This is a genomic window from Streptomyces sp. NRRL S-87 (genome assembly GCF_000719335.1).
GTDB lineage: Bacteria > Actinomycetota > Actinomycetes > Streptomycetales > Streptomycetaceae > Streptomyces.
Map to the genome: position 1 here is coordinate 1 of NZ_JOGB01000026.1, position 56,953 is coordinate 56,953.

48 protein-coding genes, 2 tRNA genes and 1 pseudogene (1 of these 51 cut by a window edge) are annotated in these 56,953 nt (G+C 72.7%); 28 read left to right on the forward strand and 23 right to left on the reverse strand.

Annotation, left to right across the window (positions count from 1 at the left end; all coding sequences use genetic code 11):
• Window positions 1–528: 528 nt before the first annotated feature.
• From IF43_RS0118040 to IF43_RS0118070, 7 genes are all read right to left on the reverse strand, one after another.
• A complete protein-coding gene (locus IF43_RS0118040; RefSeq protein ID WP_078910268.1) occupies window positions 529–1,581 on the reverse strand; it encodes an N-acetylglucosamine kinase in 1,053 nt (350 codons plus the stop codon).
• Window positions 1,572–2,846 carry a 6-phospho-beta-glucosidase gene (locus IF43_RS0118045; protein ID WP_030201339.1) on the reverse strand — a complete coding sequence of 425 codons (1,275 nt, stop codon included), beginning with the start codon at window positions 2,844–2,846 and terminating at the stop codon, window positions 1,572–1,574. Before IF43_RS0118045 ends, IF43_RS0118040 begins: the two co-directional genes overlap by 10 nt.
• 12 nt (window positions 2,847–2,858) lie before the next feature.
• Window positions 2,859–3,770, reverse strand: coding sequence for a carbohydrate ABC transporter permease (locus IF43_RS0118050; RefSeq protein ID WP_030201342.1), 912 nt, complete (start codon window positions 3,768–3,770; stop codon window positions 2,859–2,861).
• 4 nt (window positions 3,771–3,774) lie between these two features.
• Window positions 3,775–4,797 (reverse strand): carbohydrate ABC transporter permease, encoded by a 1,023-nt coding sequence (locus IF43_RS0118055; protein ID WP_078910269.1) that lies wholly within the window; start codon window positions 4,795–4,797, stop codon window positions 3,775–3,777.
• A gap of 6 nt (window positions 4,798–4,803) precedes the next feature.
• Window positions 4,804–6,138: an ABC transporter substrate-binding protein gene (locus IF43_RS0118060; RefSeq protein ID WP_030201351.1), complete on the reverse strand. Its 1,335-nt coding sequence runs from the start codon at window positions 6,136–6,138 to the stop codon at window positions 4,804–4,806.
• 131 nt (window positions 6,139–6,269) lie between these two features.
• Entirely contained in the window at window positions 6,270–7,511 is a 1,242-nt protein-coding gene (locus IF43_RS0118065; RefSeq protein WP_030201353.1) for an ROK family transcriptional regulator, read from the reverse strand.
• A 191-nt stretch (window positions 7,512–7,702) separates the two neighbouring features.
• Window positions 7,703–8,803 carry a mechanosensitive ion channel family protein gene (locus IF43_RS0118070; protein WP_030201356.1) on the reverse strand — a complete coding sequence of 367 codons (1,101 nt, stop codon included), beginning with the start codon at window positions 8,801–8,803 and terminating at the stop codon, window positions 7,703–7,705.
• 258 nt (window positions 8,804–9,061) lie between these two features.
• Here IF43_RS0118070 and IF43_RS0118075 point away from each other — a divergent pair, with 258 nt between their 5' ends.
• Window positions 9,062–9,592, forward strand: a complete 531-nt coding sequence (locus IF43_RS0118075; RefSeq protein ID WP_030201358.1) for an HNH endonuclease — start codon at window positions 9,062–9,064, stop codon at window positions 9,590–9,592.
• An 89-nt stretch (window positions 9,593–9,681) separates the two neighbouring features.
• Here IF43_RS0118075 and IF43_RS0118080 read toward each other — a convergent pair whose 3' ends face one another.
• Window positions 9,682–10,617, reverse strand: coding sequence for an RNA polymerase sigma-70 factor (locus IF43_RS0118080; protein ID WP_030201360.1), 936 nt, complete (start codon window positions 10,615–10,617; stop codon window positions 9,682–9,684).
• A gap of 183 nt (window positions 10,618–10,800) precedes the next feature.
• Here IF43_RS0118080 and IF43_RS0118085 point away from each other — a divergent pair, with 183 nt between their 5' ends.
• Window positions 10,801–11,307, forward strand: coding sequence for a carboxymuconolactone decarboxylase family protein (locus IF43_RS0118085; RefSeq protein WP_030201363.1), 507 nt, complete (start codon window positions 10,801–10,803; stop codon window positions 11,305–11,307).
• A 353-nt stretch (window positions 11,308–11,660) separates the two neighbouring features.
• On the opposite strand, the pseudogene IF43_RS0118090 reads toward IF43_RS0118085, so the two are convergent.
• Window positions 11,661–13,709, reverse strand: a pseudogene (locus IF43_RS0118090) (beta-N-acetylglucosaminidase domain-containing protein); the annotation flags it as partial.
• A 349-nt stretch (window positions 13,710–14,058) separates the two neighbouring features.
• Here IF43_RS0118090 and IF43_RS36560 point away from each other — a divergent pair.
• The 3 genes from IF43_RS36560 (at window position 14,059) to IF43_RS0118105 (ending at window position 16,903) form a co-directional block, all read left to right on the forward strand.
• Complete coding sequence (locus IF43_RS36560) at window positions 14,059–14,340, forward strand: hypothetical protein (protein ID WP_037889064.1); 282 nt, start codon at window positions 14,059–14,061, stop codon at window positions 14,338–14,340.
• 23 nt (window positions 14,341–14,363) lie between these two features.
• Window positions 14,364–16,541 (forward strand): 4-alpha-glucanotransferase, encoded by a 2,178-nt coding sequence (locus tag IF43_RS0118100; RefSeq protein ID WP_030201368.1) that lies wholly within the window; start codon window positions 14,364–14,366, stop codon window positions 16,539–16,541.
• Between the two features lie 122 nt (window positions 16,542–16,663).
• On the forward strand, window positions 16,664–16,903 hold the full coding sequence (locus IF43_RS0118105) for a hypothetical protein (RefSeq protein WP_030201370.1): 240 nt from the start codon (window positions 16,664–16,666) through the stop codon (window positions 16,901–16,903).
• A gap of 153 nt (window positions 16,904–17,056) precedes the next feature.
• Here the strand turns inward: IF43_RS0118105 and IF43_RS0118110 are convergent, their stop codons facing one another.
• A complete protein-coding gene (locus IF43_RS0118110) occupies window positions 17,057–17,563 on the reverse strand; it encodes a MarR family winged helix-turn-helix transcriptional regulator (RefSeq protein WP_030201373.1) in 507 nt (168 codons plus the stop codon).
• Between the two features lie 136 nt (window positions 17,564–17,699).
• On the opposite strand from IF43_RS0118110, the gene IF43_RS0118115 reads away from it, so the two are divergent.
• The 5 genes from IF43_RS0118115 to IF43_RS0118135 all read left to right on the forward strand — a co-directional run bounded on the left by IF43_RS0118115 (window position 17,700) and on the right by IF43_RS0118135 (window position 21,536).
• Window positions 17,700–18,665 (forward strand): EamA family transporter, encoded by a 966-nt coding sequence (locus IF43_RS0118115; RefSeq protein WP_030201377.1) that lies wholly within the window; start codon window positions 17,700–17,702, stop codon window positions 18,663–18,665.
• A gap of 147 nt (window positions 18,666–18,812) precedes the next feature.
• A complete protein-coding gene (locus tag IF43_RS0118120; protein WP_107048521.1) occupies window positions 18,813–19,658 on the forward strand; it encodes a DMT family transporter in 846 nt (281 codons plus the stop codon).
• 213 nt (window positions 19,659–19,871) lie between these two features.
• Window positions 19,872–20,777, forward strand: coding sequence for a LysR family transcriptional regulator (locus IF43_RS0118125; protein ID WP_030201391.1), 906 nt, complete (start codon window positions 19,872–19,874; stop codon window positions 20,775–20,777).
• Window positions 20,778–20,847: 70 nt separating this feature from the next.
• Window positions 20,848–21,141, forward strand: coding sequence for a hypothetical protein (locus IF43_RS36565; protein ID WP_037889066.1), 294 nt, complete (start codon window positions 20,848–20,850; stop codon window positions 21,139–21,141).
• A complete protein-coding gene (locus IF43_RS0118135; protein WP_037889068.1) occupies window positions 21,120–21,536 on the forward strand; it encodes a hypothetical protein in 417 nt (138 codons plus the stop codon). The genes IF43_RS36565 and IF43_RS0118135 overlap by 22 nt, the downstream gene beginning before the upstream one ends.
• A 93-nt stretch (window positions 21,537–21,629) precedes the next feature.
• Here IF43_RS0118135 and pepN (IF43_RS0118140) read toward each other — a convergent pair whose 3' ends face one another.
• The 4 genes from pepN (IF43_RS0118140) to IF43_RS0118155 form a co-directional block, all read right to left on the reverse strand.
• Window positions 21,630–24,224, reverse strand: coding sequence for an aminopeptidase N (gene pepN / locus IF43_RS0118140; protein ID WP_030201395.1), 2,595 nt, complete (start codon window positions 24,222–24,224; stop codon window positions 21,630–21,632).
• Between the two features lie 147 nt (window positions 24,225–24,371).
• Complete coding sequence (locus IF43_RS0118145; protein WP_030201396.1) at window positions 24,372–25,403, reverse strand: aspartate-semialdehyde dehydrogenase; 1,032 nt, start codon at window positions 25,401–25,403, stop codon at window positions 24,372–24,374.
• Window positions 25,404–25,670: 267 nt separating this feature from the next.
• Window positions 25,671–28,982, reverse strand: coding sequence for a S8 family serine peptidase (locus tag IF43_RS0118150; protein WP_030201403.1), 3,312 nt, complete (start codon window positions 28,980–28,982; stop codon window positions 25,671–25,673).
• A 220-nt stretch (window positions 28,983–29,202) separates the two neighbouring features.
• Complete coding sequence (locus tag IF43_RS0118155; RefSeq protein WP_030201404.1) at window positions 29,203–29,766, reverse strand: CGNR zinc finger domain-containing protein; 564 nt, start codon at window positions 29,764–29,766, stop codon at window positions 29,203–29,205.
• 180 nt (window positions 29,767–29,946) lie between these two features.
• Between IF43_RS0118155 and IF43_RS0118160 the strand changes: the two genes are divergently transcribed.
• Entirely contained in the window at window positions 29,947–30,402 is a 456-nt protein-coding gene (locus IF43_RS0118160; RefSeq protein WP_030201407.1) for a VOC family protein, read from the forward strand.
• Between the two features lie 41 nt (window positions 30,403–30,443).
• On the forward strand, window positions 30,444–31,385 hold the full coding sequence (locus IF43_RS0118165) for a pyridoxamine 5'-phosphate oxidase family protein (protein ID WP_051795595.1): 942 nt from the start codon (window positions 30,444–30,446) through the stop codon (window positions 31,383–31,385).
• 8 nt (window positions 31,386–31,393) lie between these two features.
• Here the strand turns inward: IF43_RS0118165 and IF43_RS0118170 are convergent, their stop codons facing one another.
• Window positions 31,394–32,473 carry a hypothetical protein gene (locus tag IF43_RS0118170; RefSeq protein WP_234332292.1) on the reverse strand — a complete coding sequence of 360 codons (1,080 nt, stop codon included), beginning with the start codon at window positions 32,471–32,473 and terminating at the stop codon, window positions 31,394–31,396.
• A gap of 221 nt (window positions 32,474–32,694) precedes the next feature.
• Window positions 32,695–35,265 carry an aminopeptidase N gene (gene pepN, locus IF43_RS0118175; RefSeq protein WP_030201411.1) on the reverse strand — a complete coding sequence of 857 codons (2,571 nt, stop codon included), beginning with the start codon at window positions 35,263–35,265 and terminating at the stop codon, window positions 32,695–32,697.
• A 145-nt stretch (window positions 35,266–35,410) separates the two neighbouring features.
• On the opposite strand from pepN (IF43_RS0118175), the gene IF43_RS0118180 reads away from it, so the two are divergent.
• Window positions 35,411–36,055: a DsbA family protein gene (locus tag IF43_RS0118180; RefSeq protein WP_030201413.1), complete on the forward strand. Its 645-nt coding sequence runs from the start codon at window positions 35,411–35,413 to the stop codon at window positions 36,053–36,055.
• Window positions 36,056–36,187: 132 nt separating this feature from the next.
• Here the strand turns inward: IF43_RS0118180 and IF43_RS0118185 are convergent, their stop codons facing one another.
• Both IF43_RS0118185 and IF43_RS0118190 read right to left on the reverse strand, forming a co-directional pair.
• Window positions 36,188–36,844 (reverse strand): superoxide dismutase, encoded by a 657-nt coding sequence (locus tag IF43_RS0118185; RefSeq protein ID WP_030201417.1) that lies wholly within the window; start codon window positions 36,842–36,844, stop codon window positions 36,188–36,190.
• 215 nt (window positions 36,845–37,059) lie between these two features.
• Window positions 37,060–37,296 (reverse strand): winged helix-turn-helix domain-containing protein, encoded by a 237-nt coding sequence (locus IF43_RS0118190; RefSeq protein WP_030201421.1) that lies wholly within the window; start codon window positions 37,294–37,296, stop codon window positions 37,060–37,062.
• A gap of 163 nt (window positions 37,297–37,459) precedes the next feature.
• On the opposite strand from IF43_RS0118190, the gene IF43_RS0118195 reads away from it, so the two are divergent.
• Together IF43_RS0118195 and IF43_RS0118200 are read left to right on the forward strand one after the other, a co-directional pair.
• The gene (locus IF43_RS0118195) at window positions 37,460–37,798 is read left to right on the forward strand and encodes a hypothetical protein (RefSeq protein ID WP_051795597.1); all 339 of its coding nucleotides are present in this window, start codon (window positions 37,460–37,462) and stop codon (window positions 37,796–37,798) included.
• The gene (locus IF43_RS0118200; RefSeq protein WP_030201425.1) at window positions 37,798–37,992 is read left to right on the forward strand and encodes a hypothetical protein; all 195 of its coding nucleotides are present in this window, start codon (window positions 37,798–37,800) and stop codon (window positions 37,990–37,992) included. The genes IF43_RS0118195 and IF43_RS0118200 overlap by 1 nt, the downstream gene beginning before the upstream one ends.
• 141 nt (window positions 37,993–38,133) lie before the next feature.
• On the opposite strand, the gene IF43_RS0118205 is transcribed toward IF43_RS0118200, so the two are convergent.
• Entirely contained in the window at window positions 38,134–39,441 is a 1,308-nt protein-coding gene (locus IF43_RS0118205) for an amino acid permease (RefSeq protein ID WP_234332299.1), read from the reverse strand.
• Window positions 39,442–39,849: 408 nt separating this feature from the next.
• Here IF43_RS0118205 and IF43_RS0118210 point away from each other — a divergent pair, with 408 nt between their 5' ends.
• Entirely contained in the window at window positions 39,850–40,434 is a 585-nt protein-coding gene (locus tag IF43_RS0118210; protein WP_030201427.1) for a biotin transporter BioY, read from the forward strand.
• 83 nt (window positions 40,435–40,517) lie between these two features.
• Here the strand turns inward: IF43_RS0118210 and IF43_RS0118215 are convergent, their stop codons facing one another.
• Entirely contained in the window at window positions 40,518–41,957 is a 1,440-nt protein-coding gene (locus tag IF43_RS0118215; RefSeq protein WP_030201429.1) for an amino acid permease, read from the reverse strand.
• Window positions 41,958–42,176: 219 nt separating this feature from the next.
• Between IF43_RS0118215 and IF43_RS0118220 the strand changes: the two genes are divergently transcribed.
• The 6 genes from IF43_RS0118220 to IF43_RS0118245 all read left to right on the forward strand — a co-directional run bounded on the left by IF43_RS0118220 (window position 42,177) and on the right by IF43_RS0118245 (window position 47,227).
• On the forward strand, window positions 42,177–42,665 hold the full coding sequence (locus IF43_RS0118220; protein WP_030201434.1) for a ribose-5-phosphate isomerase: 489 nt from the start codon (window positions 42,177–42,179) through the stop codon (window positions 42,663–42,665).
• A gap of 72 nt (window positions 42,666–42,737) precedes the next feature.
• The gene (locus IF43_RS0118225; RefSeq protein ID WP_030201437.1) at window positions 42,738–43,547 is read left to right on the forward strand and encodes an Fpg/Nei family DNA glycosylase; all 810 of its coding nucleotides are present in this window, start codon (window positions 42,738–42,740) and stop codon (window positions 43,545–43,547) included.
• A 69-nt stretch (window positions 43,548–43,616) separates the two neighbouring features.
• A complete protein-coding gene (locus IF43_RS0118230) occupies window positions 43,617–44,759 on the forward strand; it encodes a PP2C family protein-serine/threonine phosphatase (RefSeq protein WP_030201438.1) in 1,143 nt (380 codons plus the stop codon).
• A 149-nt stretch (window positions 44,760–44,908) separates the two neighbouring features.
• Window positions 44,909–46,300: a pyridoxal-dependent decarboxylase gene (locus tag IF43_RS0118235; RefSeq protein ID WP_030201441.1), complete on the forward strand. Its 1,392-nt coding sequence runs from the start codon at window positions 44,909–44,911 to the stop codon at window positions 46,298–46,300.
• 56 nt (window positions 46,301–46,356) lie between these two features.
• Window positions 46,357–46,845 carry an HD domain-containing protein gene (locus IF43_RS0118240; protein WP_037889073.1) on the forward strand — a complete coding sequence of 163 codons (489 nt, stop codon included), beginning with the start codon at window positions 46,357–46,359 and terminating at the stop codon, window positions 46,843–46,845.
• 187 nt (window positions 46,846–47,032) lie between these two features.
• Window positions 47,033–47,227 (forward strand): hypothetical protein, encoded by a 195-nt coding sequence (locus IF43_RS0118245; protein WP_030201447.1) that lies wholly within the window; start codon window positions 47,033–47,035, stop codon window positions 47,225–47,227.
• 110 nt (window positions 47,228–47,337) lie between these two features.
• Here IF43_RS0118245 and IF43_RS0118250 read toward each other — a convergent pair.
• A tRNA-Gly gene (locus IF43_RS0118250) sits at window positions 47,338–47,408 on the reverse strand.
• Between the two features lie 176 nt (window positions 47,409–47,584).
• Between IF43_RS0118250 and IF43_RS0118255 the strand changes: the two genes are divergently transcribed.
• The 5 genes from IF43_RS0118255 to clpX all read left to right on the forward strand — a co-directional run bounded on the left by IF43_RS0118255 (window position 47,585) and on the right by clpX (window position 52,526).
• Window positions 47,585–47,661 (forward strand) — tRNA-Pro (locus IF43_RS0118255).
• A 243-nt stretch (window positions 47,662–47,904) separates the two neighbouring features.
• Window positions 47,905–49,287: a trigger factor gene (gene tig, locus IF43_RS0118260; protein WP_030201450.1), complete on the forward strand. Its 1,383-nt coding sequence runs from the start codon at window positions 47,905–47,907 to the stop codon at window positions 49,285–49,287.
• A 427-nt stretch (window positions 49,288–49,714) separates the two neighbouring features.
• On the forward strand, window positions 49,715–50,332 hold the full coding sequence (locus tag IF43_RS0118265) for an ATP-dependent Clp protease proteolytic subunit (RefSeq protein WP_037889075.1): 618 nt from the start codon (window positions 49,715–49,717) through the stop codon (window positions 50,330–50,332).
• Between the two features lie 86 nt (window positions 50,333–50,418).
• The gene (locus tag IF43_RS0118270; RefSeq protein ID WP_030201458.1) at window positions 50,419–51,087 is read left to right on the forward strand and encodes an ATP-dependent Clp protease proteolytic subunit; all 669 of its coding nucleotides are present in this window, start codon (window positions 50,419–50,421) and stop codon (window positions 51,085–51,087) included.
• A 152-nt stretch (window positions 51,088–51,239) separates the two neighbouring features.
• Complete coding sequence (gene clpX, locus IF43_RS0118275) at window positions 51,240–52,526, forward strand: ATP-dependent Clp protease ATP-binding subunit ClpX (protein WP_030201461.1); 1,287 nt, start codon at window positions 51,240–51,242, stop codon at window positions 52,524–52,526.
• Window positions 52,527–52,602: 76 nt separating this feature from the next.
• Here the strand turns inward: clpX and IF43_RS0118280 are convergent, their stop codons facing one another.
• A complete protein-coding gene (locus tag IF43_RS0118280; RefSeq protein WP_030201464.1) occupies window positions 52,603–53,589 on the reverse strand; it encodes a hypothetical protein in 987 nt (328 codons plus the stop codon).
• Window positions 53,590–53,719: 130 nt separating this feature from the next.
• Between IF43_RS0118280 and IF43_RS0118285 the strand changes: the two genes are divergently transcribed.
• Complete coding sequence (locus IF43_RS0118285; protein WP_030201466.1) at window positions 53,720–56,344, forward strand: valine--tRNA ligase; 2,625 nt, start codon at window positions 53,720–53,722, stop codon at window positions 56,342–56,344.
• A gap of 97 nt (window positions 56,345–56,441) precedes the next feature.
• Here IF43_RS0118285 and IF43_RS0118290 read toward each other — a convergent pair whose 3' ends face one another.
• A protein-coding gene (locus IF43_RS0118290; protein ID WP_051795598.1) for a YfhO family protein crosses the window boundary here: on the reverse strand, window positions 56,442–56,953 show its final stretch. 2,086 nt of this gene lie beyond the right edge of the window; the window shows 512 of its 2,598 coding nt (coding positions 2,087–2,598); the start codon falls outside the window, past its right edge; it ends in the stop codon at window positions 56,442–56,444.

Here is a 56,953-nt window from a genome sequence, read left to right on the forward strand (position 1 = left end):
AGGCCCACCCCTGGGGCAAGGGGGCTCCGCCCCTGGCCTGCGGCCACCCCAGGCCCGGGCCTGCCTCCGGACCAGCCTGCCATGACGCCTCAAGAGGCTTCCCCACACACCACGGGCCGGCCCGGCGGGAGCTGCGTAACGGTGACCTGGACCGCAGCGAACCGGCCCCGGGCGGCCCGGGTCGTGATGAGTTGGGTCGCGATGAGTTGGGTCTGGTGACTCGGCCGGAGCGTGCAATAGCCGCACGCCTCCTTGGCGGTGCCTGGTGGGTCCCGTGGTGTGTGGGGGAGGCGCTTGACAGGGGTGGCAGGCTGGCTCGGAGGCAGGCCCGGGCCGGAGGTGGCCGAAGGCCAGGGCGAAGCCCCAAAGCCTCCGGGGTGGGCCTGCCGCTGGGGGTACCTCCCAGCGGTAGCTGGGGGAGGCCTGCAGGCCGCCCCTGTCAAGCGCCGAGGGGACCCACACACCACGGGACCCCAAGCCCCCGCCCAAGCCCACCGCCCAAGCCCACCGGCCCAAGCCCGCACCCCGTCACCCGTAGTAGGCGCGGAGGGTCGCGTGTGCCTCGGGCGGGGCTGCCACGGCGTCCAGGCCCAGGAGGGCCGCGCCGAGGACGGGTGGGGCCGTGACGAGGGTGAGGCGGGCGCGGGGGGCGCGGGCGGCCAGCCGCTCGGCGATGCGGTCGTGCAGCTGGGGATGGCGGGCCGCCAGGACGCTGCCGCCCAGTACCACCGGTACGTCTTCGGACAGCAGCCCCAGGCGGTCCAGGGCGACGGCGGCCATCGCGACCACCTCGTCGGCCTGGCGGTGCACCAGGGCCAGCGCCACCGGATCGCCGTCGGCGGCGACCGCGAAGAGCACCGGCGTGAGCTCGTGCCGGCGCGTGCGCGGGATGCCGTCCAGGTGCAGGGCCTCGATCAGGGCCGGCATCGTCGGCAGCCCGAAGTGCTCCGGCAGTGCCCGGGCCAGCGCGGTCGGTTCGCCGCGGCCGTCCTCGGCGCGGGCGGCGAACCAGAGCGCCTCGTCCGCGAGGCCGCCCCCGCCGCCCCAGTCGCCGGAGATCTGCCCGAGTGCGGGGAAGCGGGCGGTGCGGCCGTCGGGGGTCATGCCGACGCAGTTGATGCCCGCCCCGCACACGACGGCCACCCCGCGCGGTTCGGCCCCCGCGGGCAGCCCGGCGCGCAGGACGGCGAAGGTGTCGTTGCGGACCTCGACCGAGCGCCCCCACGCCCGCTCCCCGAGCTCGGCGGCGAAGGCCGCCTCCTCCACCGGCAGGTCGGCGTTGGCGAGGCAGGCCGACACGTGGGCGGCGGTCGCGGCGAGGGGCGTGCCGGCTGCCGCGGCCCGGGTGCGGGTCGCGGCGAGCGTGGCCGCGATCGCGTCGAAGGCCGCCGCGATGCCGGTGACCTGCGGCTGGAAGCCGGGCCCGCGTCCGGTGGCGAGGACCGTGCCGGCGGTGTCGACGAGGGCGATGTCGGTCTTGCTGTTGCCCGCGTCGACAGCGAGGAGGAAGGGGAGGGGGCGGGCGCCGGGGGCGGGCCCGTCCACCACGACGCTGCCCGCCCGGTCGGTCGTCACGCCCATGCCAGGTGCTCCTTGTTGTGGGCGAGCAGGCGGTCGGTCAGGGCCTCGGCCCGCTCGAACTGCCCGATCAGCGGGTGGGCGAGGAGGGCCTTGAAGACGCGTTCCCGGCCGCCGCGCAGCGCCGCGTCCAGGGCGAGGTCCTCGTACGCCGTCACGTTCGCGATCAGGCCGGCGTACAGCGGGTCGATCCGTGGCACCGGCAGCGGCCGGGGGCCCGTGCCGTCCACCCGGGCCTGCACCTCGATGACGGCGTCGTCGGGGAGGAACGGCAGCGTGCCGTCGTTGAGGGTGTTGACCACCTGGTAGGGGCTGGGGGTCCCCGCGCCGTCGCCGAGCAGCGCGGCCGCCAGGTCGACGGCCGCCTCCGAGTAGAAGGCCCCGCCCCGCTTGGCGAGCAGCGCAGGCTTCTCGTCCAGCGCCGGGTCCCCGTACAGCGCCAGCAGCTCCCGCTCCATGGCGGCCACCTCGGCGGCCCGGGACGGCTTGGACCGCAGCTCCCGTACGACCTCGTCGTGCTGGTAGTAGTACCGCAGGTAGTACGACGGTACGACGCCCAGCCCGTGCAGCACGGCCCGCGGCAGCCGCAGGTCCGCGGCCACCGCCGCGCCGTGCCCGGCCAGCAGCCCGGGCAGCAGGTCCTCGCCGCCGGGGCCGCCGCGGCGCACCCCCAGCTCCCACGTGAGGTGGTTGAGCCCGACGTGGTCCAGGTGCAGTTCGGCGGGGGCCAGGCCCAGCAGGGCGGCGAACTTGCGCTGCAGCCCGATCGCCACGTTGCACAGCCCGACCGCCTTGTGGCCGGCCGTCAGCAGGGCCCGGGTGACGATGCCGACCGGGTTGGTGAAGTCGATGATCCATGCGTCGGGGGCGGCCCGGCGCACCCGTTCGGCGATGTCCAGCACCACCGGCACGGTGCGCAGGGCCTTGGCCAGTCCGCCCGCGCCGGTGGTCTCCTGGCCGACGCAGCCGCACTCCAGCGGCCAGGTCTCGTCCTTCTCGCGCGCCGCCTGCCCGCCCACCCGCAGCTGGAGCAGCACGGCGTCCGCCCCCGCCACGGCCGCGTCGAGGTCGACGGTGGCGGTGATCCGCCCCGGGTGCCCCTGCCGGGCGAAGATCCGCCGGGCCAGCCCGGCGACGAGGCCGAGCCGTTCCTCGGCCGGGTCGACCAGGACGAGCTCGGTGATCGGGAGGGTGTCGCGGAGCCGCGCGAACCCGTCGATCAGCTCGGGGGTGTAGGTGGAGCCGCCCCCCACCACGGTCAGCTTCATGTGACGGCCTCCTCAGCCCTTCACTCCGGTCAGCGTGACACCCTCGACGAACGCCTTCTGGGCGAAGAAGAAGAGGAGGATCACGGGGGCCATGACCAGCACGGTCGCGGCCATGGTCAGGTTCCAGTCGGTGTGGTGCGCGCCCTTGAACGACTCCAGCCCGTAGCTGAGGGTCCACGCCGCGGGGTTCTCGGAGGCGTAGATCTGCGGTCCGAAGTAGTCGTTCCAGCAGGTGAAGAACTGGAACAGGGCCACCGCCGCGATGCCCGGGCGGGCCATCGGGAGCACCACCCGCAGCAGCGTGCGCAGTTCGCCGCAGCCGTCGACCCGGGCCGCGTCGAGGTACTCGTCGGGGATGGTCAGCAGGAACTGCCGCAGCAGGAAGATCGAGAAGGCGTCCCCGAAGGCGAGCGGCACGATCAGCGGCCACAGCGTGCCCGACAGGCCCAGTTGCCGCGCCCAGAACAGGTACATCGGGATGATCAGCACCTGCGGCGGCAGCATCATGGTCGAGATCACCAGCAGCAGCGACAGGTTGCGGCCGCGGAAGCGGAACTTGGCGAGGGCGTACGCGACCGGCACGGACGAGACCACGGTCAGCAGCGTGCCGAGGCCCGCGTACAGCAGGGTGTTGCGCCACCACGTCAGGAAGCCGGGCACGGCCCACACCTTCGCGTAGTTGCCCCACTCCCAGGTGTGCGGCCACAGGTCCCGGGTCAGGGCCTGCCGGTCGCTCATCACCGAGGTCAGGAAGAGGAACACGAAGGGCAGCACGAAGAACAGCGCGGCCGCGACGCCGAGCGCGTGCACGGCGACCCAGTGCAGCAGGGCCTTGCGGCGCGCGACCCGGGCGGGGCCCGGGACGCCCTTCGGGTCCTTCGCGGTCGCCGCGCTCCCCGGGGTACGGCTCAGTACGGTCGCCATCGCCTCAGTCACCCGCCCCTACCAGTCCGCCGCTGCGCCGCATCAGCAGCGCGGTGAACGCCATCGCCAGGACGAAGAGCACGAGCGCGACCACGCACGCCGAGCCGTAGTCGAAGCGCTGGAAGCCCAGGTTGTAGACCAGTTGGGGCAGGGTCAGCGTGGAGCGTTCGGGGTAGCCGGGCTCGAACTGCTGGCCCGAGCCGCCGATCACGCCGGCCGCGACCTTTCCCGCCACCAGCGGCTGGGTGTAGCACTGCATGGTCTGGATGACTCCGGTGACGACGGCGAACATCACGATGGGCGAGATGTTCGGCAGGGTGATGTGCCGGAAGCGCTGCCAGGGCCCGGCGCCGTCCAGCTCGGCCGCCTCGTACTGCTCCTTCGGTACGTCGAGCAGCGCCGCCATGAAGATCACCATCAGGTCGCCGATGCCCCACAGCACCAGCAGTGTGAGCGCGGGCTTGGACCAGTCCGGGTCCGTGAACCAGCCGGGCGCCGGCAGGCCGACCGCTTCCAGCAGCGAGTTCGCAGGGCCGGTGCCGGGGTTGAGCAGGAAGACGAAGGCGAGCGTGGCCGCCACCGGCGGGGCGAGGTACGGCAGGTAGAAGAGGGTGCGGAAGAGCCCCGTACCGGTCTTGATCTTCGTGACGAGCAGGCCGACGCCCAGCCCGAACACCACGCGGCAGGTCACCATGACCAGGACCAGCCACAGGGTGTTGCGCAGCGCCGGCCAGAACAGCGGGTAGTCGGTGAAGACGTACGACCAGTTCGCCGCCCCGCCGAAGACCGGAGGCCGGATGCCGTCGTAGTCCATGAAGGAGAAGTAGACGGTCGAGACGAGCGGGTAGGCGAAGAACACGCCGAAGCCCACCAGCCAGGGGGACAGGAACGCCGCCGTACGCAGGGCCGCCCGCCGCCGCTTGGCCCGCAGCGCGGGGGCGGCGTCCAGGGCCGGGTTCGGGGCGGCGTCGAGGGCGGTGTCCGGGGCGGTGCCCGCAGGGGAGTGCGCGGGGGAGTGCGCGGCCATCAGGGGCTACTTCGCCTTCGCGATGTCGGTGTCGATCTGGGCGGCCGTCGCGGCCAGTCCCGCGGCCAGGTCCGGCACCGCGCCCTTCTCGACCCGGTAGGCGAACTCCTGGAAGGTCAGCTGGTACGTGCCGCCGTCGGCCTGGGCCGGGGTGGTGTTGGACTTCGGGTGCCGGGCGATGTCCAGGAACGTGCGGAAGCCCGGGTCGACCTTGAGCTTCGGGGACGCCAGCGCGGGCAGCGTGGAGGGCACGTTGTGGATGGCGTTGGCGAAGGACACCACCGCGTCCGTGTCGGTGGTCAGGTACTTCACCAGCTCCCAGGCCGCGTTCTGCCTGGCGCTGGTGGCGGCGATGCCGACGATCGTGCCGGACAGGTAGCCCTTGCCGTAGTCGCCGATCCGGTCGTCGGGGACGGGCAGCGGCGCGGTGCGGATGTCGAACTTCGCCCCCGCCTCCCGCGCCATCGCGCCCCGCCACTCGCCGTCGATCTGCATGGCGACCTTGCCGAGGTGGAAGGGGTGCTCGGCGCCCCACTCGTCACCGAAGCCGGCCCGGTACTTCTCCAGCTTCCGGTAGCCGCCGAGCGCCTCGACCAGGCCCTTCTGATAGGTGAGCATCTTCGCGAAGGCCGGGTCCGCCGCGAGGTTCGACGTCCCGTCGGCGCCGAAGTAGGTGGGGCTCCACTGGGCGGCCAGGCGCATCGGCGTGGTCTCGTAGCCGTGGAAGACGGGCATGACGCCGAGCCGCTCGTACGTGTCGCCCTTCGGCTTCGTGAGCCGCTTGGCGACCTCGGTGAACTGGCTCCAGGTCTTCGGGGGGCCGGTGATGCCGGCGGCCTTGAAGGCGTCGTTGTCGTAGTACAGCCCGTACGCGTCGTTGAGCAGCGGCAGGGTGCACTGGTCGCCCTTGAACTGGGTGTAGTCCAACAGCGGCTTGGGGAAGAGCGCCGTCTTGTCGATCCCGGACTTCGCGAGGAAGGGGTTCAGGTCGACGAAGGCGCCCGAGGAGCAGAACTTCCCGACGCTGTCGGTGGTGAAGGAGGAGACCACGTCGGGCGCCTTGTCGCCGCCTGCCCGCAGCGACTGGTTGATCTTGTCGTCCGTCATGTTGCCGGTGGCCCTGACGTGGATGTTGGGGTGGGCCTTCTCGAAGCGGGCGATGTTCTCCTGGATCGCCTTCACCTCGCCGGGGGCGCTCCAGCCGTGCCAGAAGGTGATGGTGACGTCCTTGGTGGGGTCGTCCTGGGCCCGGCTCGGACCCTGGCCGGTACACGCGGAGGCGAGCAGGGATATCGCGGCGGCTGCTGCGGCGGCGCAGGCCGCCCTGTATGTGCGGGGCATGACAAGACTCCCTGGGGCGGGGATCGGGGACGTTCGAGGTGCGGTCGTGCGGGGGTGCTTCCTTCTTGGGACGGGTGGCGGACGCGGCCTTCGGACGGGTGGCGGACGCGGCCTTCGGGCGGGTGGCGGACTCAGCGCGAGGTGTCGAAGACCTCGTCCCGGGTGGCGGCCAGCGCGCTCTCCAGCGCGCCGCGCAGCACCGGCTCCTCCTGGACCTCGCCGATGACCAGCCGCGGCCGCGCCGCGGCCAGCTCCGCGAGCTCGGCCTCGACCAGCTCGCGCAGCGCCTCGCCGCCCGCGGTGACGGCGGCGCCGGACAGCACGACGACCTCGGGGTCCAGCACGGCGACGATCGAGGCCAGACCGGTGGCCAGCGCGGTCGCGTACGCCTCCAGCAGCCGCCGGTACGGGCCCTCCTGCGCCCCCGCGGCCCGCTCGAGCAGCGCCACGGCCGGCCCGAGGTGCGGGTCGCGTCCGGCCCCGGTCGCGGGGGGCGGCGGGTCCGTGACGCCGAGGCCGCGCGCCAGCTCCGGCAGCCGCTGTACGCCGGCCAGCTCCTGGTACCCGCCGGAGCCGACCCGGGTCACGTGCCGCACCAGGGGCGTACCGGGCACCGGGAGGAAGCCGACCTCGCCCGCGCCGCCGGTCCAGCCGCGGTGCAGCCGGCCGCCGAGGACCAGGGCCGCGCCGATGCCCTCCTGGTTCCACAGCAGGACGAAGTCGTCGTGGCCGCGGGCGGCACCCAGGCGCTGTTCGGCGACCGCGGCGAGGTTGACGTCGTTCTCGTACTCGACCGGCACCGGCAGCACCGCGGCCAGCTCGTCGAGCAGGGTGCCCGAGTGCCAGCCGGGCAGGTGGCTGGCGTACCGGAGCTGCCCGGTGCGCGGGTCGAAGGCGCCGGGGGTGCCGATGACCACGCGGTGCACGTCCGAGCGGACCAGGCCGGCCGCCTTGACCGCGCCGTCGAGGGCGGCCACGACCCGCTCCACCGCACCGGGCGCGCCCGCGCTCCGGCGGGTGGGCGAGGGGAGCTCGAAGCGGCCGACGGTACGGCCGGCGAGGTCGGCCACCGCCGCCAGGATCCGCTCGGGCGTCACGTCGAGGCCGGCCACGTGGGCCGCACCGGCGTTGAGGGCGTACAGCTGGGCGCTGGGGCCGGGACGGCCGGCGTCGGTGCCGGTGGCGACCACCAGCCCGGCGGCCTCCAGGCGGGCCAGGAGCTGCGACGCGGTGGGCTTGGACAGCCCGGTCAGTCGGCCGATCCGGGTGCGGGACAGGGGCCCGTGCTCCAGCAGCAGGTCCAGCGCGGCCCGGTCGTTCATGGCGCGCAGGACCCGGGGGGTGCCGGGGGTGCCCGGGGTCGTACCGGCCATGGGGGGCTCCTCGGTGCCGGGGCCGGCCGGGGCGGCGGCCCTTGTTGACTGTTAGGAAAGTTTCCTATCGGCTTGCGGAGCAACCTACGACGCTGTTCAGGGGCGCGTCAACGGTCGGCGGGCGGAAACGCGACGGCGCCCCCGGACGGCCGGAGAGGGCCGTGCCGGGGGCGCCGGAGCGACTGCGGGTCCTACTTGGTGAACTTCACCCCGGGGGTCGCGGCCGGAGCCGGCGCGGGCGCCGGGATCGGGGCGGTCGCCAGCGACTGCGGCGAGGTCGGGTTGGCCAGCGCCGACGGAGCGGCCACGTTCGCGGTCGGGTCGGGCGCCGGGGCCTCGTCCTCCCCGGCCGCCGGCAGTGCGCCGCCGACGATGCGGATGCCCGCCTCGTCGAAGGCCTGCTTGATCCGCCAGCGCAGCTCCCGCTCGACACCGAACTGCTGGCCCGGCATCGTCTTCGCCGTCACCTTCACGGTCATCGAGGCGAGCAGCACCTCGTCCAGGCCCAGGACCTCGATCGGGCCCCACAGGCGCTCGTCCCAGGGGGACTCCTTGGCCATCGCGTCGGCCACCTCGGCGATGACCCGGCGCACCTTCGTCAGGTTCTCGGTGGCCTTGACCTGCACGTCCACGCCCGCGGTGGCCCAGCCCTGGCTCAGGTTGCCGATCCGCTTGACCTCGCCGTTGCGCACGTACCAGATCTCGCCGTTGTCCCCGCGCAGCTTGGTGACGCGCAGTCCGACCTCGATCACCTCGCCGGAGGCCACTCCGGCGTCGATCTTGTCGCCCACGCCGTACTGGTCCTCGAGGATCATGAAGACGCCGGAGAGGAAGTCCGTGACGAGGTTGCGGGCACCGAAACCGATGGCCACACCCGCCACACCGGCGCTGGCCAGCAGCGGGCCGAGGTTGATCTGCAGGGCACCCAGCACCATCAGGCCGGCGGTGCCCAGGACCAGGAACGAGGCCACCGAGCGCAGCACCGAGCCGATCGCCTCGGAGCGCTGGCGGCGCCGCTCGGCGTTGACCAGCAGGCCGCCCAGCGCGGTGCCCTCGACGGCCTCGGCGCTGCGGTTCATGCGGTGGATGAGCTTCGTGATCGCCTTGCGGATCGCCGAGCGGAGGACCCCCGCGATCACCACGATCAGCAGGATCTTGAGCCCCGTGTTGAGCCAGTTGGCCCAGTTCTCCTCCACGTACCCGGCCGCGCTGGTGGCGGTCTCGTGGGCCTCTTGCAGGGTGGTCGGTGCTTCGGGGGCCGTCAGGGCCAGCAGAGGGGCGGGCCAGGACACGACAGGAACCTCCAGGTGTAGCGGGCTGCCCAAAAAGTGGTCGGCGGGCAGCACAACCACACTAACGGGGCATCGCCCCGGTTCTGTTGCCGTGTTCGAGGGAGAGACGGGCATCACCTGGGGATGAATCCGGTGTGGTTGAAAACACCCCCGACCCGTTACGGGCGGGTGGTGGCGCTTCCACCAGCACTAAGGAGAGACTGAGAGCAGATCGTCCCGGCGCGAGCCACGCGCCGCCGGCGTACAAGGAGGCAGTCCGTGCCGCACGTCCTGGTCCTCAACGCGTCGTACGAGCCCCTCGGCGTCGTACCGCTCCGCCGCGCGCTCGTCCTCGTCCTGGAGAACAAGGCCGTCTCCCTGGAAGAATCCGGCGCCTTCATGCACAGCGCGACCAGAGCCGTCCCCGCCCCCAGCGTGGTCCGGCTCAAAAGGTTCGTGCGGGTCCCCTACCGGGGGCCCGTTCCTCTCACCCGCCGTGCCCTCTTCGCCCGCGACGGCGGTCGCTGCATGTACTGCGGCGGCGTCGCCACCAGCGTCGACCACGTGATCCCGCGCAGCCGCGGGGGCCAGCACGTCTGGGACAACGTGGTGGCCGCCTGCCGGCGCTGCAACCACCTCAAGGCCGACCGCCACCTCGTGGACCTCGGCTGGCGGCTGCGCCACCAGCCGGAACCGCCGTCAGGGCTGGCCTGGCGGATCATCGGAACCGGCCACCGCGACCCGCGCTGGCTCCCGTACCTCCAGCCCTACGGCGCCGAGGACGCCCTGGCGCGCACCGCGGCCTCCTGACGGCAGGAGGCCCCCGCACGCCCGGAACGCCGGGTCCGACCGCCCCACCGGGACGGTCGGACCCGGGGTCCTCGCACGGGAGCCGTGGCTCAGCGGCTCAGAGCGGTCTCCTTCAGCATGTGCGTGAGCTTCGCCGGGTTGCGGACGGCGTAGAAGCCGGTGATGAGGCCGTCGGCGACGCGGAGCGCCAGGACGGTGTCGACCTCGCCGTCGGCCGTGACGAGGAGCGCCGGGTGGCCGTTGACCTGGGCCGGCGCCAGGGACCAGCCGGAGGCGTTGATGTTGCCGATGCCGGCGGCCACCAGGCGGCCCACCTTGGCGGCGCCCACGATCGGCTTGAGGACGGCCTGCCGTACGCCGCCGCCGTCACCGAGGAAGACCACGTCGGGGGCGAGGACGTCGAGCAGCCCCTGCAGGTCGCCGGTGTCGGCGGCGCGCAGGAACGCGTCGAGCGCACTCTGGGCCTGGCTCCGCGAGACCGTCCCGCGCGGCCGCCGCGCGGCGACGTGGTTGCGGGCCCGGTGCGCGATCTGGCGCACCGCGGCCGGGCTCTTCTCCACGGCCTCGGCGATCTCGTCGTACCCGAGGTCGAACACCTCGCGCAGCACGAACACCGCCCGCTCGGTCGGGGCGAGGGTCTCCAGCACCAGCAGCATCGCCATCGAGACGCTGTCGGCCAGCTCGACGTCCTCGGCCACGTCCGGGGCGGTCAGCAGCGGCTCGGGCAGCCACTCGCCGACGTAGGACTCCTTGCGGCGGCCGAGCGTCCGCAGCCGGGTCAGGGCCTGCCGCGTGGTGATCCGGACCAGGTACGCACGGTGGTCCCGGACGGTGCCCAGGTCGACCCCCGCCCAGCGCAGCCAGGTCTCCTGCAGGACGTCCTCCGCGTCCGCGGCCGAGCCGAGCATCTCGTAGGCGACCGTGAACAGCAGGTTGCGGTGGGCGACGAACGCCTCGGTGGCGGCATCGGTGCCGCCGTCGCCGCCGGCCGGACCGGTCGCGTCCTGGGTGCGCTCGCTGTCCATCGGGTGCTCCTGCCTCTGCCGTGCCGACGACCCGCTGCCGACGGCCACCTACGCACGAGACGCCGGTGCCCGCGCTCCTGTGACATCCCCCGGCCGTGGCGCACGTCACACCGCAGTGCCCGTCACGCGGAACCCGCGGCCGGCGTCTGGTGGGCGTCAACAGACCACGAGGGAGGACGAGACATGAACGTCGACGTGCAGAAGGACGCCCGGCTCAACCTGTTCGAGAACGAGGTCGCCGCCCGGTTCGCCAAGCGGTTCGCCAACACCGGCATGGTGCTCCACCAGTCGTCGCTGCCCAGGACCACCCAGGAGCTGGTGTCGCTGCGGGCCAGCCAGATCAACGGCTGCGGCTGGTGCATCGACATGCACACCAAGGAGGCCGCGGCCGCGGGCGAGGAGGCGGTCCGGCTCCACCTGGTCGCCGGCTGGCGCGAGGCCACCGTGTTCACCGAGGCCGAGCGCGCCGCGCTGGCGCTCGCCGAGGAGGGAACCCGGCTCGCCGACACCCACCAGGGGGTGTCCGACGAGACCTGGGCCGCAGTGCGCGAGCACTACGACGACGACCAGGTCGCCGCCCTGGTCTGCCTGGTCGCCCTGATCAACGCGGCCAACCGGCTCGCGGTGATCGTGCACCAGAAGGGCGGCTCGTACGAGCCGGGAATGTTCGCGGCCGCGGTCGCGGGCTGAGGAAGCCCCGACCCCGGGGGCCCGCCCCTCTGGCCCGCCCGGAGGGGCCCGCCCCCTCCGGGCCCGGAAAGCCCGTTACCGGTGACCCGGCTCCCCGCTTCGCGAGAGTGCCGCCCCGTGGTGCGTGGGGGAGGCCTGCAGGCCATGACGCCTCAAGAGGCGAGGGGACCCGCACACCACGGGGCGGCCCCGCGAAGCCACCCCCCGAACGCCCTCGCTCCGATGCCCCGGGTCTCACCCCCCCACAGGCGCCGTCAGCGGTGCGGCGTACCCGAAGGCGACGTCCCCCCGGGCCCCCCAGCCGCCCCAGAACCCCCCGGCTTCCCCGTCGCGCCCGGCCCCACCGGCGCCCGCCAGGCGTTGGCCTCGCGGGCGGCCCGGGCCAGGAAGGGCCCGAGGACCCCCTTGCCGACCACCGTGGCCGCGTCGGCGTCCAGCTTCCGCCGGGCCTGCCCGAAGGCCGTCCGGGCCCCCGCGGACGTGGCCGCGTCGCCGTGCGACTGCGCCCGCAGCATGTCGACCGCCAGCTCGCCGGCCGCCCCGTACCCGGCCACCCGGTCGAGCCAGGGCCCGGCCTCCTCGGCCAGGGTGCCGTCCGCCGGCCCGCGCAGCCGCTCCCGTACCTCGCGCATCACGGTGAACGCCGCCCGCAGCCGGTCGGCCGCCAGGTCCTGGGCCTTCAGCCCGGCGGGCGTGGCCGCGTCCGCCCGCTCGCGGGCGGCCCAGAAGCCGTCCAGCAGCGGCTGCAGGTACGCAGACTCCTGCGCGCCCAGCACCGAGGACGCCGTGTTGCCGGCCAGCGCCAGCAGCCCCTCGCGGGCACGCGCGTCGCCGCCCGCCAGCTCGTCCAGTGCCGCGTCCCACGAGGCCCACGCCTGGTAGGCGCGCGGGTTCCAGGCGAAGTCGGCCGCCGTGAACAGCGGGATCCGCGAGACGGCCGCCTGCTGCATCGCGTTCGTGAGCAGCGCCGCCGACCCGCCCGCCATCGCCGGCTCGCGCCCGATGTACGGGCCCGAGAACAGCCGGCCCGGCGCGTAGTCGTTGACCGGGTAGTTGTCCATGGTCACCAGCGGGTGTCCGAAGACCTCCCGGGCACCGGCCAGCTCCAGCCCGGTGATGGTCCGCGGCACCACGCTCACCCCGGTCCAGGCGACCTCCACCCGCGGGTCCAGCGCGCGCGCCAGCGCGTCGCGGTAGGGGGTCGAGCCGTCCTGGTAGAACTCCGTCGGCATCAGCGAGAGCGGGGCCGCGCCCGGGTGCCGCAGCGCAAGGTGGGACGCGACCACCCCGGCCAGGTCGGCGTGCGCCCGGGCGGCCGCCTCGGGCCCGCGGCCGTAGTGGTCCGGGTCCGACCCGCACTGCCACTCGGTGTAGCTGACGTCCTGGAACTGCAGCTGGAAGGCGCGGACCCCGAGGTCCCACATCCGGTCCAGCTTCGCCAGCAGCGCCTGCCGGTCCGCGGCGGAGGACAGGCACATGGTCTGGCCGGGTGCCACCGCCCAGGCGAAGGTGACGTGGTTGGCGGCGGCCCGGGCGGCCACCGCCCGGAAGTCCTCCTGCTGGTCCGTCGGGTACGGGTCGCGCCAGAGGGCGCCCCGGTACGGGTCGTCGCCGGGGGCGTAGAGGTATCGGTTCTGCTTGGTGCGGCCCATGAAGTCGAGGTGGGCGAGCCGTTGTTCCCGGGTCCACGGCTCGCCGTAGAAGCCCTCGGTCGTGCCGCGCACCGCCGTCGCGGGCCAGTCGCGCACCACGACGCCCGGCAGCGCCGGGGCACCGGCGGCCAGCTGACGCAGCGTCTGCGCCGCGTGGAACAGGCCGTCCGCTCCCGTGCCGACCAGCGCGACCGTGTCCCGACCGCCCTCCTTGCCGATGGCGAGCCGGTAGCCGCCCGTCGGCAGGTCCCGGGCCGAGGCGGCGCCCAGCGCGTGCAGCGCCCGCTCCGCGTCGGGGCCCTGGGCGCGGACGACGGTGCCGCCGGCGGGCAGCGGCGCGTCCGGCTCGACCTCGTGCAGGGTGCGTACGCCGGCCGTGCGCAGGACCGTACGGACCAGGTCGAGCGCGTACGGATCGGCCGCGGCCGGGCGTACGAACACGGCCTCGGCGCCCAGGCGTATGCCGGCGCCCGCGGGGGCCGCGGACTGCGGCCGGGGCCAGACCGCGGGCAGGGCGCCCGTCCTGCGCTGCTCGGGCACGCGGCCGGCGGCCTTGGCGGTGCCCGGCGCGACCGCCGCGGGCGGGGCCACCGGGGCCGTGGGCTGGCCCGGGACCGGAGGGTGCGTCTGCTCCAGCGCCTGCGGGGTCGGCTGACCCTGCGTCGGGCCGTCGGCCTGCCCCACCGGGGTGCCCTCCAGGGCCGCGGATCCCGCGCGCACGGCGCCGGGTATGGCCAGCAGCCCGCCCATGACGGCGATGGCCACGGCCGTGGCGCCCTTCTTGCCCCTCAGCGGCACTGGGCCTCCTCCTGGTCTCGCGTCGTCCCCCCGCTCGTACGGATGAGCCCGAGCCCACCACCCGTGCGGCTGAGGTGTCAACGCCCGTGGCCGTTGTGACCGTTATGCCCCAAGATCCTTTCGTGGCCCTTCGCCCGGACTGCAGGAATGCGCCGCGGTGGGGTGGGTAGGGCTGCGATGTTCCGATTCGGCACGGGATTCCGGTACGGGATCCCGCGCGCGGCGGAACGCGGAACAGCGGAACAGCGGCGTCCCGGTGCGGGACGGCGGCGAGACGACGCGGCACGAAGGAGTGCGCCCCATGTCCGCGAGGACGCGAGTCACCCACGACCGGGCCATACCCGAGGGGACGGGCGGGACGGACCTGAACTCCGGGACCTCCCGGGCCCCCGGGACCCCCCGGACCCCCCTCGCGCCCTGGCACCTCCCGCGGCAGGCGCCGCCGCCGCCCCTGACGAGCGAACCGCCGCTCGCCGACGCCGCCCCCCTCACCAGCGAGCCGCCGCTCACCGGTCGGGCCCCGCTGACCAGCGAGCCGACCGCCCCCGGCGCGGCCGCCGACCAGGGGGCGGCGACCACCTAGGACGAACACCTGAAGGGAACCCGATGGGCCTTGCCCGGCTCGCCGCCGCTCACGGAGTCGCCACCTCGTACGAGCCCTCCCACGGCGTGACCGTGCCCGTGGCGGACGCCACGGTCGTCGCGGTCCTGGCCGCCCTGGGCGTGGACGCGTCCACACCGCAGGCCGTCGAGGCCGCCCTGGCGGCCGCCGACTGCACGGCGGCCTCGCTGCTGCCGCCTACGGTGGTCCACTGGGTCCCCCTGTCCGCCCTCCCGCGCACCGGCGATGACCCCGCACGGGCGCGGCCGGCCGCCCCGGGCACCCGCACGGCCCCGGCCACCCCCGCGGCCCCCACCCCGGCCCGTACCCCGGACACCACGGCCGCCGTACCGCCCGCCCTCGCCGGACTCCCGCCCGGCACACGGGTGGTGGTGGACCTGGAGGAGGGCGGCCGCCTGGAGTGGACGGTGACGGACGCGGGCGGGGCCGCCCCGGCGGCCGCCCCCCTCCCGCCCGGAACCGAGCCCGGAACCGAGCCCGGAGCCGAGCCCGGAGCCGGGCGTCGGCTGCCGCTCGGGGTGCACCGGGTGCACGCGGCCGGACCGGACGGGCGGGCCGGAGAGGCCGTCCTGGTGGTGGCGCCGGAGCGGGCGCCCGAGCCGCCGCGGCGCGCGCACGGGCTCCTCGTGCAGCTGTACTCCCTCCTCTCGCACCGCTCCTGGGGCATGGGCGACCTCGCCGACCTCGCCGAGCTCGCCGCCTGGGCGGGCCGCACGCACGGCGCCGGCTTCGTCCAGGTCAACCCGCTCCACTCGGCGGTCCCCGGCACGCCCACCGACCCGTCCCCGTACCGCCCCTCCTCGCGCCGCTTCCCGGATCCGGTGCACCTGCGGGTCGAGGACGTCCCCGAGCACGCGTACGCCGCCCCCGCCGACCGGACCGCGCTCGACGCCCTGGCGGCCCGCGCCGCCGCGCTGCGCGAGGAAGTGCTCGTCAAGGGCGCGCTCATCGACCGGGACGCCGTCTGGGAGCTGAAGCGCCAGGCCCTGGAAGTGCTGTACGCCGTCCCGCGGGCCCCGGGCCGCGCAGCGGCCTTCGAGGCCTTCCTGGCCGAACAGGGCCCGGACCTCACCGCGCACGCCCGCTGGTGCGCCCTCGCCGAGGGCCGGGCGGAGGACCCCGCCCGGGTCGACTTCCACCGGTGGCTGGCCTGGCTGACGGACGGCCAGCTCGCCACCGCCCAGCGGGCCGCCCGCGAGGCCGGGATGCCGCTGGGGCTCGTGCACGACCTCGCCGTCGGCGTGCACCCGGAAGGAGCCGACGCCTGGGCCCGTCCGGAGGCGTTCGCCGCGGGCATGTCGGTCGGCGCCCCGCCCGACGCCTTCAACGCCCGGGGCCAGGACTGGGGCCTGCCCCCGTGGCGGCCCGACGCCCTGGCCGCCGCCGGCTACGCCCCGTACCGGGGCCTGCTGCGCGGCCTGTTCCGGCACGCGGGCGCGCTGCGCATCGACCACGTCATGGGCCTGTTCCGGCTCTGGTGGGTGCCGGCCGGCCGACCGCCCACCGAGGGCACGTACGTCGCGTACGACGCCGAGGCGATGCTCGCCGTCCTCGTCCTGGAAGCCCACCGCGCGGGCGCCGTCGTCATCGGCGAGGACCTCGGCACGGTCCAGCCCGCGGTCCGCCGCACGCTGGCCCGGCACGGCGTCCTCGGCACGTCGGTGCTGTGGTTCGAGCGGGACTGGGCCGGTGACGGGCTGCCGCTGCCACCCGGGCGCTGGCGGTCCGACTGCCTGGCCACCGCCACCACCCACGACCTGCCGCCCAGCGCGGCCCGGCTCAGCGGCGAACACGTCGAACTGCGCCACCGGCTCGGGCTGCTGACCCGGCCGGCCGACGAGGAGCGGGCCGCGGACGCCGCCGAGACGGCGGAGTGGCTGACCACGCTGGAGCGGCTCGGCCTCGACACCAAGGGCGAGGAGGCGGCCGTACGGGCGCTGTACGCCTTCCTGCTGCGCACCCCCGCCCGTCTGGTGGGGATCTGGCTGCCGGACGGCGTGGGGGACCGGCGCCCGCAGAACCTGCCCGGCACGTGGGACGAGTACCCCAACTGGCGCCTGCCGGTGGCCGGCCCCGACGGCCGCCCCCTGGCCCTGGAGGACCTGACCGCCTCGCCGCGCCTGAACGCCCTGCTGGAGGCGGTCCGCGCCGGCACCCGCTAGGGACCGCGCCCGCCCGGCCCGCCCGCACTCCCGGCCCGACCGACGGCCGTTCCGGCCGGGCCGGACCCCCATACGGCACCCCCGGACGCGCGGTCGGATTGTGTGTTGGATACGTTTGCACCGTGGACAAGAAGAACGCTCTGCGCGCCGGTGCCGTCGCGGCCGGATCGACGCTGATGATGCTGCTCATGACGTCTCCCGCGCTCGCGGTCGTTCGCGACGACGGTGACGACCCGGGCCCGGGGCTCAGCGTGGGCGAGACCGTGGGTCTCTACGTCGTGACCCCCATCGCCCTGTTCGCGATCATCGCGGGCCTCGTGATGGTCCTCGACAAGTCCCGCAAGCAGGCCCCGCAGGGCTGAGCCCGCGGCCGGGACCCCCGGGTCCCCTGACGCGCCGGGGCGCCCCGGTCCGTACGTCGACGACGTACGGACCGGGGCGCCCCGTTTGTCATCCTTCGCCCGGTTGCCGTCCGCCGCCCCGTCGCCGTCCCCGGCGGTCGGGGCGGCGCCGCGTCACGCCACCTGGCCCAGCAGCTTGCGCAGCAGCCCGGTCAGCAGCTCGACCTCGTCCGCGTCGAGCCCGGCCAGCGCCTCGTACTGGACCTCCAGGCCCGCCACCAGCGCCTGCTCGATCAGCTCGAACCCCCGCTCCGTCAGCGTCACCTGGAGCGCGCGTCGGTCGTGGGGGTCGGGGCTGCGGCGCAGCAGCCCGGCCTTCTCCAGCTTGTCCAGCCGCCCGGTCATGCCGCCGGTGGTGAGCATGAGCGTGGCCGAGAGCTCCCGCGGCGAGAGCGTGTACGGCTCGCCCGAGCGCCGCAGCGTGGCCAGTACGTCGAACTCGCCGCGCGTGATCCCGTAGCGGGAGTACGCCTTCTCCACCGCGTCCCCGACGGCGCGGCTGATCCGGTAGATGCGGCCGAACACCCCCATGGGCGTGACGTCGAGGTCGGGGCGTACCGCGTTCCACTGCGTGCGGATCGCGTCGACGGAGTCCTGGGCCGGCGGGGGTGTGTCGTTCATGGGCGGAAGTATCCGAGGGAGTGCGGCAGGACCGCAAGCCAGATTGCTTGCGAGAAAGTAGCTTGCAGCTAAGCAATTAGCGAGTAAGCTACTTTCATGCGACCGACCGGGTCGCACATCCAGGGGAGGTCCTGCCGTGAACCGTGCCGCCGTCATCGCCCTGACCGCTCTCGCCCCCGTCTCGTGGGGCTCCACGTACGCCGTCGCCACCGAGTTCCTGCCGGCCGACCGCCCGCTGTTCACCGCCGTCATGCGGGCCCTGCCCGCCGGACTGCTGCTGGTCGCCCTGAGCCGGACCCTGCCGAGAGGGGCCTGGTGGTGGAAGTCGGCGGTGCTCGGCGCCCTCAACATCGGCGCCTTCTTCCCGCTGCTCTTCCTGGCCGCCTACCGGCTGCCGGGCGGCGTGGCCGCGGTCCTCGGCTCCGCCGGCCCCCTGTTCGTCGCCGGACTGGCCACCGTGGTGCTGGGGGAGCGGGTCCGCCCGCGGCAGCTGCTGGCAGCGGTGGTCGCGGCGCTCGGGGTGAGCATGGTGGTCCTCAAGGCCGGGGCCGCGCTCGACCTGGTCGGCGTGCTGGCCGGGGTGGCCTCCTCGGCCTCGATGGCCGCCGGGACGGTGATGACCAAGCGCTGGGGGCGCCCCGAGGGTGCCGGGCCGCTGGCCGTCACGGGTTGGCAGCTGACCGCGGGCGGGCTCCTCGTCCTCCCGGTCGCCGCCCTCGCGGAGGGGGCGCCGCCCGCGCTGGACGGCCGCGCCCTGGCCGGGTACGGGTACCTCGCGCTGGTCAACACCGCGGTCGCGTACTGGCTCTGGTTCCGCGGCATCGGTCGGCTGACCGCCACCTCCGTGACCCTGCTCGGCCCGCTCTCGCCGCTGACCGCCGCCGTGATCGGGTGGGCGGCCCTCGGGCAGGCGCTGTCCCCCGTACAGGTCGCCGGGATGGCGGTGGCCTTCGGTGCGACCGTGGCGGGCCAGCTGGCGGCGGGGGCGGCGTCGCGGCCGAAGTCGAGCCCGAGCGTCCCGGTCGCCGGATCGTTCAGTTCAACTGAACAGAACGATCGAAAGTTTTCGATGGACCTCACGGATGCCGCAGTGCGACGGTAGGTCCACCACCCACCGAGCACACCATCCCCCACGGGAGAAGGGCAGGCGACAGCCGTGGCCGTCACGGACCGGACCAGCACCGCACCGCAGCAGGCACCCGCCCGGCCGGGACCCGCCGGCGGCCGCCCGGCGGCCGCCGGGCTCGGCGTGGGCCTGGCACTGGTCGCGACGGTCGTGTGGTCCGGGAGCTTCGTCGCCTCCCGCGGGCTCGCCGACAGCGTCCCGCCCGTCCAGGGCGCGTTCTGGCGCTGGCTCATCGCACTCGCGGCCGTGGCGCCCTTCGGGGCGCGGGCCGCGTGGCGGCAGCGGGCCCTGATCCGGGCCCACCTCGGCTTCGTCGCCCTCGCCTCGCTGCTGGGCGTCACCGTCTACAACACCTTGGTCAACCAGGCCGGACTGACCACGTCCGCCTCCAACATGGGCATGATCATGGCGGCCTCGCCGGTGGTCATGGCCGTCTTCTCCCGTCTCGGCGGCGAACGGCTCGGCGCCCGCCGCACAGCCGGACTGCTGGTCGCCGCCCTCGGCGTGCTGCTGCTGGTCGGCAGGGGCTCGGTGAACCTCGACCTCGCCACGGGCGACCTGTGGATGTTCGCGGCCGCGCTGGCGTTCGCCTCGTACAGCGCGCTGCTGCGGCGCAAGCCGGCCGAACTCGACGGGACGGCCTTCCTGTTCACCACCTTCGTGCTGGGCGCGCTGATGCTGGCCCCGGCGTACGCGGTCTCGCTGGCGCTGCAGGGCGGCTTCGCGGCAACCTCGGGCACGGTCGGGCCGCTGCTCTACGTCGGCGTCTTCTCCTCCGCCGTCGCCTTCTTCGCCTGGAACAAGGCGATCTCCCTGATCGGCGCGGCCCGCGCCGGGGTCGTCTACTACCTCCAGCCGGTCTGCGTCGCGCTGCTGTCCCTCGCGCTGCTGGGCGAGACCACGGGGCCGCTCCAGCTGGTGTGCATGGCGCTGATCCTGGGCGGGGTCACCCTGGGCGCCCGCCGCTGACACGGCCGACGCCGGCCTGCCCCGGCTTGTCGGGCCGTCCCGTGGTGTGTGGGGACGCCCCAAGAGGCGAGGGGACCCACACACCACGGGACGGCCCCACGAAGCCCGGGTCGGGACCGCATGCTTCCCTGATCCGGGACCGCCGCCCGCCCCCCGCGTCCCCGTCGGCGGAGGCGGCCCGAAGTCGCCCGGTGCGCAGGTAGGTTGCGGGCCATGACCGAGTGGGACCTCAGAAAGCTCCGCATCCTGCGCACGCTCGCCGAACGCGGCACCGTCACCGCGACGGCGGAGACGCTCCTGATGACGCCCTCGGCCGTCTCGCAGCAGCTGTCGAACCTCTCCAAGCAGCTCGGCGTGCCGCTGCTGGAGGCGCACGGGCGCCGGGTCCGGCTGACGGGAGCCGCCCATCTGGTCCTGCGGCACGCCGAAGCCGTCTTCGCGCAGCTGGAGTCCGCCGACGCCGAACTCGCCGGCTACGCCCAGGGGGAGGCCGGCCGGGTCCGCATCGCCGCCTTCTCCACCGCCGTGCCGGCCCTGGTCGTGCCGGCCGTACGGGCCCTGCGGCGCTCGCACCCGGCCCTCGAACTGCGGGTGCGGGAGGCCGAGGCGGCCGAGTCGTACGAGCTGCTCGCCGCCGGCGAGGTGGACCTGGCGCTCTCGCTCGCGGCGCACGCGCCGTCGGGGGCGGACGCCCGCTTCACGCGGGTGCCGCTGCTGGAGGACCCGCTCGACGTGGCCCTGCCGCCCGGCCACGCGCTCGCCGAGGTGCCCGAGCTGCGGCTGGCGGACCTGTCCGCCGAGCCGTGGATCTTCGGGGGCTCCGGGCCCTGGTCCGAGATCACCCGGACCGCGTGCGAGGCCGCCGGGTTCGTGCCCGAGCAGGCCCACTCCGCCGCCGGGTGGACCGCGATCCTCGCGCTGGTCGAGGCGGGGATGGGGGTGGCGCTGATCCCGCGGATGGCGCGGGCGAGGGCGGGGGCCGGCGTCGTGGTGCGGGGCCTTCCGCACGATCGGCCCACCCGGCACGTCATCGCCGCCACACGGCGGGGTGCCGTCTCCGCGCCGGCGACGGGACGGGTACTCGCCGCCCTGCGCACCGCGGCGACGTCCGCCCCGTGAGTGACGTGCGGAATCGGCGCCCCGGATACCCGGATACCTGTTTGGCAAAAGGATTGCTAATCTCGGGGACATGGATGCAGAGCCCACCCCTCCGGGTCTCGGCGAGGGGCCCGCGAAGGTCATCAGCGTGTCGCTCCCCGAAGGCACCGTGCACGCCCTCAGGGAGGCCGTCGGAGCCCGTGGCGTCTCCGCCTTCGTGGCCTCGGCCGTCGAGCAGCAGCTGAGGCACAAGGCGATGGAGGCGTACATCGCCGAGTACGAGGAGGAGTTCGGGGCCTTCACCGGAACCGAGCGCGAGGAGGCCGCCGAGGAGTGGGCGCGCGCCGAGGAGGCGGAGGCCAGGTGGCAACGCGCCGCAAGCTGACGTCGGGCGGGACGCTGGTCCTGGACAGCGAGGGACTCTCCCAGTACCTCGCCCGACACCGGCCCGTGGTCAACCGCGTCGACTACGCGCGCCGGCGTGAGGCGAACGTCGTGGTGAGCGGTGTCACGCTGGTCGAGGCGTACCACGCCGGGGTGAAGCGGGCGCACTGGGAGTTCGTGCTCTCCCAGCTCGACATCAAGCCGATGACCGTCGAGTGGTTCCGCGAGGCGGCCGACCTGCTGAGCGCCACCGGGTTGCACGGACACAAGTACGCGATCGACGCCATGGTCGCCGTGACCACGCTGCACCAGCCCGGTCCCCTGCTCATGCTCACGTCCGACGTGGACGGCATGGCACGACTGTGCGGCGATCGCGTCACCCTGGTCGGCGTCTGACCCGCGGTGCGCCGGTGCCCCGGCCCGCTGCGCAGAGCGGACCGGGGCACCGGTTCTACCCGACCGGGGTCAGGAGCGTCTGCCCGACCGGGGTCAGGACGCGGCGGCAGCCGCGGCAGCGTCCGCGGACTGGGCCTTCAGGGCGCGCTCGACGCCCGAGCGGGACTCCGAGACCAGTCGGCGCAGGGCCGCGTTCGGCTCGGCCGAGTCCAGCCAGCTGTCCGTCGCGTCCAGCGTGGCCTGCGAGACCGCCAGCGACGGGTACAGTCCCACCGCGATCTGCTGCGCGATCTCGTGGCTGCGGCTGTCCCAGATGCCCTTGACCACGGCGAAGTACTTCTCGGCGTACGGCGCGAGCAGCTCCCGCTGGTCGCTCTGCACGAAACCGCCGATCACGGCCTCCTGCACGGCGTTCGGCAGGTCGGCGGACTCCACCACCGACGCCCACGCCTCGGCCTTGGCGGTCGCCGTCGGACGCGCGGCGCGGGCGGTGGCCGCGTGCCGCTGGCCCGCCGCCGTGTTGTCCCGCTCCAGCTCCGCCGCGATCTCCTTCTCGTCCGCCCGGCCGGTGGCCGCCAGCCGCTCCAGGAAGGCCCAGCGCAGCTCGGTGTCGACGACCAGGCCCTCGATCGTCTCGGTGCCGGACAGCAGCCCGTCCAGCAGCTCCAGCTGGGCGTCCGTACGGGCGGTGGCCGCGAAGGCGCGCGCCCAGGCCAGCTGGTGGTCGCTGCCCGGGGCCGCGGCGCGCAGGTGCTCCAGCGTCGCCTCCGTCCACAGGGCCAGGCCCGTCTCGCGCCAGGCCGGGTCCGCGTACAGGTCGATCGCCAGCTTGACCTGGCGGTGCAGCGACTGCACCACGCCGATGTCGGTCTCCTTCGCGATGCCCGACAGCACCAGCTGCAGGTAGTCGCGGGCGGCCAGCTCGCCGTCGCGGGTCATGTCCCAGGCCGAGGCCCAGCACAGCGCGCGCGGCAGCGAGGCCTCGAAGTCGCCCAGGTGGGCGGTGACCTTGGCGAGCGACGCCTCGTCCAGGCGGACCTTCGCGTACGACAGGTCGTCGTCGTTGAGCAGCACCACGTCCGGGCGGCGGTGGCCCACCAGCTCCGGGACGTCCGTCAGCTCGGCCGCGGCGATGTCCAGCTCCAGCCGGCGCTCGCGCAGCAGCTTGCCGCTGGCGTCGTCGAGGCCGTAGAAGCCGATCGCGATGCGGTGCGGCCGCAGCACCGGCTCGCCCTTGGCGCCGGCGGGAAGCGCCGGGGCCTCCTGGCGGACCTTGAAGGAGGTGATCACGCCCTGCGCGTCGGTCTCGACCTCCGGGCGCAGGATGTTGATGCCGGCCGTCTCCAGCCACGCCTTCGACCAGGTCGACAGGTCACGGCCGGAGGTCTCCTCCAGCGCGCCCAGCAGGTCGGACAGGCGGGTGTTGCCGAAGGCGTGGGCCTTGAAGTAGGCCTGGACGCCCGTGAAGAACTCCTCCTGGCCGACGTACGCGACGAGCTGCTTGAGCACCGAGGCGCCCTTGGCGTACGTGATGCCGTCGAAGTTGACCAGGACGTCGTCCAGGTCGCGGATGTCCGCCATGATCGGGTGCGTGGAGGGCAGCTGGTCCTGCCGGTACGCCCAGGTCTTCATGGAGTTGGCGAACGTCGTCCAGGCGTGCGGCCACTTCGAGTCCGGGGCGTACGCCTGGCAGGCGATCGACGTGTAGGTGGCGAACGACTCGTTCAGCCACAGGTCGTTCCACCACTCCATGGTGACCAGGTCGCCGAACCACATGTGGGCCAGCTCGTGGAGGATCGTCTCGGCCCGCACCTCGTACGCGGCGTCGGTGACCTTCGAGCGGAAGACGTACTGGTCGCGGATGGTCACCGCGCCCGCGTTCTCCATCGCGCCCGCGTTGAACTCGGGCACGAAGAGCTGGTCGTACTTCGCGAACGGGTAGTCGTACGCGAACTTCTCCTGGAACCAGTCGAAGCCCTGCCGCGTGACCTCGAAGATCGCGTCCGAGTCGAGGAACTCCGCCAGCGACGGACGGCAGTAGATGCCCAGCGGCACGTGCTGCCCGTCCGGGCCCTCGTACGCGCTGTGCACCGCGTGGTACGGGCCGACGATCAGCGCGGTGATGTACGTCGAGATGCGCGGGGTCGGCTCGAAGCGCCAGACCTGGTCCGCGGGCACGTCGGGGGTCGGCGAGTTCGAGATGACCGTCCAGCCCTCCGGGGCCTTGACGGTGAACTGGAAGGTGGCCTTCAGGTCGGGCTGCTCGAAGGACGCGAACACGCGCCGCGCGTCCGGCACCTCGAACTGCGTGTACAGGTAGGCCTGCTGGTCGACCGGGTCGACGAAGCGGTGCAGGCCCTCGCCCGTGTTGGTGTACGCGCAGTCCGCGACGACCGTCAGCTCGTTCGCCCCGGCGGCCAGGCCGGGCAGCTCGATGCGGGAGTCGCGGAAGACCGCGGCCACGTCGAGGGAGCGGCCGTTGAGCACGACCTCGTGCACGGCCGGCGCGACCAGATCGATGAAGGTCGTGGCACCGGCCTCGGCGGAGGAGAAGCGCACGGTGGTCGCGGACCGGTAGGTGCCGCCCTCCTGCGCGCCGCTCAGGTCGAGATCGATCTCGTACGAGTCGACGGTGAGCAGCTTCGCCCGCTGCTGCGCCTCTTCACGGGTCAGGTTCGTGCCAGGCACGCGTTCATCTCCTTCGATGGTGACGGTCGCGGCCATCCTTGCACGCCATGCCGAGGGGCGGGCACCCAATAGGGTGTCCGCCCCTTTCGCGTGGTTTCCGCAGATCTTCCGGGGGTGTCGGTGCCTTCCCGGAAGATCGGTCGCGGATCAGGCCCGGCGCAGCTCTTCCGCCACCAGCTCGGCGATCTGCACGGCGTTCAGCGCCGCGCCCTTGCGCAGGTTGTCGTTGGAGAGGAAGAGCGCGAGGCCGTGCTCGACGGTCTCGTCCGCGCGGATGCGGCCGACGTACGAGGCGTCCTTGCCGGCCGCCTGGAGCGGGGTCGGGATCTCGGAGAGCTCGACGCCGGGGGCGTCCTTGAGCAGCTCGTAGGCGCGCTCGACGCTGATCGGGCGGGTGAAGCGGGCGTTGACCTGGAGCGAGTGGCCGGAGAAGACCGGGACGCGCACGCAGGTGCCGGAGACCTTGAGCTCCGGGATGCCGAGGATCTTGCGGGACTCGTTGCGGAGCTTCTGCTCCTCGTCGGTCTCGAAGGTGCCGTCGTCGACCAGGTTCCCGGCCAGCGGCACCACGTTGTAGGCGATGGGGCGCTTGTAGACCGCGGGCTCCGGGAACTCCACGGCCTCGCCGTCGTAGGCCAGCTGGTCGGCCGCCTCGGCCACCGCGCAGGCCTGGGTCTTCAGCTCGGCGACGCCGGCCACGCCCGAGCCGGAGACGGCCTGGTAGGTGGTGGCGACCAGCGCGGTGAGGCCGGCCTCCTCGTGGAGGGGGCGCAGCACCGGCATGGCGGCCATGGTGGTGCAGTTCGGGTTGGCGATGATGCCCTTGGGGCGGTCCTTGATCGCGTGCGGGTTGACCTCGGAGACCACCAGCGGGACCTCGGGGTCCTTGCGCCAGGCGGAGGAGTTGTCGATCACGACGGCGCCCTGGGCGGCGACCTTCTCCGCGAGGGCCTTGGAGGTGGCGCCACCGGCGGAGAAGAGCACGATGTCCAGGCCGGAGTAGTCGGCCGTGGAGGCGTCCTCGACGGTGATCTCGCGGCCCTCCCACTCGAGGGTCGAGCCCGCGGACCGGGCCGAGGCGAACAGGCGCAGCTCGTCCACCGGGAACTTCCGCTCCGCGAGGATCTTGCGCATGACTCCGCCGACCTGACCGGTGGCTCCGACGATTCCGACCCTCACGGTGACTCCCTCACGTGCTCTGTGGCGCTGACCGCCGCTCTGTGTGCTGCCGGCCTGCTCCATCATGCGTGCGACCCGGGGCCGCTTGTCCAATCCATTGTCCGCAGTACGGACCGCGGATCTTGGGCGGGCGCGGTGGACGCGCGGCCGGCCCGTCGCGGGCGCCCGGAACGCGCCGTCCCGGCACCCGGGAACTCCCGGTACCCGGGAACGCCCGTGGGGGCGGCGCTCATGACGAGCACCGCCCCCACGGGGTCGTGCGGGGTGTTACGGGGTGACGCTGTCGATCTGGACGCTGCCCAGGCCGGCGGCGGTGCCGCGGCCGTTCAGCAGCTGGACCTGGCCGAAGAACTGCCGGCCCTCGGGGGCCGGGCCGTTCACGACGACCTTGGCGCCGACGGAGGCCGAGGCGCCGTTGGCGAGGTCGACCGTGGCGGCGTCGTCGACCGTGACCGAGCCGAGGCCGTTCGAGTAGTACACGTCACGGTAGTCGTACGTGGTGCCGGCGGCGCCGACCGCGTACCCGATGACCTTGATCTGGTAGGTACCCGCGGCCGGGTTGACCAGGGACACGGCCTCCTCGGAGTCGCCGTCCGCGGAGGAGCCGACCTTCACGCCGTCGCGGTAGACCTCGAGGTCGAGGTCGGCCGCGGCGTCCGAGACGTTGCCGATGGCCACGTCGAGGCGCTCCACACCGGCGCCGAGGACGACCTCGGTGGTCTGGGTGTCACCCTCGTTGATGGTGGGCTTGGCCACCTTCGCCGAGCCGAGCGAGCCGCCCTTGAGCTTGCCGCCCGCGATGGCCGCGAAGTCGTTCTTCAGGGTCCAGGAGACGTCGGCCGGGACACCGGCCTTGACCTCGGGCAGGACCTTGACGGCCGGGTCGAACGCCGCGCCGAGCACGGTGGCGTCCAGCTTGAACGGGTTGTCCAGCAGCGGCGACGTGCGACGGGCCTCGACCTCGATCTCCCAGACGCCCGGCTGCGGGTTCGCGTACGAGCGCAGGTCGGGGCGGCAGGTGTTGGCCGGGTTGTTGTAGTTCGGGTAGCAGTTGATCGTCGCGGTGGGGTCGACCGGCGTGCCGTACGGGTGGATCGCGATGAAGCGGGTCTGGCTGCCCGCGGCGAGGCCGCCCAGGGCCACCTCGAGGCTCTTCGCGCCCTGCGGGACCGTGACGAAGTACGTCTTGTGGCTGTTGCGCTGGACCGACGAGGTGGAGGACAGGCCGAAGGCCGGCTTCACCAGGTCGTTGGCGACCACGACGGTCGAGAGGATCTGCTTGTCGACGCCCTCGGTGGACTCGTCGTCCAGCTCCAGGATCGCGCTGTGCACGCCCGCGGTCTTCGGGGCGGCCTGCACCTTGACGGTGACCGGCTTGTTCAGCGGCAGGGTGATGTAGTCGTACTCCGTCAGCGCCTTGAAGGTGCCGTCGTTGTACTTCCACTTCAGGTCGTGGCGCACGCCCCACTTCGGGCCCGTGGTGCGGGTGATGGTGACGTTGTACGTCTTCTTCTTGCCCGCCTTCAGGCCGCCCTCGCGGTCGTACAGGCCGGTGCCGAAGCCCGGCTCCTTCAGGAACTGGTCGAGAGCGGTGTCGACCGGCGCCTTCACGGTGTAGTCCCAGGCGTTCGCGCCGCGCTGGATGGACTCCCACGCGCCGACGATGTCCATCAGGCCCGCGCCCTGCTCGTGCGCCTGGACACCGTCGATCTTGTTCGCGGTGCTGGTCAGCGCGGTGCGCAGGGTGGCCGGGGTGAGGGCGATGCCCTCCTTCTTCGCGGCCGAGATCAGCAGCGCCGAGGCGCCGGCGGCCTGCGGCGAGGCCATCGAGGTGCCCTGGAGCATCGCGTAGCCGGCCGGGAGGGGGTAGCCCGCCTCGGCGACCGGGGAGCCCGGCAGCCAGGTCTGGACGGAGTTGATCGCGGCACCGGGGGCCGAGATCGTGGGCGTGAAGCCGCCGTCCTCACGCGGACCGCGCGAGGAGAACGGGAACATCGCGTACTTCTTGTCCACGATCGAGCCGTAGTTGGCGGCCCAGGTCTCCTTGGAGACCGCGGCGCCGACGGAGATGACCTTGTCCGCCAGGCCGGGGTCGCCGATGGTGTTGATGCCGGGGCCGGAGTTGCCCGCGGAGATGACGAGCTGGACGCCGTAGGTGTCGATCAGGCGCTTGTAGAGCTCGGCGCGCGCGTTGTTGCCGTCGTTGAGCGCCGGCAGGCCGCCGATGGACATGTTGACGATGTCCACGCCGCGGTTGACGACGAGGTCGATCATGCCCTCGGTCAGCGCGACGTTGGTGCAGCCGCCGCTCCAGGAGCAGGCGCGCGAGGAGACGATCTTGGCGCCGGGGGCGGCGCCGTTCATGTTGCCGCCGAACAGGCCGTTGGCCGCGGTGATGCCCGCGACGTGGGTGCCGTGCTCGGACTCGATGATGCCGATGTTGACGAAGTCCGCCTTCTTGCCGACCCAGGTCCCGCCCAGCGGGTCCATCGGGACGTCCTTGCGGATCTCGACCACGAACGGGATGCGCTCGGCGACGTCGGTGGCGGGGTTGTCCGTACCGAAGTAGCCGACCTGGTAGCCGTCCTTGTACGGCTTCATCGGCTCGTTGTTCGTGAAGTCGCCGTCCTGGTCGGTGTCGACGCGGACGGTGCCGGCGGCCGGGTCGTACAGCATGCCGAACCGGTCGGTGGTGTCGCCGTCGCGGTTGACGTCGCCCGCCTCGTCACCGGTCGCGGTGACCGACTCCGAGAAGCGGCTCCACTGGTACGAGCCCTCCGGGGCCTTCCAGCTCTGACCGCCGGCGGTGAACTGCGCGCCCGAGACGGGGGTGATCTGGGCGCGCCACGTGCCGTCGGCGTCGGTCAGCGGGTCGGTCGCCGTGACCCAGTCGACGATCTTGCGCTCGCCGGTGGTGGTCTTCTGCAGGGCCGGGTGGCCGAGGTCCACGCCGGAGTCCAGGACGCCGATGGTCACGCCGCGGCCGTCGGCCTCGGGGTGCTCCTGGACGAACTTGACCGCGCCCGTCTCGAACGAGGGGTTGTACGGGTTCTTCGCCGGGGTGTCCTTGCCGGGCGCCGGGTAGCTGCCGCTGGTCGCACCAGCGGCCCCCTTCGCACGGTCGCCCGCCGGGGTCGGGTCGTCGAGCTTGATCTCCTGCTTCAGGTCGATGCCCTGGACGGAGGAGAGCTTGGCGGCGGCCTTGAGGGCCGCCTCGGCCTTGCCGGTGGGGAGCGTGGCGCGGACGTAGCCGAGCTTGTCGTCCGTACGGCCGACCGACGCGCCCTGAACGGCGTCGAGCTGGCCGGCCACCTGCTCGGTGGCACCGGGAGCGGTGGCCACCATGACGGTGACGGTCTTGTCGCCCTTGGCCTCGGCCTGCTCGAGGAGCTGGACGTCGGCCGAACCGAGCTTGTCCTCGGCGGACTTGACGGGGGCTGTGCCGGGGTCGGCAGCACCCACCGCCGCGAGCGCGGGCACGGGGCCCGCGGTCGCGAGCGCGGCCACCAGGCCCGCAGCCGCCGCGATGCGCGCGGCGCGTCTGGCCCCGGATATGGAGCTGGGGGATTCGAGGGTCATCAGCATCCCTGCGTAAGTGAAAGAAACGGTCCGGATTTCGGTGCCGGATGACCGGTCAGCTTTGCGCAAGGGACAGCCGTTTGGGGAGGGTTGTTATTGACGCGTGCCCGTCATGGCGGAGACCCGCCACGGGGTCGGATGCGTCAGCGGGACCGAACCGGATGAAATCCGGTCGATCCGAAGGTCCTTGAGGGGCCTGGAATGTCGACTTGTCTACGGGCTAATGGTCGCGCCCGCGAGCGTAGTGGCGGGCCGCCTTGGCGCGGTTTCCGCAGGCAGCCATCGAGCACCAGCGTCGGGTGCCGTTGCGCGAGGTGTCGAAGAAGTGCAGCACGCACGTGCCCGAGGCGCACTTGCGGATCCGGTCCGGCCCCTTGTCCAGAAGGTCCAGAAGGTTCCGGGCCGCGGTCCACGCCGGCCCCCACGCGCGGTCGCCGAACTCGGGCTCCTCGGCGGCGCCCTCCGCCCCCACCCGCAGCCGGATCCGGCCATGGTCGAGCACCGCGTCGAGGAGGGCCAGGGCGGCCGGGTCGGCGGGGTCCGCGACGGCCCGGGCCAGCGCCTCGCGGGCGGTCAGCAGGTGGATCAGCGTCGGGGCGTCGGCGCGGAACCGGTCCGCCAGGCCGGCCGAGTCCAGCCAGAGTGCGAGGCCCTCCATCCGGGTCAGGCCGGCCGCCCCCGCGAAGAGGTCCTGCAGCTCGCCGTCCCGCATCCACCGCGTGTTCAGCAGGTCGAGCGCGATCGGCTCCCCGGTCAGCGGGCGCGGGTCCGTCGTCGTGGCCACCCCGGCCTCCTTTCGTAACCGCTCAAGAGTACGTGAGTGGTTGCGCCCGCGATCTCTAACCTCTAAGCTCTAATTGAAAGGTTAGACCAAGGCGCGGCGGGCGTCCTCGGACGCATCACGCGTCACGCATCACGCGTGACGATCCGCCGCACGCGAAGAGCAACGGGAAAGGGGGCAGCCGTGACGGCTGTCGGCACTCTGAGCACCGGCCACATCGGCCTGAACGTCACCGAGCTGGGGCGCTCGCTCGGCTTCTACCGCGACGCGCTCGGCTTCGAGCTGCTGGGCGAGGGCAAGGAGGAGGGGCGCCGCTTCGCCTTCCTCGGGCAGGGCGGCGAGCTCGTGCTGACCCTGTGGGAACAGGCCGAGGGCGGGTACGCGGCCGGCTCCGCGGGCCTGCACCACCTGGCCTTCTCGGCCGCCTCCATCGAGGAGGTCCGGGACTTCGAGGCCCGGCTGCGCGCCGCGGACGTGGACTTCGCGTACGAGGGCGTGGTCGCGCACCGCGAGGGCTCGGCCTCCGGCGGGATCTTCTTCCACGACCCGGACGGCACCCGGCTGGAGATCTCCGTCCCGACCGGAGCCGAGGGCGCTCCCACCCCCACCGCGGGCGCCCCGACCTGCGGATTCTTCTAGAACCCGACCTGCGGACCCCTCTGGAAAGGAAGGCGGCGGCCATGGCCATGACCAGCAGCCCGTACCACCCCGGCTCCCGGGCCGTGCAGGACCGGGTCGGCGTCCGGGACACGGCCGACCACGTGGGGCGCAGCATCGGCCCCGGCATCCGTGACGTGGCCGCCGCCTTCCTCGGCCGGCAGCCGACGCTGGTCGTCGGAGCCGCCGCCGACGACGGCCGCCTGTGGGCCTCGCTGCTGACCGGCGCCCCCGGGTTCGTACGGGCCACCGGACCCGACCGGATCACGGTCACCGGCGGGCTCCCGGCGGGCGACCCGCTCGCCGGGGTCCTGGCCGACGCCCCCGACACCCCCGTCGGCACCATCGCCCTCGACCCGCGCACCCGGCGCCGGATGCGGTTGAACGGCACCGCCCGGCCGACCGCCGCCGGTTTCGCGGTCGACGCCGAACGGGTCTTCTCCAACTGCCCCAAGTACCTGCAGAAGCGGCAGCCGCTCGCCGTCGAGTGGGAAGGGGCCGGTGTGGTGCGGCGCGGCGGGGCGCTCGACCCCGACCAGGTGCGCACCGTCCGCGCCGCCGACACCTTCTTCGTCGCCACCACGGCCGGCGGCGGGGTCGACGCCAGTCACCGGGGCGGCCACCCCGGTTTCGTCGAGGTCCTCTCGCCCACCGAGCTGGCCTGGCCGGACTACCCGGGCAACGCCATGTTCCTGACGCTCGGCAACCTGGCCGAGGACCCGCGCGCCGGGCTGCTCTTCCCGCACTGGGAGAGCGGCCGGACCCTCCAGCTCACCGGGCGGGCCCGGGTCGAGTTCCGCGCCGACGGCACCCGCACCACCCGCTTCACCGTCGAAGGGGTCCTCGAGGCCGAGCACCCGGGCCGCCTCCGCTGGAGCACCCCGGAGTACTCCCCGGCGAACCCCCCGGTCGGCCCTCCCGCCGACCCCGACGCGGACCCCCCGGTCGCGCCCGTCGAGGCCTGACGGCCGCCTCACCGGGGCAGGACCACCACGTAGGCGGCGGGCTCGCGGTCCCCGGACGCGGTCAGCGCGGTCCGGACGACCGTGGCCTGCTGGTCGGGGAAGTCCCGCAGCTTGCGCGGAGTGATGTAGAGGACGGTCAGGCCCAGCCGCTCCAGGTGCTCGCGCTTGCGGGCGTACTCCGACCACTCCGCCTCGTCCTCGCCCTGCCGCGGGGCACGGGTGTCCAGCTCCAGCGCCACCGCGTGGTCCGGCCAGTACGCGTCGACCCCGCCCAGGTGCGGGCCGCCCGGCAGCCGCAGGTCCACGTTCCACACCGGGTCCGGCAGCCCGTACTCCCGGATCAGCCGGTAGAGCCGGTCCTCGGCGATCGCCCGGCCCTCCGCGAGCAGCGAGTCCACCGCGTCCACCACGTGCGGCCGGTTCAGCAGCCGGGCCACGGTCAGCTCCCGCACCGCCGCCGCCGCTTCGCAGTGCCCGCCGCGCACCGCCTCCGTGAGCAGCCGGCGCACGGTGGCCGCGTCCGACAGCTGCGCCACCGCGTCCGCGAGCGCCCGCGCCACGGGCGCCACCGGCACCCCGGTCACCTCCTGCGGCAGCGGCGGGGTGTGGGCGCGCACCAGGCGCACGAAGCCGGTGGAGCGCAGCCGGCGCGTGCTCGGCACGACGATGTCGACGTGCTCCAGGGCGAGCAGCGGCGGCGCGGAGGTGAACCCGTACAGCGCCAGCGCGGCCAGGCCGGTGACCATGGCGTCGCCGAAGCCCTTCTGCTGGGGGAGCACCCCGCTCGCGGGCCGGCCGGCGTACAGCAGCGCGGCGTGCAGCCGCTCCTCGCTGGTGGCCGGGCCCGGGTGGAGCAGGAACACCCCCGGCAGGACCTGCTGCCACGGCCCGCCCGGCCGGCACCGCTCGGCGGTGGCGGCCGGGGTCACCCCGTGCTCGCGCAGCTGGGCGACGCTGAGCACCCGGCGCTGTGCGCCCGACAGGTGCTGCAGCGGGCGCGGGGAGACGGGAGCGGCGGGGGAGGTGGGGGAGGCGGGCGAGACGGGGGAGGGGGTCTGGCCGCCGTACGTGGGGGAGTTGTGGTTCATGCTGCCGAGATTCCCGCACCGGGGCCGGCTCTTAACCGTTGTTACAGTCCCGTCGACAAATGCGGACAACCCTGCACTAAAGTACGCGCGTTCGAGTGCCGAGGCCCGTGCGGCCGTCCGGGTGAACCCGGTACGCGACCGTGCCGCCGTCCGGATGAGCGCGAAAACGCGAAACGCCGACGGAGCCGGTCTCCCGGCCCCGTCGGCGTCGTCGCGACGGCTCAGACCGCGGCCAGCGCGTCCCGCTCCTGGGCCCGCAGGGCGCGGGCCAGGTCGTCACGGGCCTCCAGCACCAGCCGGCGCAGCGCCGGAGCCGCGTCGGCGTGCGCGGCCAGCCATGCGTCGGTGGCCTCCAGGGTCGCGGGGGAGTCCTGCAGCGCGGGGTACAGACCGCGCACCACGTCCATGCCGATCTGGATCGACCGCTCGGCCCACACCCGCGCGATGGCCTCGAAGTACTTCGGCGCGTACGGAGCCGTCAGCGCCCGCTGGGAGGGCTGCTGGAAGCCCGCGATGGTGGCCTCCGCCAGCGCGTTGGACAGCGCGTCCGACTCCACCACGGCAGCCCAGGCCTGCGCCTTGACCGCCGCCGAGGGCCGCGCCGCCAGGCAGCGCACCGAGTGCCGCTTGCCCGAGGCGGTGTCGTCCCGGGCGAGCTCCGCCCCGATCCGCCCCTCGTCGGCCCGGCCGGCCGCGGCCAGCGGCTCCAGCAGGTCCCAGCGCAGCTCCTGGTCCACGTCGAGGCCGTCGATGCGGGCCGTACCGTCCAGCAGCCCCTCCAGCAGGACGTGGTCCGCCTCGGTCGTCGCGGTCGCGGCGAAGAACCGCGCCCACAGCAGCTGGTGCTCGGAACCCGGCTCGGCCAGCCGCAGCTCGTGCAGCGCGCCCGCCGCCAGCTCCCGGCCGCCCTGCTCGCGCCAGGCCGGGGCCGCGTAGTGGGTGACGGCGGTACGGGCCTGGGCGTGCAGCATCTGCAGGACGCCGACATCGCTCTCGCGGCCGGCGAAGGCGAGCACCAGCGAGACGAAGTCGCGCGCCGGCAGCAGGCCGTCCCGCGTCAGGTTCCACAGCGCCGACCAGCACAGGGCGCGCGCCAGCGGGTCGGTGATGTCACCGAGGTGCTTGCGCAGGGTGGCCAGCGAGCCCTCGTCGAAGCGGATCTTGCAGTAGGTCAGGTCCTCGTCGTTGACCAGGACCAGGTCGGGCCGCTCGGCGCCGGCCAGTTCGGCGACCACCGTGCGCGTACCGGCCACGTCGACCTCGGCCCGCGCGTACCGGACCAGCGCGCCGGCCTCCGCCCGGTAGAGGCCCACGCCCACCCGGTGCGGGCGCAGCTCGTCGCCGTCCTGGACGACCGCGAGCTCGGCGATCCGGCCCTCGGCGTCGTACGCGACCTCCGGCGTCAGCGCGTTGACCCCGGCGGTCTGCAGCCAGGACCGCGACCAGCCGGCCATGTCGCGGCCGGACACCTCGCCGAGCACCGTCAGCAGGTCGTCCAGCGTGGTGTTCCCGTACGCGTTGGCCTTGAAGTAGCGGCGCGCCCCCTCCAGGAACGCGTCCCGGCCGACGTACGCCACGAGCTGCTTGAGGACCGCGGCGCCCTTGGCGTACGTGATGCCGTCGAAGTTGAGCTTGGCGTCCTCCAGGTCGCGGATGTCGGCCGTGACCGGGTGCGTGGAGGGCAGCTGGTCGGCGCGGTAGGCCCAGGCCTTGCGGTTGTTGGCGAAGGTGACCCACGCCTGGTCGAAGCGGGTGGCCTCGACCTGCGAGAAGGAGCCCATGAAGTCGGCGAAGGACTCCTTGAGCCACAGGTCGTCCCACCACTTCATGGTGACGAGGTCGCCGAACCACATGTGGGCCATCTCGTGCAGGATCGTGTTGCAGCGCCGCTCGTAGGACGCCCGGGTGACCTTGCCGCGGAAGATGTACTCCTCGCGGAAGGTGACCATGCCCGGGTTCTCCATCGCGCCGAGGTTGTACTCGGGCACGAAGGCCTGGTCGTACTTCCCGAAGGGGTAGGGGAAGTCGAAGTTGTCGTGGAAGAAGTCGAAGCCCTGCTTGGTGACGAGGAAGACGTCGTCCGCGTCGAAGTGCTTGGCCAGGCCCTTGCGGCACATCGCGCCCAGCGGGATCTCCAGGTCCCCGCGCCGGTAGACGTCCGTCACGTAGTGGTACGGGCCGGCCACCACGCAGGTGATGTAGGTGGAGATCGGCTTGGTCTCCGCGAACCGGACGGCGGTGCCGCCGTCCGCCACGGCCTCGCGGGACTCCTCTGCGCCGTTGCCCCACACCTGCCAGCCCTCGGGCACCGTGACCCGGAAGCGGTAGGGGGCCTTGAGGTCGGGCTGCTCGAAGTTCGCGTACACGCGGCGGGCGTCGGCGGGCTCGTACTGCGTGTAGAGGTAGACCTCGCCGTCCTCCGGGTCGACGAAGCGGTGCATGCCCTCGCCGGTGCGGCTGTAGGCGCAGTTCGCGTCGACCACGAGGGTGTTCTCGGCGGCCAGGCCGGCGAGTGCGATGCGCGCCCCGTCGAAGACGGCCGCCGGGTCGAGGGCCTCGCCGTTGAGGGTGACCGAGTTCACCGAGGGCGCGATGAGGTCCGCGAAGGTCGTGGCGCCCGGGCGGTGCGAGCGGAACGTGACCGTGGTCACGGAGCGGAACGTGCGCGGCCCGCCTTCCGGTTCGGCCTCGTCCACCGCCGAGCGGAGGTCGAGCTCGACCTCGTACGCGTCGACGGACAGCAGCTCGGCCCGCTCGTGGGCCTCGTCGCGGGACAGATTCTCACCGGGCACGTGCACTCCTTCGTGCGTGATCGCCATGACGTGCGCATCCTCCCACGGGGAATGCGCGGGGGGTCGGGGCGGTTGGCCGGTACGGCACGTTCCCGACGGACGTGCCGCGGACATGCGTACGCGTGCGAACCGATGAAGGAGAGACATGCCCGACACCCAGGTGGGCGAGAAGACCGCGGTCGACTTCTGGTTCGACCCGCTCTGCCCCTGGGCCTGGATGACGTCCCGCTGGATGCTGGAGGTCGAGAAGGTCCGCGACGTCGAGGTGCGCTGGCACGTGATGAGCCTCGCCGTCCTGAACGAGCACCGGCTGGACGAGCTGCCGGAGCACTACCGCGAGCTCATGGCCACGGCCTGGGGCCCGGTCCGGGTGGTCGTCGCCGCCCAGCAGAAGCACGGTGACGAGGTGACCGGCAAGCTCTACACCGCGCTCGGCACCCGCATCCACAACGACGGCCGGGGCGTGAGCACCGAGGTGATCGCCGAGGCCCTGGCCGAGGTCGGCCTGCCGGCCGAGCTGATCGACTTCGCGGACTCCTCGGACTACGACGTCGAGCTGCGCGCCTCGCACAAGGACGGCATCTCGCGCGTCGGCGAGGACGTCGGCACCCCGGTGATCTCGGTGCCCGGCGCCGACGGCGCCGACGTGGCCTTCTTCGGCCCGGTGGTCACCCCCACCCCGCGGGGCGAGGACGCGGCCCGGCTGTGGGACGGCACCCTGCTGGTGGCCTCGACCCCCGGCTTCTACGAGATCAAGCGGACCCGGACGGCCGGCCCCTCTTTCGAGTAGGAGCGCCCGTCCCCGCGGTACAGGAAGGCCCCCTGCGAGTCACGTCCTCGCAGGGGGCCTTCCGTTGTGCTCGCCCGCCGGCGCGAAAGGTGAGAAGACGATCACGAGGCGGACGGGATCAGGGGCGTCGCGTCAGCCCTGGGCGGGGACGAGGATCGGCGTCTTGGCCTTGGCGTCGGCGTAGCGCCGGGCCACGTCCTGCCAGTTGACGACGTTCCACATCGCCTCGATGAAGTCCACCTTCTGGTTCTTGTACTGCAGGTAGAAGGCGTGCTCCCAGGCGTCGAAGACCAGCACCGGAACCGACGCCTGGCCGACGTTGCCCTGGTGGTCGTAGACCTGCTCGACGACCAGGCGGCCGCTGAGGGGCTCGTACGCGAGCACGCCCCAGCCGGAGCCCTGGGTCATGGAGGAGGCGAAGGTGAGCTGCTTCTTGAAGGCGGCGAAAGAGCCGAACGACTCGGTGATCGCGTCCGCCAGCTCGCCCACGCCGTCGGCGTGGGTCGGCTCGCCGCCGCCCTCGCCGGTCTTCGGGCTCGCCATGTTGTGCCAGTAGATGCTGTGGAGGATGTGGCCGGAGAGGTGGAAGGCCAGGTTCTTCTCCAGCCCGTTCAGCGCTCCCCAGTTCTCCTTGTCGCGCGCCTCCGCGAGCTGCTCGAGGGTGTCGTTGGCGCCCTTGACGTACGCGGCGTGGTGCTTGTCGTGGTGCAGCTCGATGATCTGCGGGTTGATCACCGGCTCCAGCGCCGCGTAGTCGTACGGCAGTTCCGGAAGCGTGTAGACGGCCATGCGTGTTTCGGTCCCCTCGCGTGCGTGATCACTGCTATTGCAATCAATGCGCAACTGCACGCTAGCAGTATCTATTCCGTTGATCATGCAAGGCATGCCTCAGTGCGGCTGCCGCGCCGCGTCCCCGGGCAGCACGAAGGCCCCCGGCGCGGGGCGCCCGGGGCCTTCGGGGGTGGGCAAGGTGGCTGCCACCGTGTGTGGCTCTCCGTGCAGGGCTACTCGATCGGCGGGCCGATGACGAAAGTGCCCTTGGCCGGGAGGGTGGCGACCAGCCCGCGCTCGCGGAGCAGCGCGACGGCGCGCCGGACCGTGCCGATGCTGACGCCGTAGAACTGCGTCATCGCGCGCTCGCCCGCCAGGGCCGCGCCGGGTGCGAGCTTGCCGGAGGTGATGTCGTCGGCGATCACGTCCGCCAGCTTGACGTACTCGTACTGCGGGAGGCCTTGGTTCATCCCACCACAGTGCCGCGCCCCTCTGCGTCGCGCATCGTTCGAACGCGTCGAACCGCTGTCTACCGCGTCTGGACGCGGTCAGACGCAGTGGGGTGCAGGGGGACGCGGTAGGCGCTACGCTCGGAACCAAGGACCCCGGCGACGGCTGCAACCGTCCCGGGGCGTGGCCGATCTGGATGAGGAGATCGACGTGGGTGAGCTTATCCGTGCCCTCGTGCAGGGCGTGATGGTGTGGTGCGGGCTTCGAGGCGGCGGGCGGCGGCAGCCGTTGGCGCCCGTGCGGGCGGTGTGGTGGACGCGGGACGAGACCGCGCCGACCCTGCCCGCGGCGCGGTCGCCGTACGGAGCCGACGACGGGCCGCTCGACGGGGACGCGGCCCCGCTCGTGCGGCCGTACCAGCGGGCCCACGAGCAGTGGCAGCGGAGGCTGGCGCTCGTGCTCGCCGCGGACTTCGGGGTCGACCTCGACACGCACCTCGTCGGCGCGCGGAGCGCGGCCTGATGGCCCGCCGGCCCACGCGCATGTGCGTGGAGTGCGAGGAGCTGACGACGGACTTCGTCGTCGTGTCGGAGGTGCACGCCGGGTCCGGGCCGGGCTTCAACGTCTACGCCTGCCGGGGCTGCGCCCCCGGCGTGCCGCGCCCGCCGGACGTGCTGGAGCTGTTCGACGGGATGGGGGCCGCGGACTCCCGCTGACCTTCGCGGGTGCGGAAAGGGCAACGGGCCCCGGCGCGCTGTGCGCCGGGGCCCGTCCGCTCCCGCTCCGTCCGCCGGCGCAGCAGGAAACGAGCGCGCCGGCGTCCGGGAAGCCAGAGCGCCCGACCCCGCCGGCCGCGCTCACGCGCGCCGCGCGCGCAGCTCCCGTGCCCCGGCCACCGCCAGCACCAGCGCCGTCGCGCCGGCCGACCACAGCACCTGCGGCCGCGCGCCGTCGTCGCGCACCATCAGCACCAGCACCGCTGCCATCCCGGCCAGCGCCGCCCACGTCAGGTACGGGAAGCCCCACATCTTGAGGACCAGCGTCTGCGGCGCCGCACGCTCGATCTTGCGGCGCAGCCGCAGCTGCGACACCGCGATCAGGGCCCACACGAACAGCAGGACCGCGCCGACCGCGTTGAGCATGTACAGGAAGATCGTCTCGGGCCACAGCAGGTTGAGCAGCACCGAGACGAAGCCGAAGGACACCGAGGCCAGCACCGCGCGCCGCGGCACCCCGCCGCCCGAGACCTTCAGCAGGCCCTGCGGCGCCTCGTTCCGCTCGGCCAGCGAGAAGACCATCCGCGAGGACCCGTACAGGTTCGCGTTCAGCGCCGACAGCAGCGCCACGAACACCACGACGTTCATGATCTGCCCGGCCCCGGCGACGCCGATCGAGTCGAGCACCGCCACGTACGGGCTCTCGCCCGGCACGAAGGAGTCCCACGGCAGCAGCGTCACGATCACCAGCATCGAGCCGATGTAGAAGAACAGGATCCGCCACACCGCGCTGCGCACCGCCCGGGCCACGGAGCGGGCCGGGTCGTCGGACTCGGCGGCGGCGATCGTGACGACCTCCAGGCCGCCGAACGCGAAGACCACCGCGAGCACGCCCGAGACCACACCCTCCCAGCCGTGCGGGAGGAAACCGCCCCGGCCGGTCAGGTTGGCCAGGCCCACCGGATCGGTGTCGGGCAGCACGCCGAAGACCGCCAGCCCGGACAGCACCAGGAACGCGACGATCGCGAGGACCTTCAGCGCCGCGAACCAGAACTCGAACTCGCCGAAGTTGCGGACCGCGGTGAGGTTGCTGGCGGTGAAGACCACCATGAACAGCAGCACCCAGCCCCACTGCGGCACGTCCGGCAGCCAGCCGTGCGCGATCTTCGCGGCGCCGGTGGCCTCCACCGCGAGCACCACCACCAGCAGGAACCAGTACAGCCAGCCGACCGAGAACCCGGCCCAGCGCCCCAGCGCCCGCTCCGCGTGCACGGAGAACGAGCCCGAGGCCGGCATCGCCGCCGACATCTCGCCGAGCATCCGCATCACGAGCATCGCCAGGGCGCCCGCGAGCAGATACGACACGACGATCCCGGGGCCCGCGACGGCGATGCCGCCGCCCGAGCCGACGAACAGGCCGGCGCCGATCACGCCGCCGAGGCCCAGCATGGTCAGGTGGCGCTGCTTCAGCCCGTGGGCGAGCGGCTCCGCGGGGACGGCGGTCGCGGTGGCCGCGGTGGCCGCGGGGGTGGCGGGGGCCGCGGTGGCCGCGCCGGTGGTCCCGCTGGTGGCGGCGTCCGGGGCCTCGGCCGAGGAGGAGGAACTCTGGGGTGCTTGTGGCATCCCCACAGTCTCCCTGAGCACGTACGGCACACGCAAAACGGTTTCGACCCACTCGAAACCCCGAGTGATCCGCGTCACTTCGGGCGTATCGCACGTGCGGAGAAGAGCCCCGGCTTTGTGCACTCCCCACCAAGCCCGGGAACGACGCTTTGTGTCCGCACGACGGTGATCACGGCCCCCGCCCCCGGCTAACGTCGCCCTGTCACCGACCCCTCACCCTCCGCGGAGACCCCGATGAGCACCGCTTCCGTCCCCTTCCGGCCCGGCACCGTCCTCGCCGACCTGCTGCCCGCGAGCCGCACCCGCGACGTGGTCCTCGTCGCCGGCGGCGCCGCCCTGATGGGCCTGGCCGCCCAGCTCTCGGTCAAGGTGCCCGGCCTCGTCGTGCCGATCACCGGCCAGACCTTCGCCGCGCTGCTGGTCGGCACCGCGCTCGGGGCCCGCCGAGGCTTCCTCTCCCTCGCCCTCTACACCCTCGTCGGCATGGCGGGCGTGCCCTGGTTCGCCGGCGGCACCGCCGGCGCGGGCGGCGCCACCTTCGGCTACGTGCTCGGCATGCTGCTGGCGTCGACCGTGGTCGGGGCGCTGGCCCGGCGCGGGGCGGACCGCTCGGTGCTGCGCACCGCCGGCGCGATGGTCGCCGGGTCCGCGATCGTCTACGCCGTCGGCGTGCCCTACCTGGCGCTGGCCACCGGCATGTCGGCGTCCGCCGCGGTGGCCGCGGGCATGACCCCGTTCCTGATCGGCGACGCGCTCAAGGCCGCGCTGGCCATGGGCCTGCTGCCGGCCGCGTGGAAGCTGGTCGGCCGGCGCGGCTGAGCCCGCCCCCCCGTACGTACGCCGGAGCCCCGGCCCGCATCCACTGCGGGCCGGGGCTCCGGCGCGTTCGGGGTCGTACCGGCTCAGGCCTCGACCTCGGCGGCGGGCTTGCGCACCGCGTTCAGCACGACACCGGTGAGGACCACGGCGACCGCGACCACGGTCGACCAGATGACGACCTCGCGGTTGCCGTCGTCGTAGAACATGTAGCCGATCACGAACGTGATCAGTGCCGCGGTGGCCCAGGTCAGCCACGGGAAGAACCACATCTTGACGGTGAGCTTCTCCGGGGCCTCCTTCAGCAGGATCCCGCGCATCTTCAGCTGCGTGAAGCAGATGACCAGCCACACGAACAGCGCGATGGCGCCGGACGAGTTCAGCAGGAAGTTGAAGATCGTGTCCGGGAAGGCGTAGTTGAAGTAGACGGCGACGAAGCCGAAGACCACCGAGCCGAGGATCGCGGCGGTCGGCACGCCCTTGGCGTTGACCTTGGCGAAGGCCTTCGGCGCGTCACCGCGCTCGCCCAGCGAGAACGCCATGCGCGAGGCCGTGTACATGCCGGAGTTCAGGCAGGACAGCACCGCCGTCAGCACGATCACGTTCATGATCTGGCCGGCGTGCGCGATGCCGATCGAGTCCAGGGCGGCGACGTACGAGCCCTTGTCGGTGATCGACTTGTCGTTCCACGGCAGCAGCGACAGCACGATCAGGATCGAGCCCAGGTAGAAGACGCCGATGCGCCAGATCACCGAGTTGGTGGCCTTGGTGACCGCGCGGCGCGGGTCCTCCGACTCGCCGGCGGCGAGGGTGACGATCTCCGAACCCATGAAGGAGAAGACGACCATCAGGACACCGGTGAGGATCGAGCCGGCGCCGTTGGGCATGAAGCCGCCCGCGTCCGTCAGGTGCGCGAAGCCGGCACCCGGGTTGTCCGAGCCCGGCAGCAGGCCGAAGACGGCCAGGCCGCCGACGACGATGAAGGCGCCGATGGCGACGACCTTGATGCCCGCGAACCAGAACTCGAACTCGCCGTAGGAGGAGACCGAGGCGAGGTTGGTGGCGGTCAGGACCACCATCACGATCAGCGCCCAGCCCCACTGCGGGACGGCCGGGATCCAGCCCTCGAGGATCTTGGCGCCGGCGGTGGCCTCCACCGCGAGCACGACCACCCAGAAGAACCAGTACAGCCAGCCGATCGAGAAGCCGGCCCAGCGGCCCAGCGCGCGGTCGGCGTACGCGGAGAAGGAGCCCGAGTTCGGGCTGGCGGCGGCCATCTCGCCGAGCATCCGCATGACGAAGACGACCATCGCGCCGACGAGGGCGTACGAGATCAGGATGGCGGGGCCGGTCTTGGCGATGCCGCCGGAGGAGCCGACGAAGAGGCCCGCCCCGATCACACCGCCGATGGCGATCATGGACAGGTGGCGGTTCTTGAGACCGGCCTTGAGACCGTCGGAAGACTGTGCGGAGCCGGGTTCCCCGGCCGGGCCGCCTGCCTTCTGAAGGGTCGTCGTGGAGCTCATGGACGGATCCTTAGGTTCTCGGGTTGCGAGCCCGGGCATTCAATCCAAGCCATGGCCGAGGCGGAAGACCCCGATTCCGTTTCGTTGTCCGGGACCTAAGCCTTGGATAAAGGTCCCAAGGGGTCCCATCTGGGTACTTAAGGATTACTTGAGGTTTCGGAGTGACTTACGCGACACCCCGCCGACGCCCCGAGCACCCCTCGTGACACACTCGACGTCATGCGCGTGTACCTCGGATCCGACCATGCCGGCTTTGAGCTCAAGAACCACCTCGTGGACTGGCTCAAGAACAACGGCCACGAGCCCGTCGACTGCGGGCCCCACATCTACGACGCCGTCGACGACTACCCCCCCTTCTGCCTGCGGGCCGCGGAGAAGACCGCCGCGGACCCCGACAGCCTCGGCATCGTGATCGGCGGGTCCGGCAACGGCGAGCAGATCGCCGCCAACAAGGTCAAGGGCGTCCGTGCCGTCCTCGCCTGGAGCGTGGAGACCGCCAAGCTCGGCCGCGAGCACAACAACGCCAACGTGATCTCCGTCGGCGGCCGCATGCACACGCAGGACGAGGCCACCGCCTTCGTCGAGGCCTTCCTGGCGACCCCGTACTCCGACGAGGAGCGCCACACCCGCCGCATCGAGATGCTCTCCCGCTACGAGGAGACCGGCGAGCTCCCCCCGATCCCGGCCCACCACCCGCAGCAGGGCTGACACGCACCGGCCGCCCGGCCGCCACCGGGCCGGACCGCCGCACCACGCCGACCGGCCGACAGGAGCAGTGCCGTGCCCGAGGGGCATACGATCCACCGCCTCGCCCAGGACCACGCCGAACGGTTCGCCGACCGCACGGTCCGGGTGAGCAGCCCCCAGGGCCGGTTCGCCGAGAGCGCGGCACTGCTCGACGGACGCAGGCTGGAGACCGCCGAGGCCCACGGCAAACACCTCTTCCTGGGCTTCGGCGGCACCGAGTGGGTCCACGTCCACCTCGGCCTCTTCGGCAAGTACGGACTCGGACCCGCACCCGCCCCGCCAGCCACCGACACCGTCCGCATGCGGCTCCTCAACGAGGACCACTACGCCGACCTCCGCGGCCCCACCGCCTGCGCCCTGATCACCGACGGCGAGAAGAAGGCGATACACGACCGGCTCGGCCCCGACCCCCTGCGCGCCTCCGACGACCCCGACCGCGCCTGGGCCCGCATCTCCCGCAGCCGCACCACCATCGCCGCCCTCCTCATGGACCAGAAGGTCGTCGCGGGCGTCGGCAACGTCTACCGCGCCGAGGTCCTCTTCCGGCACGGCGTCGACCCGTACCGGGCGGGCCGGGATATCGCCCGCACCGAATGGGACGCCATGTGGGCCGACCTGGCCGCACTCATGCGCGAGGGCGTCCGCAACAACCGCATCGACACCGTCCGCCCCCAGCACATGCCCGAGGCCATGGGCCGCCCGCCGCGCGTCGACGACCACGGCGGCGAGGTGTACGTCTACCGCCGCGCCGACCTGCCCTGCCACATCTGCGGCACCGAGGTCCGCACCGCCGACCTCGCCGCCCGCAACCTCTTCTGGTGCCCCGCCTGCCAACGCCGCTGAACGGCTGATCCACGGATGTGCGGGGGTACCCCTGCGCGAGCACAGGATCGATGGATAGGGTCCCCAGCAATGGCCGGAGCACGCACCGAACCGCTCGTGGCACGGATGCGCAAGGGCGTGCACCGGGCCCGCACCGCCCTGCGCCGGTCGGCGGTCGACTACTTCCGCGGCGACGCCTCCGACTGGCTCGCCCTCACCGGACTGCTGATCACCGTCCCCGCGATCACCTGCGGGACGCTGATGCTGCCCGTCTGGTTCTCGCCCTCCGCCCTCGTCCTGCCGATCGTCGCGGGCGGCCTGCTGCTGCGCCCCGCCTCCCTGCTCGGGCTCTACGCCGCCGCGGCGACCGCCCTGATCGTCGAGTCCGTCGTCCTCGGCCCGTACACGCAGGGCCCGGCCCGGGTCACCCCCGGCACCGTCCTCGTCGTGGCCGCATGCGGCTTCTTCGGCCTGGTCATCGCCCAGTTCCGCAGCCGCGTCGGGGTGCCCTGGCGGCGCGGCGGCACCATGCTCTTCGACCTGCGCGAGCGGATCCGGGTCCAGAGCAAGCTGCCCGCCCTGCCGCCCGGCTGGCACCGCGAGATGGCCCTGCGGCCGGCCGGCGGCCAGTCCTTCTCCGGCGACTTCGTCGTCGCCGCCCGCACCCACGGGGGGCGCACCCTCGAAGTCGTCCTGACCGACGTCTCCGGCAAGGGCATGGACGCCGGCTCCCGCGCCCTCCTCCTCTCCGGAGCCTTCGGAGGCCTGCTGGGCTCCCTCCCGCCCCAGGACTTCCTGCCGGCCGCCAACGGCTACCTGCTCCGCCAGGACTGGGACGAGGGCTTCGCCACCTCCGTCCACCTCGTCCTGGACCTGGAGACCGGCGACTACGAGCTCCTCTCCGCCGGCCACCTGCCCGCGCTCCAGCTCTGCGCGGGCACCGGCCGCTGGGCGGAGAAGGCCGCCGAAGGCCCCCTCCTCGGGGTCTACGACGGCGCCGAGTTCGAGCCGGTCCGCGGCAGCCTGCGCCGCGGCGACGTCCTGATGCTCTTCACCGACGGCCTCGTCGAGACCGCCGACCGCGACATCAGCGAGGGCATCGACCGCCTCACCGGCGAGGCCGACCGCTACGTCCACTCCGGCTTCGAGGGCGCCGCCTGGCACCTGATCGAAAAGGTCGCCAAGGACGTCAACGACGACCGCGCCCTCCTCCTGATCCGCCGCTCGCCCTGATCCACCGCTCCCCGCGACCCGCGGCTCCCCCTGATCCGCCGCTCCCCCTGACCCGCCGCTGCCCCTGATCCGGGCCGAACGGGCGAGCCCGGCCACCGGTACCGGATTGGCCCGGTCCCCCCACCCCGCACCCCGCCTACCGTGCCCGCATGGACCCCCGCCTCGCCCAGGACCTCGCCGACCTCCCCACCCTCCTCGACACCGTCCGCACGCACACCGCGACCTACCTCGACACCCTCGCCGACCGCCCGGTCATCCCCCCGCACCGGGCCCCCGAGCCGGCCCCGCTCCCCGCCGAGGGGGAGGGCCTGGCCAAGGCCCTGGCGACCTTCGAGACCCGCTGGGCGGACCGCCTGTCGGCCAGCGCCGGCCCCCGCTACTTCGGCTTCGTCACCGGCGGCACCACCCCCGCCGCCCTCGCCGGCGACTGGCTGACCGCCGCCTACGACCAGAACCCCACCTCCGCCTACGACGACGCCGGCCGCCTCCTCGAGACCGAGACCGTCACCTGGCTGCGCGACCTCTTCGGCCTCACCGACGCCCACCGGGGCACGCTCGTCAGCGGAGCCACCCTCTCCAACACCGTCGGCCTCGCGATCGCCCGCGAGTGGCTCGGCGAGCGACGGGGGGTCGACGTGGCCGCCGACGGCGCCGCCGCCCTGGGCCCCGTACGCGTCCTGTCCGGCAGCCCGCACTCCTCCGTCGCCAAGGGCCTGTCGATGCTGGGCCTCGGCCGCAACGCGATCGTCCCCGTCCCCCTCCTCCCCGGCCGCGAGGCCGTCGACCCCGTCGCCCTCGCCGCCGCCCTCGCCGAGCAGGACGGGCCCTGTGTGGTCGTCGCCAACGCCGGCACCGTCAACACCGTCGACTTCGACGACCTGCGCGCCGTCGCCGCCCTCAAGGACCGGTACGACTTCTGGCTGCACGTCGACGCCGCCTTCGGCGCCTTCGCCGGTCTCTCGCCCGCCCACGCCCACCTCGTCGACGGCCTCGACCTCGCCGACTCCGTCTGCATCGACCTGCACAAATGGCTCAACGTGCCCTATGACAGCGCCGTGCAGTTCACCCGCCGCCAGGACCTCCAGACCCGCGTCTTCCAGAACGCCGCCGCCTACCTCGGCCCGCTCGGCGAGCGTCCCGACCTGGTCCACCTCACCCCCGAGAACTCGCACCGGCTGCGCGCCCTGGCCGCCTGGTTCACCCTCGCCGCCTACGGCCGCGCCGGGCACCGCGATATCGTCGAGCGCAACATCGCCGGCGCCCGGGCCCTGGGGGAGGAGCTGGCCGCAGGCGGCGCCTTCCGCCTCCTGGCCCCCGTACGCCTCAACGTCGTCTGCTTCACCCTCGCCGAGGACCCGACCCCCGAGCGCCTGACCGCCCTGCGGGAGGCCGCCGCGCCCCACGCGTTCGTCACCCCGACCGTGTACGACGGAACCGCGGCGCTGCGGGCGGCGTTCTCCAACTGGCGGACCACCGACGACGACGTACGGCTGACCGCGCGCGCCCTGCACGACGCGGCCGCCGCACTGGAGCCCGCCTGACCGGCACCGGGCCCGGCCGGGACGGGCCCGCCCGAGGGAAGGGACCAGCACCGACCATGACCACCGACGCGACCGCGGACCCCGCGGCGGACGACGCCCGCCTGACCCTCGCCGAGGTCGAGCGGATCGCCCGCGCGGCGCACGAGGGCCAGACCGACAAGGCGGGCCGCCCGTACGCCGAGCACCTCGCGGCCGTCGCCGCCGGGGTGCGCGAGCGCGGCGGCACCGAGGAACAGCAGGCGGCGGCCTGGCTGCACGACGCCGTCGAGGACGCGGCGCTCAGTCCCGAGTGGCTGGAATCAGCCGCCCTCCCGGACGAGGTGAAGGCCATGGTCCTGGCCGTCACCAAGCGGCCGGGGGAGCCCGTCGAGGAGTACGCCGCCCGCATCCTGGCGACTCCCGGCGCGCTGCTCGTCAAGGAGGCGGACCTCGCCCACAACGCGGACCCCGCCAGGCTCGCCGTCCTCGACGGGGCCACCCGCGACCGGCTGGCGGCGAAGTACGCGGGGGTCCGCGCCCTCCTCGGCCTGACCGGGGCCCCGTAAAGGCTCCGCCGGACCCGCCGTCCGACCGAAATATGCCCCCTGCACGGGCAGTTGGCCGGAATCAATCGCCGACGATTCGTCACGGGGCGGATAGCACCCCTCACTTGGTGGCACGATTGAGGGCATGGGGGTGTGCGCGGCCGTATGCCCCGGGCCGACCAGGGACGACCGAGGGGTGTGATGAGTAATGGCCATTTCGCTGTCAGTGGTGGTTCTGCTGGCGATCATCATGGTGGTGCTGATCAGAGGCGGGAACCTGAAAGCCGGGCCCGCCGTCGTCGCGGTCCTGTTCGGCTTCTTCCTGGCCTCCAGCTCGATCGCCGGCGACGTCAACGCCTTCCTGACGTCCCTGGCCCAGACGATCTCCGGCATCAAGCTCTGACGGCGTGCAGCGGCCCGAGCCGCCCCGCGCGGCCCCGCCCGCCCACCGCACCCGCGCACGAACGCGAGGAGCCGGTCCCCCTGGGGGGACCGGCTCCTCGGCGTATGCAGAGCGGGCGACGGGAATCGAACCCGCGTAGCTAGTTTGGAAGACTAGGGCTCTACCATTGAGCTACGCCCGCAAGCGGTGCACGCAGGTCACGGAGACCGTGGCACGCAGAGCATCCTAGCGGGTCGGCGCCCCGCGGTGCACACCGCATTCCCCGCGGCGACCGGCCCCGGCGCGTACCGGCCGTTCCGTGCCGCGAAACGCGCGCGTCGGACCGTCTCCGGGCATGTACCCTACGTGTCGCACCGACGGGGTGTGGCGCAGCTTGGTAGCGCGTCCGCTTTGGGAGCGGAAGGTCGTCGGTTCGAATCCGGCCACCCCGACCAGTACGGCCCGCGCCCCGCGCGCGCGAGACGCCATGATCCGCGCGCCCGAGACCGCATGATCCGCGCGCCCGAGACGGCGTGATCCGCGCGCCGCTCGCCATGATCGCGTTGTCGGCTGACTCCACCGTGCGGTTACTATGCAAGCTGCGTGCCCGTGTGTCTGATGTGCCGGGCCCGATCCGCTGATCCGCGACCACGCAGCATCGGCAGAACCCCAGAAGTCAGCCACAAGGAGACCGAACCGTGAAGAGCGCCGTGGAGACCCTGAACCCGACCCGGGTTCGGCTCACTGTCGAGGTGCCCTTCGAGGAGCTCAAGGACAGCCTCGACGCGGCGTACAAGAAGATCAACCAGCAGGTCACGGTCAAGGGCTTCCGCAAGGGCAAGATCCCGGCCCGGGTCATCGACCAGCGCTTCGGCCGCGGTGCCGTCCTGGAGGAGGCCGTCAACGACGCGCTTCCGAAGTTCTACACCGCCGCCGTCAACGAGGCCGACCTGAACCCGCTGGGTCAGCCCGACGTCGACATCACCGAGCTGAAGGACGGCGAGACGCTGAACTTCACCGCCGAGGTCGACGTCCGCCCGACCATCGAGATCCCGGACTACTCCGGCATCGAGGTCGAGGTCGACGCGGTCGAGGTCACCGACGAGGACGTCGAGAAGTCGGTCGAGCAGCTGCGCAACCGCTTCGCCTCCACCAACCCGGTCGAGCGCGCCGCCGCCGAGGGCGACGTCGTCACGATCGACCTCGAGGCCAAGGTCGAGGGCGAGGTGCTGCCCGACGGCGTCGCCTCCGGCGTCTCCTACACCATCGGCTCGGGCGAGCTGCTCGACGGCATCGACGAGGCCGTCACGGGCCTGGAGGCCGGTGGCGAGGCCACCTTCACCTCCCAGCTGAAGGGCGGCTCCGCCGAGGGCAAGGACGCCGAGGTCACCGTCAAGGTCACCCAGGTCGCCGCCCGTGAGCTCCCGGAGCTGGACGACGAGTTCGCCCAGCTGGCGAGCGAGTTCGACACCCTCGAGGACCTGAAGGCCGACAGCCGTACGCGCCTCGAGAACATGAAGCAGTACGACCAGGCCACCCAGGCCCAGGAGCGCGTGCTCGAGAAGCTGCTCGAGCTGGTCGAGGTCCCGATCCCCGAGAAGCTGCTCGAGGACGAGATCAACACCCGCAAGCACAACCTGGAGCACCACCAGCTCGGCCAGATGGGCCTGACGCTCGAGAAGTACCTCGAGTTCCAGGGCAAGACGGTCGAGGAGTTCGACGCCGAGACCAAGGAAGCCGCGGTCAAGGGCATCAAGACGCAGTTCGTCCTCGACGAGCTCGTCAACAAGGAGAAGCTGAACGTGAACCAGGAGGAGCTCACCGAGCACCTCATGCGTCGCGCCGCCTCCTCCGGCATGTCCCCCGACCAGTTCGCCCAGGCCGTCGTCGAGGGCGGCCAGGTCCCGATGCTGGTCGGCGAGGTCGCCCGCGGCAAGGCCCTCGCGGTCGTCGTGGAGGCCGCCAAGGTCACCGACACCAACGGCAACGAGGTCGACCTGTCCGACGAGGACGAGGAAGAGATCGCCGAGAACGTCGTCGAGGCCGCCGAGGGCGCTGCCGACGAGGACGAGGCCAAGTAAGGCCCCTCGGGCCCGACCAGGCCACGGGGCCGCCCGCGGCCCCGCGCAAGCCCGTACGGAGGGCCCGGACGCAACCGCGTCCGGGCCCTCCGGCGTACCCGGGCGCGGGCCCTCCGCCGCCCCCTGCTGCCGCCCCTCCGTCGCCCCTGGCCCCGACCCCTCCGCCGCCCCCGCTGCCGTCCCTCCGCCGCGCCTGCCGCCGCCCCTTCCGCCGGCCGCTCCGCGGGCCCCGCGGAGGGCCCTGGCACGGGCTGTGCGGCGCCCGCGCGGGGGCCCCGGGCACCTTGCGCTCCCAGCGAACAGTTGGGGAAGCGGGATGGCGTTGTCCGACCTGCGCGTTAGGGTCCATGAATACGAGGGCACTGCCCTCTGAACGAGACGCTGAGACGGCCCGGTCCGGGGCCGTCGGAGACGAGCAGGTGGATACGTGACGAATCTGATGCCTTATCTCGCCGGTGAGCCGTCCATCGGTGGTGGCCTCGGCGACCATGTCTACAACCGGCTGCTCAACGAGCGGATCATCTTCCTCGGCCAGCAGGTCGACGACGACATCGCCAACAAGATCACGGCTCAGATGCTCCTCCTCGCGGCCGAGCCCGACAAGGACATCTACCTGTACATCAACAGCCCCGGCGGCTCCGTGACCGCGGGCATGGCCGTCTACGACACCATGCAGTACATCCCGAACGACGTGGTCACCATCGGCATGGGCATGGCCGCCTCCATGGGCCAGTTCCTGCTGACCGGCGGCACCCCGGGCAAGCGCTTCGCCCTGCCCAACACCGACATCCTGATGCACCAGGGTTCGGCCGGCATCGGCGGCACCGCCTCCGACATCAAGATCCAGGCCCAGTACCTGCTGCGCACCAAGCAGCGCATGGCCGAGATCACCGCGCACCACTCGGGCCAGACCGTCGAGGCGATCATCCGCGACGGCGACCGCGACCGCTGGTTCACCGCCGAGGAGGCCAAGGACTACGGCCTCATCGACGAGATCATCTCTGCCGCGTCCAACGTGCCGGGCGGCGGCGGCACCGGGGCCTGATCCGGCAGGCCCGCAGCCCGTACGGACCCGGTCCGTACGGCAGCCCAGCCGACACAGCCCGCAGCCACAGGCACAACGCCACCAGGATGGTGAACACCCAGATGCAGAACAACCTCTCCGCGAGCGGCCTCTACACCGGCGCGCAGGTGGACAACCGGTACGTCGTCCCGCGCTTCGTCGAGCGCACCTCGCAGGGCATCCGCGAGTACGACCCGTACGCGAAGCTGTTCGAAGAGCGCGTGATCTTCCTCGGCGTCCAGATCGACGACGCCTCCGCCAACGACGTCATGGCCCAGCTGCTGTGCCTGGAGTCGATGGACCCCGACCGCGACATCTCGATCTACATCAACAGCCCGGGCGGCTCCTTCACCGCCCTCACGGCCATCTACGACACGATGCAGTTCGTGAAGCCGGACATCCAGACGGTCTGCATGGGCCAGGCCGCCTCCGCCGCCGCCGTCCTGCTCGCCGCCGGTACGCCCGGCAAGCGCATGGCCCTGCCGAACGCCCGCGTGCTGATCCACCAGCCGTCCGGCGGCACCGGCCGCGAGCAGCTCTCCGACCTGGAGATCGCGGCCAACGAGATCCTGCGCATGCGTGACCAGCTGGAGTCCATGCTGGCCAAGCACTCCTCGACCCCGATCGAGAAGATCCGCGAGGACATCGAGCGCGACAAGATCCTCACCGCCGAGGACGCGCTGGCCTACGGCCTGATCGACCAGATCATCTCCACCCGGAAGATGAACAACGTCTGATCCTTGCGGTCCCTTGACGCGGTCCGCTCGCCCTTCCGGCGATGTGAACCGCGTCAAGGGGGCCCCGAGATGGGGTCCCGGCAAGGTACCGTCGGATATGAGGCACCAGGAGCGCTGAACCAGGCGTCTCCCAGGCGAAGGGGAAGCACCTCGTGGCACGCATCGGTGACGGCGGCGACCTGCTCAAGTGCTCGTTCTGCGGAAAGAGCCAGAAGCAGGTGAAGAAGCTCATCGCAGGCCCCGGTGTGTACATCTGCGACGAGTGCATCGACCTCTGCAACGAGATCATCGAAGAGGAGCTCGCGGAGACCAGCGAGGTGCGGTGGGAGGAACTCCCCAAGCCGCGCGAGATCTACGAGTTCCTGGAGAGCTACGTCGTCGGGCAGGAGCCCGCGAAGAAGGCGCTCTCCGTCGCTGTGTACAACCACTACAAGCGCGTCCAGGCCGGCGAGAACGGCGGCGCGCAGGGACGTGACGACGCCATCGAGCTCGCCAAGTCCAACATCCTCCTGCTCGGCCCCACCGGCTCGGGCAAGACCCTGCTGGCCCAGACGCTGGCCCGCATGCTGAACGTCCCGTTCGCGATCGCCGACGCCACCGCGCTGACGGAGGCCGGCTACGTGGGCGAGGACGTCGAGAACATCCTGCTGAAGCTGATCCAGGCGGCCGACTACGACGTCAAGAAGGCCGAGACCGGGATCATCTACATCGACGAGATCGACAAGGTCGCCCGCAAGAGCGAGAACCCGTCGATCACGCGCGACGTGTCGGGCGAGGGCGTCCAGCAGGCGCTCCTGAAGATCCTCGAGGGGACCACCGCCTCGGTCCCGCCCCAGGGCGGCCGCAAGCACCCCCACCAGGAGTTCATCCAGATCGACACGACCAACGTGCTCTTCATCGTGGGCGGCGCCTTCGCCGGCCTCGAGAAGATCATCGAGGCGCGGGCGGGCGCGAAGGGCATCGGCTTCGGTGCCACGATCCGCTCGAAGCGGGAGATCGAGGCCAGCGACCAGTTCCAGGAGGTCATGCCGGAGGACCTGGTGAAGTTCGGGATGATCCCGGAGTTCATCGGCCGTCTGCCCGTCATCACCTCGGTCCACAACCTGGACCGCGAGGCGCTGCTCCAGATCCTCGTCGAGCCGCGCAACGCCCTGGTCAAGCAGTACCAGCGCCTCTTCGAACTCGACGGCGTGGAGCTGGACTTCGAGCGCGAGGCGCTCGAAGCCATCGCCGACCAGGCCATCCTCCGCCAGACCGGCGCGCGCGGCCTGCGCGCCATCATGGAGGAGGTCCTCATGTCGGTGATGTACGAGGTCCCGTCCCGCAAGGACGTCGCCCGCGTGGTCATCACCGCCGACGTGGTCCGCTCCAACGTCAACCCGACCCTCGTGCCCCGCATCGTCCCCAAGGACCAGGGCCCGCACGAGAAGTCGGCGTAACCGGCACCCGCACGAACCCCGAAGGGGCGCCCCCGGACCACCGGGAGCGCCCCTTCGGCGTTGACCGCGCCGGCCGTCAGGCCTTGGTGCGGGAGGTGTTGTAGAGCTTCGCGGCGAGGGCGGAGACGTCCTCGAGGGAGGCGCTGGTGCCGCCGAGCATGGCCACGGCCGGGTCGAGCACGTTGACCGACACCAGGGTCGAGTAGTCGCCCCAGGCGCACGTGGGGAGCTGCGTCTCCTTGGCCATCTTCTCCGTGCCCGGGGAGTCCTTCGTACGCGTCACCTTGATGTTGGCGCACTTCATCACCGCGCCGGAGAAGCCGTCCGGGTGGAACTCACGGGGACTGCCGACCACTTCGAGCGTGAAGCCCTCCTTGGCGGAATCAGTGTTCTGCTGGCCGACGTTGCCGAACCAGGTGTCAACTGCCTTGCTCGGGTCTTCGACCTGTCCCCAGAAGCCACTGGCCGTCAGCTGCTTCGCCTTGGGATCCGAGGAGGCGCCGTTCCTGTAAGCGGAACCGGACTGGTGCGGGTTCTTGACCCCGAGTGCCTCAGCCTTCGCCTTGGCCTCCGGCTTCATCTCCTGCTCCGGCGGCTCCTGGGCGTTCGCCGGCTTCTTGTACGAGTCCACCGCCGCCGGGAACTTCAGCTTGTAGCCCTTGGTCGCGTCGGAGATGTCCGCGCCGCTGCCCTTCAGGAACCACCAGGCGCCGCCGCCGGCCAGGGCCAGCACGAGGACGACCGCCACGACGCAGCCGCCCTTGCCCTTCTTCGCCGGGGCCGGCGGCTGCATGCCGTACGGCGGCTGCGGCTGGCCCGGGAACGGCTGCTGCTGGGGCGGGTAGGCGTAGCCCGGCTGCGGCTGCTGCGGCGGAACTCCCTGGGGGGCCTGCTGCGGGTAGCCGTAGCCGGGGCCGGCCGGGGCTCCGGGCTGCGGCTGGCCGGGGTAGCCGTACCCCGGCTGCGGGGAGCCCTGGGGCTGCCCGTACGGGTTGGGCTGGCCGTACGGTCCGGGCTGCTGCGGCTGCGGGCCGCCGTACGGTCCCGGCTGGTTGTAGCTCATCTCCTGCGTTCCCCTCCAGGATGCCTTTATCTGTTTCCGACATCCTGGCGGATCACCGCGGGCGGCGGGGCGCCGGGGGCACGCCTATTCGGTTTCAGTACGAAGCCGTGACACCTCTAAACTGTGCCCCGTGACCGAGAACACTCAGCAGCAGCCAAGCGCCCCGAACTCCGAACTGCCGACCCAGTACGCGCCGGCCGAGGTAGAGGGGAAGCTCTACGAGCGCTGGGTAGAGCGCGGTTACTTCGAGGCGGACGCCAAGAGCGACAAGCCGGCGTACACCATCGTCATCCCGCCGCCGAACGTCACCGGCTCGCTGCACCTGGGCCACGCCTTCGAGCACACGCTGATCGACGCCCTCACCCGCCGCAAGCGCATGCAGGGCTACGAGACGCTGTGGCAGCCCGGCATGGACCACGCCGGCATCGCGACGCAGAACGTCGTCGAGCGCGAGCTGGCGAAGGAGGGCAAGTCCCGCCACGACCTCGGCCGCGAGGCGTTCGTCGAGCGCGTCTGGAAGTGGAAGGGCGAGTCCGGCGGCCAGATCTCCGGCCAGATGCGCCGTCTGGGTGACGGCGTCGACTGGTCGCGCGAGCGCTTCACCATGGACGAGGGCCTCTCGCAGGCCGTCCAGACGATCTTCAAGAAGCTCTACGACGACGAGCTGATCTACCGTGCCGAGCGCATCATCAACTGGTGCCCGCGCTGCCTGACCGCGATCTCCGACATCGAGGTCGAGTACCAGGACGACGACGGTGAGCTCGTCTCCATCCGGTACGGCGAGGGCGACGCGTCCATCGTCGTCGCGACGACCCGCGCCGAGACGATGCTGGGCGACACGGCCGTCGCCGTCCACCCCGAGGACGAGCGCTACAAGCACCTGGTCGGCACCGAGATCGAGCTGCCGCTGACGGGCCGCCGCATCCCGGTCGTCGCGGACGCGCACGTGGACCCCGAGTTCGGCACCGGCGCCGTCAAGGTGACGCCGGCGCACGACCCGAACGACTTCGAGATCGGCCAGCGCCACAACCTGCCGAGCCTCGCCGTCATGGACGAGCACGCGGTCATCACCGTCCACGGCCCCTTCCTGGGCCTGGACCGCCTGGAGGCCCGCTCCGCCATCGTCGCCGCGCTGCGCGCCGAGGGCCGGATCGTCGCCGAGAAGCGCCCGTACACGCACTCCGTGGGCCACTGCTCGCGCTGCAAGACCACCATCGAGCCGCGCCTGTCGATGCAGTGGTGGGTCAAGGTCGGCCCGCTCGCCAAGGCCGCGGGCGACGCGGTCCGCGACGGCAAGGTCAAGATCCACCCGCAGGAGATGGAGAAGCGGTACTTCGACTGGGTCGACAACCTCCACGACTGGTGCATCTCGCGCCAGCTGTGGTGGGGCCACCGCATCCCGGTCTGGTACGGCCCGAACGGCGAGGTCGTCTGCGTCGGCCCCGACGAGCAGCCGCCGACGGGCGACGGCTGGCACCAGGACACCGACGTGCTCGACACGTGGTTCTCCTCCGGCCTGTGGCCCTTCTCCACCCTGGGCTGGCCGGAGCAGACCGAGAGCCTCGCGAAGTTCTACCCGAACTCCGTCCTGGTCACCGGCTACGACATCCTTTTCTTCTGGGTCGCCCGGATGATGATGTTCGGCCTGTACGCGATGGACGGCGTCCCGCCGTTCCACACCATCGCCCTGCACGGCATGGTCCGCGACGAGCGCGGCAAGAAGATGTCGAAGTCGTTCGGCAACGCGGTCAACCCCCTGGACTGGATGGACAAGTACGGCTCCGACGCCGTCCGCTTCACCCTGGCCAAGGGCGCGAACCCGGGCGTGGACGTCCCGATCGGCGAGGACTGGGTCCAGGCCTCCCGCAACTTCGCCAACAAGATCTGGAACGCCACGCGCTTCGCGCTGATGAACGGCGCCACGATCGAGGGCGAGCTGCCGCCGGCCGAGCAGCTGTCGGCCACCGACCGCTGGATCCTCTCCCGCCTGAACAAGACCGTCGCCGAGGTGGACGCGTTCTACGAGGACTACCAGTTCTCGAAGCTCAGCGAGGCCCTCTACCACTTCGCGTGGGACGAGGTCTTCGACTGGTACGTCGAGCTGTCGAAGACGACGTTCTTCGCGGGCGGCGAGGCGGCCAAGGCCTCCGGCCGCGTCCTCGGCGAGGTCCTGGACGTCCTGATGCGCCTGCTGCACCCGGTCGTCCCGTTCGTCACCGAGACCCTGTGGACCACCCTGACGGGCCGCGAGTCCATCGTCATCGCCGAGTGGCCGACCGACTCGGGCTTCCGCGACGAGGCCGCCGAGGCCGAGATCGAGAACCTGCAGCAGGTCGTCACCGAGGTCCGCCGGTTCCGCGCCGACCAGGGCCTGCAGCCCGGCCAGAAGGTCCCGGCCCGCCTGGACCTGGCCGGCACGCCGCTGGCCGCCCACGAGGGCGCCATCCGCCAGCTGCTGCGCCTCCAGCCGGAGGGCGAGGGCTTCAGCGCCACCGCCACCCTGCCGGTGGCCGGCGCCACGGTCGCCCTCGACCTGTCCGGCACCATCGACGTGGCCGCGGAGCGCAAGCGCCTGGCCAAGGACCTGGCGGCCGCGCAGAAGGAGAAGCAGCAGGCCGAGGCGAAGCTCGGGAACGAGGCCTTCCTGGCCAAGGCCCCCGACAACGTCGTGGACAAGATCAAGGGCCGGCTGGCCAAGGCCGAGGCGGACATCGCCCGCATCGAGGCCCAGCTGGCGGGTCTGCCCGCCGCCTGATCCGGCCGAGCAGAAGGCCCCCGCACCCGGCTCGGGACGCTGTTGGTACCAACAGGGTCCCGGCTCGGGTGCGGGGGCCTTCCGCATGCGCGGGGCGTCAGCCGCGCCGGACCCCCCACCGCCGCCGGACCATCGGGTACAGCAGCACGCCGCCGACCACCAGCAGCCCGACGCCGACGGCCGCCAGGCCCGGGTTCAGCCCCGGCGGGGTGTAGGCACAGGAGACCGCGGAGGCGCCGGCGCCCAGCGGGATGCCGAGCAGCCCCTGGTACGACACCGGCGGCGCCGACGGGCCGCCGTCCACCGAGCACCGCCAGCCCTGGATCGCCGGGGCGGCGACCACCGCGGTGCCCCGGGAGCCCTTGGCGAAGGTGGCGCGGACCGTGTGGCCGCCGACGTCCAGCTGCGCGGGGCCGGCCGAGCGAACGGCCTGGACGGCGCCGTGGAAGGCCTTCGGTCCCAGGCAGCCGACCGCGTCGTACGGCAGCACCTGGCCGGGCCGGGTCGCGCCGACGGCGAACTTCAGCGTGCCGTCGGCCGGGACGGTGCCCAGCGGCTGGACCGGCATGAGGACGGCCGGCGGGCGGGCGGAGCTGCTGGTCGGCTCGG

Bases quoted from the DNA above. Each gene is read 5' to 3' on its own strand.
- IF43_RS0118190 (WP_030201421.1), bottom strand. From the start codon at position 37,296: ATGAACCAAGGCCTCCCGCAGTACGAGTACGTCAAGCTGGCGGACGTG.
- IF43_RS0118185 (WP_030201417.1), bottom strand. From the start codon at position 36,844: ATGGCCGTCTACACGCTTCCGGAACTGCCGTACGACTACGCGGCGCTG.
- IF43_RS0118150 (WP_030201403.1), bottom strand. From the start codon at position 28,982: ATGACCCTCGAATCCCCCAGCTCCATATCCGGGGCCAGACGCGCCGCG.
- IF43_RS36565 (WP_037889066.1), top strand. From the start codon at position 20,848: ATGGATGCAGAGCCCACCCCTCCGGGTCTCGGCGAGGGGCCCGCGAAG.
- IF43_RS0118050 (WP_030201342.1), bottom strand. From the start codon at position 3,770: ATGGCGACCGTACTGAGCCGTACCCCGGGGAGCGCGGCGACCGCGAAG.
- IF43_RS0118060 (WP_030201351.1), bottom strand. From the start codon at position 6,138: ATGCCCCGCACATACAGGGCGGCCTGCGCCGCCGCAGCAGCCGCCGCG.
- IF43_RS0118220 (WP_030201434.1), top strand. From the start codon at position 42,177: ATGCGCGTGTACCTCGGATCCGACCATGCCGGCTTTGAGCTCAAGAAC.
- IF43_RS36560 (WP_037889064.1), top strand. From the start codon at position 14,059: ATGTCCGCGAGGACGCGAGTCACCCACGACCGGGCCATACCCGAGGGG.
- IF43_RS0118200 (WP_030201425.1), top strand. From the start codon at position 37,798: ATGGCCCGCCGGCCCACGCGCATGTGCGTGGAGTGCGAGGAGCTGACG.
- IF43_RS0118080 (WP_030201360.1), bottom strand. From the start codon at position 10,617: ATGGACAGCGAGCGCACCCAGGACGCGACCGGTCCGGCCGGCGGCGAC.
- IF43_RS0118040 (WP_078910268.1), bottom strand. From the start codon at position 1,581: ATGGGCGTGACGACCGACCGGGCGGGCAGCGTCGTGGTGGACGGGCCC.
- IF43_RS0118270 (WP_030201458.1), top strand. From the start codon at position 50,419: ATGGTGAACACCCAGATGCAGAACAACCTCTCCGCGAGCGGCCTCTAC.
- IF43_RS0118110 (WP_030201373.1), bottom strand. From the start codon at position 17,563: ATGAACGACACACCCCCGCCGGCCCAGGACTCCGTCGACGCGATCCGC.
- IF43_RS0118055 (WP_078910269.1), bottom strand. From the start codon at position 4,797: ATGGCCGCGCACTCCCCCGCGCACTCCCCTGCGGGCACCGCCCCGGAC.
- IF43_RS0118205 (WP_234332299.1), bottom strand. From the start codon at position 39,441: ATGCTGGGCCTCGGCGGCGTGATCGGCGCCGGCCTGTTCGTCGGCTCG.
- IF43_RS0118100 (WP_030201368.1), top strand. From the start codon at position 14,364: ATGGGCCTTGCCCGGCTCGCCGCCGCTCACGGAGTCGCCACCTCGTAC.
- IF43_RS0118280 (WP_030201464.1), bottom strand. From the start codon at position 53,589: ATGAGCTACAACCAGCCGGGACCGTACGGCGGCCCGCAGCCGCAGCAG.
- IF43_RS0118180 (WP_030201413.1), top strand. From the start codon at position 35,411: ATGCCCGACACCCAGGTGGGCGAGAAGACCGCGGTCGACTTCTGGTTC.
- IF43_RS0118245 (WP_030201447.1), top strand. From the start codon at position 47,033: ATGGCCATTTCGCTGTCAGTGGTGGTTCTGCTGGCGATCATCATGGTG.
- IF43_RS0118125 (WP_030201391.1), top strand. From the start codon at position 19,872: ATGACCGAGTGGGACCTCAGAAAGCTCCGCATCCTGCGCACGCTCGCC.
- IF43_RS0118215 (WP_030201429.1), bottom strand. From the start codon at position 41,957: ATGAGCTCCACGACGACCCTTCAGAAGGCAGGCGGCCCGGCCGGGGAA.
- IF43_RS0118230 (WP_030201438.1), top strand. From the start codon at position 43,617: ATGGCCGGAGCACGCACCGAACCGCTCGTGGCACGGATGCGCAAGGGC.
- IF43_RS0118065 (WP_030201353.1), bottom strand. From the start codon at position 7,511: ATGGCCGGTACGACCCCGGGCACCCCCGGCACCCCCCGGGTCCTGCGC.
- IF43_RS0118170 (WP_234332292.1), bottom strand. From the start codon at position 32,473: ATGAACCACAACTCCCCCACGTACGGCGGCCAGACCCCCTCCCCCGTC.
- IF43_RS0118235 (WP_030201441.1), top strand. From the start codon at position 44,909: ATGGACCCCCGCCTCGCCCAGGACCTCGCCGACCTCCCCACCCTCCTC.
- IF43_RS0118165 (WP_051795595.1), top strand. From the start codon at position 30,444: ATGGCCATGACCAGCAGCCCGTACCACCCCGGCTCCCGGGCCGTGCAG.
- IF43_RS0118085 (WP_030201363.1), top strand. From the start codon at position 10,801: ATGAACGTCGACGTGCAGAAGGACGCCCGGCTCAACCTGTTCGAGAAC.
- IF43_RS0118045 (WP_030201339.1), bottom strand. From the start codon at position 2,846: ATGAAGCTGACCGTGGTGGGGGGCGGCTCCACCTACACCCCCGAGCTG.
- IF43_RS0118240 (WP_037889073.1), top strand. From the start codon at position 46,357: ATGACCACCGACGCGACCGCGGACCCCGCGGCGGACGACGCCCGCCTG.
- IF43_RS0118210 (WP_030201427.1), top strand. From the start codon at position 39,850: ATGAGCACCGCTTCCGTCCCCTTCCGGCCCGGCACCGTCCTCGCCGAC.